Source organism: Zunongwangia mangrovi (assembly GCF_900112105.1).
Classification (GTDB): domain Bacteria; phylum Bacteroidota; class Bacteroidia; order Flavobacteriales; family Flavobacteriaceae; genus Zunongwangia; species Zunongwangia mangrovi.
The window spans coordinates 1-57,671 of record NZ_FOKV01000008.1 but is presented as its reverse complement, the minus strand read 5'-3'; the positions used below and the strand labels follow the sequence as shown (position 1 = coordinate 57,671).

Below are 57,671 nucleotides of genomic sequence, written 5' to 3'. Positions count from 1 at the left end.
ACAAGAATTTCGAATTCGAATTGATTCGTTATTTCTCTATGAGTTCGCCAATTTCTGAAGATGACTTCGGAAAAATGAATGCTCAAAAGATCGCTGGCGAAGTTTATAAAGCGGCTTACGCACATTATCAGGAAAAAACGAAGAATAGTGCAGCCAGAGCATATCCTGTGATCGAGCAGGTTTATGAAGATGAAACCAATAATTTCGAAAGAATTTCGGTTCCATTCTCAGATGGCCAAAAAACGCTTCAGGTAGTTACGAATCTTGAAAAAGCTTACGAAACCAAAGGTGAACAATTAATCAAAGATTTTGAGAAGAATATCACTTTAGCGATCATCGATGATGCCTGGAAAACGCATCTTCGTAAGATGGACGAATTAAAACAAAGCGTTCAGTTAGCGGTACATGAGCAAAAAGATCCTTTGTTAATTTATAAATTCGAAGCTTTCGAATTATTCAAAGCAATGTTAGAAGATGTAAATCGTGATGTAATTGGTTTCCTATTTAAAGGAGAAATTCCTGAAGGTAACATGACCAATATTCACGAGGCCAGAAAGCGTCGCCAGGAAAAAATAGAAGCTTCTAAAGAAGAAATTCAGAATCTTGATGAGCGTGCAGCACAAAGTCGTGCAGCAGGACAAGCTGCCAGCGGTGCTCAGCAACCTCAGCGCCCACAGGTAACCGAAACTATTAAACGCGAACAACCAAAAATTGGTCGTAACGATAAAGTAGTAATTAAACACGTTACCAAGGGTGAAAGCAAAACGGTAAAATTTAAGCAGGCCCTTCCGCTAATTCAAAGCGGCGAATGGGTTGTCGTTAAAAAGGCTTAGTAAACTACCTCGGGAGTGAGCCCACAAGGCATTCACTAGAAAAAATTTTTTAATTTCGAGGCAAGCCTCGCAGTATTATACCCTTTAGCGGTGCCAATAAATTATAGATCGAATCTAAGAAAAGCTGTCTTTATCAAAAGGCAGCTTTTTTATTTAAATGTATTTCGATTATCTCCCAAGCAAAGAGCATAACAAAGCCAAACAAACTAAACTACCAATCCTTCAATAGTCTAAAAATCTATCTGTAACTATCCAATCTTAGCAATGGCTTTCTTATTTTTGTTTCACTAAAATGGTTTACCTGTAATGAAAAAATTTAAGGTTGAAGTTAAATGGGGAGTCACTTTTGTGATCGCTCAACTTATCTGGATTACTTTTGAAAAATTCATGGGTTGGCATGACGAAGATATCGATGTACAGGGAGTTTATTCCTTATTTTTTGCGGTGATCGCTTTTTTAATTTACTACGCAGCTTTAAAAGAAAAACGTGATAAATATTTCCAAAATGAAAAATTTGGATGGCAGCAGGGTTTTATAAGCGGTGTGGTTTTAACGGGTGTGATAACCATTCTTACTCCGCTTATTCAATATTTTGCGGTGACGGTTATTAGTCCGGAATATCTTCAGAATATGATCGCTCTTTCTGAAAAACAAGGTATGACTCCAGAAAATGCCGAAATGATGCATAGCCTGAAAATGTACATTTTTATGCAGATTTTTAATGCGCTGGCTATGGGAATCGTAACCGCAGCAGTCATAGCCTTAATCACTAAAAAGAAAGAGAAGTAAATTTTCTAAAAAACTAGATAAACTATATCTTCAGCAACAAATTAGGATCGGGACAATTTCCAAGATAGAAATCAAGGTCTTTTTTAGAAGCTACACCGGGATAATCTCCTTTATTTTCCTGAAGATCTTTAATGATCTGAAAATGTAAATGTGGTGCATAATCACCATTTTCTTCCGCAGCGCCAAGTTCGGCTATTTTTTCCTGTGCTTTAAACTTCTGCCCTACTTGCAGATTTTTCAATGAATTTCTGCTTAAATGACCGTAAAGTGAATAGAACACCTCATCTTCAATCATATGCTTCAAAATAATTGTTGGGCCATAATCACCAAAATTAGCATTATCCTTAAAGCTGTGAATTTCGCCATCTAAAACCGCAAGCACATCGGTTCCTTCCGCAGTCCAAATATCCAAACCAATATGGATATTTCGGTTTAAAAATTCATCTACATTTTTATTAAAAAGCTGGCTACGCTGATAAAGTTTTCTTACTTCGTTATAACCACCATACGCTACCTTTTTACCAGCCACTTTAAGATTATGATCTATAAATACCGAAAAGGCTTCAGAAGAAAGTTGCTCTAATTTTAAAAGTTCCGGGTTATTTGCAGACAAGTCGATGGCAATAAAATCTTCCTGTTTTAGATCTCCTCCAACAACCGGAGTAAAATCTGCAGTTAACCCGGAAATATATTCAGCGAAATTAGCTTTCATAGATTGCATTTTCGCCAAAAGTAATCTTTGCGTTCTAATTTAGCAACACATCGCTAAATCTTGCTGAAATACTGATTTGCGCATCTGAATTTGAACTTTTATAATAACCTTTTAGAATCTCGTTATCGTAAGAAGAAGTCTTATCTACTTTTAAAGTTCCTGGATACTCTACATCACTCTGGTTCCCGTTATAATTAAACCTGAAAGCAGACTGTGGTAATTTCAATTTAAGATCACTATTCTCTAAGGTAATATCAAGATTCTTAAAACTCCCGCCTAAATTTTTGATCGCTAAATTCCCAAAGGTTCCAGATAGAATCCCAACTTCACTTAATCTATTGATGTTTACATCACTACTATTTGAAATCAATTTTATACTTCTGGCAGCATTAATATCACAGCTTGGTAAATAAGAAGCATTTAGTACTCCATAATCCCAATTTGAGATCTTAACGGGAGTATACGAAACCTTAATGTGGGTATTTTTCCCGGAGATTCTATTCGCTTTAAAATTAGCGTGAGATAATTCTGCCATAAGATTATCTGCATTATCCAATTCTACTTTACCATAGCGCACATTAAGACGAATTTGCGCATTTTTAGGGGCTTTTATTTTAATTGTCCTTTGAGCTTTAGTGCCTTCGTTATTACGATTTATTACAATCATATTAGGCATTTTTTGACCCGCTTCTTCTTTAGCGGCCATTTTTTCTTCAAAATTCTTTCCCCAGGCTTCCATTTTTTTCCCGAAAGATTCTCCCCATTTCTCCATGCTGGCTCCAAAAGAATTCCCCCATTCTTCCATACTTTTTTCGAATTCTTCGCTATCTCCTTCTACGCTCTTTTCAAAATTTGCAGCCCATTTTTCCATTTTCTTTTCAAAGTCTTTTCCAAACTTTTTATCCACCTGCTTCTCGTAGCGCTCTAAATATGCATCCCCTTCTTCCTGATAAGCTTCATAGTCAAAATTAATAGCTCCCATATTTTCGAAAAGATCTGGAGGCAAAGGATTTTCAGAAATATTCTGTAATATTGGATTTACCAAATTATTCATTATTGGCCCCATAATCTCTGGTAATTGCGCCAAGGCATCGTTAAGTTCATCTTCACTGATATCAACATCCCAATTAATATTCATATCAGATTTTGATCTAATCTGAATCTTATTTTTATTCCCATTGGTAGTTAATTTCCAGCTATCCATCATTTTAGTGGCCTCGTTCTGCGGAACACCATCATTTATAAAAGCCTCGATCGCTACGCTGTTCTTATCCCAGCTTTCGATGATAATATTGGTGTTCTTAGCATCTACATCTACAATAACATCACTATTCACATTGTAGTTTCGCTGCATCATATCCTGTGCTGAGACCGAAACATTAATAGCGCATCCCAAAAGGAATAATAAAATATAATTAAGCTTGTGCATTTTCATAACTGTTGTCTTTTGATTCTTTAATTTCTTTTAGCTTTTGTTTTAGTTTGAACAACAACTCTAATCTAAGCTGTAAGTTAGCGACCATAGCCTCGATGGTTTGTTCATTAGGCCCTAACTCATTTAATTCGTTATTTAATCTTTTGTATTCTTTATCCAGCTCTGCCAGTTGTTTCATAAAAGAATCGATAAGTTCCTTGTTCTCGTTATTCACATCTAGCTTTGCCAACTCCATATTAAGGCTCGCCATATAATAATCTTCGATCTTTTTATACTGAGGCGACACATCACTTAGCTGAAATTGTTTTGCTGAATTTTCTGTTTTCTTTTCTTTCTCTTCTAAAGGATTTTCTTCTGAAGTTTCTACAACCTGAGTTCCATAAGGATATACTGAAGTACCCGAATTAAAGTAGAAAAATCCTCCTGCTGCAAGCGCTACCACAAATATCGCGGCGATCTGTAAAAACCATTTACGCCCAGCTGACTTTTTCTTTTCTGGAAAGGCTTTATTCAATCGATCTTCAAATCTCGATTGATGTCCTTCTGGCATTTTAAACTTTCGGCTTTCTTTATCCTCCTGCAGCATTTTTCTAATATCCTGTCCCATATCTCAATTTTTTATGTGTGGTTTTCTGTTAGCTAAACAGCTTACCTACAATTTTGTTTGTCTGTTCATTCTTCCCGATTGTTCTTCAAGATTCCTGATTTTCTCTTGCAATTTTTTCTTTCCACGATGTACCAGCGTCCTGGAAGCCACCTGGCTAATATTCAGAATTTCTGAAATCTCTTCATGATCGTATCCTTCAACTAAAAATAGCATTAAAGGATAGCGATACTTTTCTGGAAGCTCGCTAATCGCTTGCTTAATGTCTTCAACAGTAATGCTGTCGTTAACATTCCAGCTCTCCTCTTCGTCGACGATTCCAAGAACCTGCTCGTTCATCGCCACCTGTTCCAGCTTTTTAGCTTTAAGCTTGTCCAGACATTTGTTTATAACGATTCTTTTAAGCCAGGCGCCAAAGGTGACCTCTCCGGTAAATTGATGCAGTTTTGCAAAAGCCTTAATAAAAGCTTCCTGCATCGCATCCTCAGCCTCCTGGGTATCGTTCATAAACCGTAATGCCACGTAATACATACCTTCACAGTATTTATTGTAAAGCTTAAGCTGCGCTTTGCGGCTGTTGTTCTTACAATCTTCTATTAACTGATGTTGTAACAAAATGGTTTTTTGATTGGTTGTTGTTCACTTTAAAGACGAATCAAAATTCGCTATGTTGCAAAAAGTATATTTTTTCTGAATAAAAATGTAGAACTCTAATTATATCCTTATTTTAATACTCTAAAATCTACGTGCTTTTTGCCGAATATAGGTCAAATATAATTTTATGAATAATAGCCTGAAGTTACTACTTAAAATTTTAGGAATCAGTCTTTTGGTGATCGCCGTAATATTTTTTGTTGTTCGCTATAATACTAAAGCATACAGTCCAGAGGATTCTGTATCCTACACTAAAAATGATCTTACTTTAGAAGTTTATTATAATAGACCTTATAAAAAGGGCAGAGAGATCTTTGGGAATCTGGTAGCTTACGATTCTGTTTGGCGTACCGGCGCTAACGAAGCTACTATTTTTAAAACAAACAAGGATATTATGGTAGATGGTAGTTTATTGGCTAAAGGAGAATACACGTTGTGGACGGTTCCTAAAAAAGAAAGCTGGGAAATTATCTTTAATAATAAAATGTATCCCTGGGGAATCGATCTTGACGGAAAAGTCTACCGCGACCCCGAATTTGATGCTCTAATCGTTGAAGTTCCTTCTAATAATCTACAGGAAACGGTAGAACAATTCACTATTTATTTTGAGCAAGCCAATGATTTTGTTTTTATGGCTTTAGCCTGGGATCGCACAAGCGTTTCTGTTCCTATAAAAATAAAAGAGACTCCTACGATAGAAGCCTCTTCAAATAATTAAGTCGATTTTTATCGAATATTAATCTTCGTCGATCAAAAGATTTAAAGTCACATCGATATTATCTCTTGTCGCTCTAGAATAAGGACAAACCTCGTGAGCTTCGTTAATAAGATCCTCACCCTTTTCGACCTCTATTTCTGGAATATAAACATCAATAACTGCTGAAAGATCCATCTCTTTATCATCATTTTGCTCAAGATCTATTTTCACCGTTACACTGTAATCTCCCAGGTCTACGTTCGCATTTTTAGCGATCATTTCTAAAGCACTACCAAAGCATGCAGAATATCCTGCTGCAAAAAGTTGTTCTGGATTTGTATGTTCTCCACCTTCACCGCCAAGACTTTTAGGCATTGAAAGTTGTAAATCTAATATCCCATCGTCACTGGTTGTTCTGCCTTTTCTTCCACCTTCTGTGGTTACCTTAGCTGAATACAAAGTTTTCATTTTTTCGAATGTTTTATATTATTCCTTATCAATATACCATTCCCAAAATTCGCATTCAAAAAATGTATTCATAAATTTGTCATAAATAAACTGCAACTTGAAACAGCCTTCCAAAAAATCTGCACTTTCCCAAAGCAATAGCATTCCTTCTCCAGTGAATGTTAGTAATAGCGCTGCAGAAAAAATTAAATTACTTCGGAAGAAAAAACAGGATCATAGCGAAATTTTAGATCGGCTGCTTCAGGGGAGTCAAACAGCCTTAGGACAAGCGATCACTTTGGTTGAAAGTAATAATCCAACTCACCAGGAACAGGCTTCAGCTATTATTGAAGGCGCCATTGCTTCCGCAGGAAAATCGATAAGAATCGGAATAACCGGAGTTCCGGGCGTGGGAAAAAGTACATTTATTGAAAGTTTTGGTAGTCATTTGCTCAAATTAGGCAAAAAAGTAGCAGTTCTTGCGGTAGATCCCAGTAGCAGCATTTCTAAAGGCAGTATTCTGGGCGATAAAACCCGAATGGAAAATCTGGTGAAAGAAGAAATGGCATTTATACGCCCTAGCCCATCTGGCTATTCTCTTGGCGGTGTTGCGCGTAAAACAAGAGAAAGTATTTTACTATGTGAAGCCGCAGGATTTGATGTGATTTTAATTGAAACTGTTGGTGTTGGGCAAAGTGAAACTACCGTGCACAGCATGTGCGATTTCTTTTTGTTACTGAAATTAGCCGGTGCAGGCGACGAATTGCAGGGCATAAAACGCGGAATTATGGAAATGGCAGATGCCATTGTGATCAACAAAGCAGATGGTGATAATATTAAGGCCGCAAATACTGCAAAATTAGATTTTAAACGTGCTTTGCATTTATACCCACCAAAAGAAAGCAGTTGGACGCCAGAAGTTTTGCTTAGCAGTGCTTTATATAATGAAGGTATCCCTGAAATTTGGAATCTCATACGATCTTTCGAAAAAAAGATCCGAGAAAATGGCTATTTTGAAGAAAATAGAAAGCAACAAAGTAAGTTTTGGCTGTTACAGAGTATAAACGAACAGCTAAAACAGTCTTTTTACCAGAATCCCGAGATAAAAACCGCTTTAAACGAGCAATTACAGGCAATATTCGATAAAAAAACCTCTCCTTTTATTGCTGCAAAGCAACTTTTAGAAAAGTATTCTAAATTATAGAAAATTGGCTTTATACCAGTTTATCTGTCGTTGTAAACCATCCTTTAAAGTAGTGGTTGGATGGTAGTCTAAAATTTTCTTAGCTTTATTAATATTGGCGCGCGTATGCCATTGGTCACCTTTTCGTCTAGGCTTAATCTCCAGTTCGATCTTTTTACCCAAAAGCTCCTCTACATAATCGATTCCCTCCTGCGTGGTATATTCGGCCTCTGTACCAAGATTGATAATTTCTCCGTTTAACTCGTGGTGCTTTTTCACTGCCGTAAGTATGCCTTCTAAAATATCACCAACATATGTAAAGCTCCTTAAATGCTTTTCGCTTCCACTAAACAATGGAAATTTTTCATTATTAAATGCACAGGCGATTAATTTGGTATATAATTTTTCAGGACGTTCTCTAGGCCCATAAACTGAATATAATCGAAGTGAACTACTGTTCAATCGCTTGGCTCTGGATTCGGCTAAAACCAATTGTTCTGCAGCTAGCTTGGTCACACCATAAAATGAAGCAGGTTGTGCCGCAGCTTCTTCAGGAAAGGTTGCTTCTAAACCGTAAACCGAAGAGGTTGAAATATTGAAGAAATGCTTTAGCTTTTTATTTTGGTGAGCAAATTCAATTAAATTTTGTGTAGCAATAAAATTGTTCTGCAGGTATTGATCGAAAGTGCTGGTTGCTGAGATTCCCGGTTGTGCCGCAAAATGAATTATAAAATCAAAATCGCTGGTTAGCTTCTGGAAATCTTTAGTATTGCGAAGATCTACTTTTATAACCTCGATGTTATTTTTACAAAGACTTTCAACATTTAATTCTTTCAGTTTAACATCGTAGTAGTCTGAAAAATTATCAACTCCAACGACTTCGTAACCTTCTTTATTTAATGCTTCAGCAGCATGAGAACCTATAAAACCGGCAGCACCGGTAACCAAAACTTTCATAATATAAAGTCTTAAATTATCAAAAATCTGAAAATTTGCGGCGGCAAAGTACAATGATTATCATTAAAAAACGATATTTCTTGTTATTACCTTCTTATTTTTTCTTTTAAAAGATACATTTGCAATCAATTTATAAACTATGGAATATCAGTTTACGATCGTTGTTCCCATCTACAACGAGGAAGAAAACCTGGAACGTTTAGAGCAACAATTTTCTACTTATCTTACTATTGCTGCCAAACCTACCTGTATTTTACTTGTTAACGATGGTTCTTCAGATAATAGTTTATCGATGATCGAAAAAATTTGCGAGGGCAATAAAGCTTTCTTTTTTATTTCTTTTGAAAAGAACTGCGGACTAAGTGCTGCGATCAAAGCTGGATTCGATTATGCTGATACTCCGCTTATAGGTTATATCGATTCAGATCTACAAACAGATCCTGAAGATTTTAATCTTTTAATGCAGGATATTGGCGAATACGATCTCGTGACGGGTTGGCGTGCAGATCGTAGAGATTCTTTTGTGAAAAATATGTCCTCGCTTATCGCCAACGGTATTCGTAAAAGTTTTACGCATGATGGAATGAACGATACCGGATGTCCTTTAAAGATCATTAAAGCAGATTATGCAAAACGAATCCCAATGTTTAAAGGCCTACATCGATTTTTGCCGGCCATGATTATGTTACAAAACGGAACAGTAAAACAAGTTCCCGTAAGACACTACCCAAGAATTGCCGGGAAAGCAAAATTTCATTTATGGAACAGACTTTTAGGTCCATTAGTCGATTGTTTTGCTTACCTGTGGATGAAGAAAAAATATATCAATTATAACGTTGCTAAAAAAGGATGAGCCCATGGTACGTCTATACCGTAGGTTTTATTGCCCAGATCCTTTTTTCTGGCAGGCTGCTTTTACAATGGATCCTTTCTGAAAAACATAAAAAGGTTTTAACGCCCAGCCTGTTTTGGAAGTTTAGCCTAATCGCCTCTTTTTTACTTTTTGTTTACGGGGATCTACAAGATGATTTTTCGATTATGTTTGGGCAGGCGATCACCTATTACATTTATATTCGGAATTTACAGTTACAGGGAGAATGGGATAAAATGAAGCGTATTTTTCAGCTTTTCATTTATATTTTCCCAGCATTCGTAGTGCTTTACAATTACAATAACGGCACCTTAGATTTGCAGCGTTTCTTTGGTAATGAAAACATTCCTATCTGGTTAGTTTTACTGGGTACAGTTGCTCAAATCATTTTTAATCTTCGGTTTTTATATCAATGGATTTATTCTGAAAGAAAAAAAGAAAGCATACTTCCACTAGGGTTTTGGATTTTAAGTCTGATTGGCGCCAGTCTTATTTTAATTTACGCCATTATAAGAAAAGATCCTGTTTTATTTACAGGACATATTTTTGGAAGTGTAGTTTACGTAAGAAATATTATCTTAAGCCAAAAGTCTAAACGACAACTAAATGAAACCTAAATTTCATAGATATCTGCTTGCCCTTGTTGGTATTTGTATTCTTATATTTTTTTTTAATCTGGATGCCATTTATGTAAATATTATGGAAGCCAGAAACTTTGGCTCGGCCAGAGAAATGCTGAATCTAAATCATTGGCTCTTAACCACGTTAAACGATATTCCGCGTTATGAAAAACCGCCATTGCCAACCTGGCTAACGGCAGTTTCAGCAAAAATATTTGGAATAGAGAATTTATGGGCTTTACGATTGCCTGCCGCCTGCGCAGCAACATTACTCGCCGTTTCGCTATATAAATTTTCAGCATTAATAAATATTACCCGAAAACAGGCATTTATGGCTTCACTTATTGCCGTAAGTTCTTTTTACATCATCTTTTCTGGTAGAAACGGTCAATGGGATATTTTTACGCATGCCTTTATGATGGTGACTATTTATTTCCTTTTTCAGTTTTTTAGAGACGAAAGAAAGTTATGGCGTAACGTTATTTTAGCCGGAATTTTCTTTGGGTTTTCGATACTTAGTAAAGGTCCTGTTTCGCTTTACGCATTGCTTTTACCTTTTGTAATCGCTTATGCTATTGTTTATAAATTTCAGGATTTTAGAAAAAAATGGGGCGCTTTAATCGTTTTTCTAGTTCTTGGTTTAGGAGTTGGGTTATGGTGGTTTGTTTACGTAAGATTAGCCGATCCTGTAGCCTTTTTAGAAATCACCAAAGACGAAGCAGCCAACTGGGGAAGTTATAACATTCGCCCGTTTTATTACTATTGGAGTTTTTTTACACAAAGTGGTATTTGGACGATTCCGTCTTTCGTGGCGCTACTTTACCCGTATTTAAAAAACAGGGCAAGTAACAAAAAAGCTTACAAATTTGCGATTCTTTGGACGATACTTTCAGTAATTCTGTTATCGATTATTCCTGAAAAAAAATCACGTTATCTTTTGCCGGTTCTTATCCCAATGGCGCTAAATACGTCGTTTTATATCGAATACCTGTTCAGTAATTTTTCAGGCTTAAAAATGAAGGAAAAATGGGTGGTTTATTTCAATTTTGGTCTTATTGCCATCATAGGAATTGCTTTTCCTTTTGCTGCATTTTTCATTTTAGATCTAGACGGAATTTATTATTTATGGTACGCCCTTACCTCTATTGCGCTTTTTAGTATTGGCGTAAGCATATTTTATTACTTCAGAAAAAACAGGTTTTCTAACATATTTTATCTCACGGTAGGTTTTATTTGTACAGTGATCGTTTTTGGATTTCCACTGATCGATACCTTGATCGACAACCCAAATTACAAGTCTTTTGCTGAATTAAAAAAGCAGGCTGTAAATAACCAAATTCAGGTGTATGAATATAATGGTTTTGGCCCCGAAATTATTTGGGACTTCGGAAAACCAATTCCGATATTGGTTAAAAACGACAGTCTTTTTTTACCGAAAGAAAAGGAGTTTGGATTGCTACTAAACGTAACAGATACGATCTCTACGGAAGAATTTTCAGGCTATTCTATTCAAAAAATAGATCAATACGATCTAAACCAGGTACATCCTGAAAAATCTGGTTATAAAAACCGATTGATGCGAGATTTTTATATGCTTAAAAAGAAAAAGTAAAGTATCTTGGGACAAGCCTCGGGGTGTTATTCCCTTTGGCAGTGCCAATAAATCTGAAATTCAATATTTTAAGCAATAAAAAAAAGGGAGGCTTTGGCCTCCCTTTTTCGATTTTCTATCATTATTTCATGAATACTTATTTAGTTCCAAAATTAAAATATAGTGTAGCTCCCCATAATCTTTGGTGATCATCACGGTGATGAAATTCGGTTTGCTGACTCTGTGGCCCTAGCTCGGCAGGCTTTTTAAATTTTGTTCCAATTGGGCTTATCGCATCCATAAAAGAGATATTTCCTTCAGGGAACGCAGGATTCGTATTTTCGTTATTCGAATCTTTTGGCGTAAACAATCGAAGAAAAACATCATCTGTGGCGGAAACTATGGTAATGGGTGATTCTTCAGTATCGATAACCGCCCAGTACATGCGATCGTGATAGCCTTTAAATTCTGGATACCCCCAATCAGATCCTGTTACGGTATTGTTATAATCTTTTTGGTACACGGCAAAATTCTGTCCTTTCATTCGGTTTTTCCAAACTCGGTATGGTCCTTTTCCTAACCATTTTACGCCTTTCACTTTTTCTTCAGGATAATCAAAATTGATTCCCATAAAATCTTTTCGACCTCTTAAGAAATACGAGTAATCTAATTTTAACCAGCCATTGGCCTGCATCGTATACACCATTTTTCGAATAGGGCCTTCGTATTCCATTTCTACTACCTGATCATCGCCTTTTTGGTAATGTTTCAGGGATTTGAATTTACTATCCTCATCGGTTAATTTTGGCCCATTATTGAATGATATCGGAGTCTTTTCATTTTTTACTGAAGTGATCAATCCGTTTTCAGTATTAAAATTAATTTCCACTTCATTTGCTGAAAGTGTAAGGACTCCATCTTTTTCTGAAGCGCTTGCCGCAGTTTCTGAAGTTCCCGAAACAATACTCTCTGCAGTTTTCTCCGGAGATTTAACCGGCCAGGACCAGGTCATAATTTTACGCCCATGAGGATCTGTTGCCGTTAAGTATAATGCATCGCTTTGCGCCCAATTTTCAGGAAGATCTAGCTGAAGATATCCTGAAAGATCTGGCGCAATATCTGGTGATTTTGCTTTTCCTGACTTTTGGATTTTATTTTCGGTTTTTGAAGCATTTGGTTTTGGAAAATTAATAAGTTGCCACTCAAATTCACATTCTGATAAATTGGTGAAATGGTAACGATTTTCCAATTTCAGCTTTCCATCAAATTGAGGCGTAATATCCATTTTATCGATATACACCGGAGACCAAATTTCTTTAATGGTATAAAAACTTCCTTCTTTTTCACGATAAGGTCCTACAATACCGTCTGGCGCCCAGGTTTCCTTATCTTTTACATCAATAAAGCCATCTTTGTCTGTTCGCACCACACCTTCATCTGCAAAAACCCAAAGGAATCCACCGGCAGATAACGGACTTTCTTGCATAATATTCCAAAAATCTTCTAAACCGGCACCGTGACCACCGTCATACAATCCGTGTAAAAATTCAGTTGGAAAATACACTTTATCGCCATTGGTAAGTGCATTGTACACATAATCGTAAGAAGGATAATGTAGCGTATTGGTTTCGCCTAAAGTATTCCACGGATGGATTACGGTTCTATCCTGAATATCATATTTTGGATATTCTTCCAGCAAGTTATAATTATTACCGCCTTCGTTTCCGTTAGCCCAAATCAAGATCGAAGGGTGATTTACATCACGAATAATTAATTCTTTTACAAGTTTTTTCCCAACCTGCGTATCGTATTCATTTTGCCAGCCGGTAAGTTCATCGATCACAAAGAGTCCAAGGGAATCTGTAACTTCTAAAAAATGCTGACTTGGCGGATAATGAGACATTCTAACCGCATTCATATTCATATCCTTCATCAACTCAACATCCATAATACTAAGCGCTCTACTTGCTGAGCGACCTGAAGAAGGCCAGAAACTATGGCGGTTTACACCTTTAAATTTCACTTTCTCACCATTTACATAAAAACCGTCTTTGGCTTTTAACTCTACCGTTCTAAATCCGAATTTCTGAGTGATTGTATGTAAAACCTCATCACCATCTTTAAGGCTTACTTCAACCTGGTAGCGATTAGGAAATTCTGGAGACCATAATTGTGGATTTTCAGCCTGATAGTTTAATGTAGCTTTATCTGATCTTCTATCGGCTTCAGTAGAAAAAACACTTCCTAAAGATTGTCCTTCTAAATCACTAATCTTAGCTTCAATAGCTCTTCCTCTTTTAATATTTTCAGTAAAAACATCCATTTTAAAAGAACCATCGGCTTTAGCATCGATTGCTACACGATCGATATATTCTTTTGGTTTTACTTCTAAGTAAACAGGTCTGTAAATTCCGGAGAATGCCCAAAAATCGGCATCTTTTTCAGCTCTATTTACAGTATCGTTATCTGAAGCATTTTTAACCTCGACTTCGAGCAAATTTTCTTCTCCAAACTTTAAAAAGCGGGTAATATCATATTTAAAGCAATAAAAACCGCCCTGGTGAACAGGCCCAACCAATTTACCGTTTACCATAACTTTGGTATCTGTCATCACACCTTCGAAAACAAGCTCTATCGTCTGTGATTTCCATTCTTTTGGTACAGAAAATTGATGCTTATATTGGCCAATAGCGGCAGATTCTGGTCGTAATCTTCGCCAATCGTGACCGTAAGTGTAAATTCCAAAACCTTCGAGCTCCCAGTTTGAAGGAACGGCAATCTTAGACCATTCACCACTTTTTCGGCCTTTATCAATCTTGAAATCCCAATCTACTCGATGATCTTTATCGGTACCCGAGAGGTATATCGTTTCTGTTTGCTGGGCGAATAGTTGAAAACAACTACAAATACTTAAGGCCAGAAAAACAGCAGTTTTATTTAAATTCATTGGTTAAATTTATAGGTTTATTAAACTTGGTTTTTGCAAAAAAAGAATAATTCCATTTAACTGAAATCAAGCGATTCAGAAAAAATGGAACTATTCTAGAAATTCACTTAAACTAACTTAAAACTAATATCCGGGGTTTTGGATTAAAAGATCATTTCTATTCATTTCATCTAATAAAATTGGTAATAAATAGGATTTATTTTGCCAGTTTCTATTTTGTACTTCCATTATTTGATATTCGACATCATCACTACCAAACTGGTGCTCTATTCTTATTCCCTCTACATCTTCGATAACCTGCGGTGCGATCATCCAACGTCTGATATCAAAATAACGATGTTGTTCGTAAGCTAGCTCTACTTTTCTTTCGTTGCGATAACGATCCATTAAATCTTCTCCAGATTCATCTGCAGGGACGTCTGGCATACCTGCACGATTACGAATCATGTTTAAATAAGTTTTTGCTTCAGCTTCCTGACCTAGTTCCAAACTTGCTTCAACATAGTTTAAAATTACTTCAGCATAACGAATCTGGCGCCACGGTAAACGCTGAGTTTCATATTGGTGATCTATCGAAGGATCGATAAACTTTCTTAAATAATAACCTGTATAAGTACCGTTCCAATCCTCAATAGAACTTTGTCTAGTATCTAAACCAGGGGTAAAAGTTCCATCAGCATTCTCAAAAAATCCGGTTTGAACAATACCTTCTGGATCTGCAGCGCTCACATCGTCTGGACGCTGTCTCCAATTTGCCCCGTCGTATAAAATACTAGCATAAAATCGAGGATCACGATTTTCGTAAGGATTTTCTGCTTCTGGACCACTCCAACTAAACTCGGTTCCGTCGATCATTTCGTAAGAATCCACAAGCTGTTGTGTTGGTGTATGATTACCCCAATTATGATATCCGTTAGGACCATAAAATCTACCAGGATTTGGTGCCTGCCAATCGCTATCATTAATATCGTCATAGAAACTAATAAGAATATCTTCTTCATTTCCATTATTTAAGAACAAGTTAGTATAATTTTCTCTTGCTTCCTGTGGCGAAGCAGGACTTGTACCACCATATAAATTATAAATGCCAAGATCGATAACTGCTTTAGCAGCATCCTGAGCTGCCTGCCAACGTTGTGTTTGAGAACCGCCGGTATATCCCACTAATTCTGGGTTAGCATATCCATCTGTCCAAGAAGCATTTGAGTTAAAAAGATCACTCGCTGCATAAAGAAGAACTCTTGATTTTAAAGCTAATGCTGCCCCTCTGGTTGCACGAGCCTTATCTCCTGAAAGTGGTAAAGCCGCAGCTGCAGCATCTAGATCTGCAACAATGAAATTTATGGTTTCTTCAAAGGTGCTTCTGGCAATGTTAAAATCGTCTTCTATTTGATAAGCCTGATCTACGATAGGCACACCTCCATAAAAGCTCATTAGCCAGTAGTAAAAATTAGCTCTTAGGTAATGAACTTCTCCTGTTAAACGCTCAATCTCTTCTCCTTGAAGACCCGATTCCTCAACCCTTTCAAAAAATACATTACAGGATCTAATATTTAAATAAAGGCTGTTCCAAGTAATATTTCTAAAACTGGTAAGCCAGTGATTGGGATCTAAAACGCTTACGTAACTAGCATTAATTTCACTATTTAAAATAGGATTTACCTCTGCTCTTTTAGTCATTGAAATATCACTAAGAGAAGCCAACATTTCTAATTGAAAACCATATTGCTGCCCTAAATAGATATCATTTACAAATGCATTTACTAAGGAAGCATCGGACCAAACTGCAGCATCTGAATATTGATCTAAGGGCTTAACTTCTAAAAAATCTTTATCGCAAGAGATCAATAATAAAAATGATGAGAGTATTAATAGTTTTATTCTTTTCATAATATTCTATTTAAAAATTTATGCTTGCACCTACATTCACTACTTTATTTAACGGATAGTTATAACCCGAACCACTGGTGCTCTCTGGATCGTAATCGTCGATATGCGGGCTATACGTTAATAAGTTAAAGGCACTTAAATAAACTCTAAAGTTTTTCACTAAGATCGAGCTAGTAACAGACTCTGGTAAGGTATATCCTAATTCGATGTTCTTAAGACGAACATAATCTGATTTTCTTAACCAGTAGGTATTTTGCTCACTTACCCAGTATTCTCCGTTTCTATTATAAGTTCTTGGATCTTCTGTACTTGGATTTTCAGCGGTCCAGCGATCTTCGTAAAAACTTTGTAAATAGTTACCAAAATCACCAGATTCTGTTGTTTCATAAAAATATCCTCCTGAAGCTCCCTGTAACAATACAGCCAGGTCAAAATTCTTATAATTCATAGAGATATTTAGACCTCCTGTAAATGTAGGAACTCGACTTGCATCATATCTAACCCTGTCGTTTCCATCGATAACTCCGTCATCATTATAATCTTCGAAAATGATATCTCCAGGTCTAGCCCCTTGCCATGATGGGTAATTATCGATCTCTTCCTGAGTTTGGAAAATTCCAATAGCATTATAATACAATCCAGCGCCAATTGGTCTTCCTGTAGATTGCTGATATTCCGGTCTACCCTGTGGTTCGTCCCAGAACAAGATCTCGTTCTTCGTATATACCCCATTCAATCCAATATTAATGCGTAGATCTGAAATATTTGTACGGTAATCTAAGTTGAAGTCGAATCCCTGGTTTTTAGACCTTCCTATATTTTCAGCTGGTAAAGTTAATCCTGCGGTGTTAGGCACAGATGCATTTCTTGGCCAAAGAATATCTTCTCTCAAATAATGGAAATAATCTACTGTTAAAGATAGATCTCCTCGTAGAAAGTCCAGGTCTAAGCCAATGTTCTTTTGAGTTGCAGTTTCCCAGGTTACATTACTATTTGGGATAACGCCCTCGAACAATGTTTGGGTCCTAGAATTACCATTATCACTAATGTAAGATAAATTATTAACGGAGTAATTAGCTAAATATTGATACGGATCTATAGCATCATTTCCTGTTTGACCCCATGAAGCTCTAATTTTAGCAAAACTGATAAAAGGAACGGTGTTTTCCCAAAATTTTTCTTTTGAAACCACATAACCCAAAGAAACACCAGGAAAAAAGCCAAATCTACCAGACTCTTCAAAAATGTACGATCCCTGATATCTCCAAACAAATTCAGCCAAATACTTTTCACTAAATGCATAATTGACTCTTCCAAAATAATTTAAACGGGCTTCTTCGAAACCAGATCCCGAATTATTCATGTCTTCACTTCCTCCAGCAAAAAGTTGATCAACGGCATCAGATAGAAAGTATCTACGATACGCCCAAAACGAATCTCCTTTATTAGTAATTCTTTCTACCCCGGCAAGCAAATTGATATCGTGATCTTCTCCAAAAGTTTTAGTATAATCAAAAATACCACGTAGTAAGATTCTTTGAGAATCGTCCATAGTCTCAGTTAATCGAGGATCTTCATAACCTTTTTTTCCTCTTACAAGAATAGGATCTCCATTTTCATCTACTCGTTGCTCAGGCCAGCTATATAAATACCAAGGAGTTACCCAGTCTTTATCAAATCTAAAGTTCTTATCGATCGAGGCATTTCCTCTAAAAGTTAAACCCTCTACACCAGGAATTTTGAGATTTACTCCGAAATCTGAATTAAACACATATCGCTTATCACGGCTATAACCTGTAGCATCTGTAGAGATCACCACCGGGTTATCCCCATATTCGATATCTGGACCTGGCATTCCATTTGGCCAGTATGCATGAGAATTAGGGCGTGAACGCATCAACATTCTAAAAATATTCTCAGCAGAACGAGTAGGGTAATTTCTATCTTCAAAACGTCCAGTAGTATTTATATAAACATCCAGATATTCATTAATATTAAAATCTAGATTGGTTCTTAGGTCGTACTGATTGTAATTGGTTGCACTGTTTTCGTAAAATCCGTCCTGATACCTGTGAGAAAGACTTACAAAATAGTTCATTTTTTCTGTACCTCCGTTAATAGATACATTTCCGTAAGTTTGAGCAGACCATGGTTTTAAAGTTTCCTCATACCAATCTGTATCTGGATATCTCCAAGGATCAGAACCATCGCGGTAAGCTTGAATATCATCTTCGGTAAATCGAAGAGGCGCATCGTTATAACCATCTACTTCATTTAATAAAGTAGCATATTCTGCAGCATTTGCCATTTCTGGAATTACTGTTGGTCTTGAAATTCCGTGGTTATAAGAAAATTTAATATTAGGCGCTCCTACTTTTCCTCTTTTGGTAGTTACAAGGATAACTCCGTTGGCTGCCTGGGCACCATAAATTGCTGCAGAGGCATCTTTTAATACCGATACATTTTTAATTGTACTAGGATCGATACGTTCTAAAGATCTACCTGGCACACCATCTACAACTACTAAAGGTGCTGCGTTACCAAAAGTACTTAGACCCCTAATACGCAAAGTTGCCCCATCATAACCTGGTTCTCCACCATTACTAATAGCAACAACACCTGGAATTCGTCCAGCCACACCCTGACTAATGTTGGTTACTGGTGCCTGGGCTAATTCTTCTCCTCCCACTCCAGCAACTGCTCCTGTAAGTGTTTCTTTCTTTTGAACACCATAACCAACAATTACAACTTCATCTAAGGCAGCGGTATCTTCATTTAGAACTATATCGATTTCGCTTTGACTGCCAACTAAAACTTCCTGGGTAGAATATCCCACAAAAGATACTACCAATGTTGCATCTTCTCCAGCTACATCGATTGAAAAATTACCATCAAAATCTGCCTGTGTACCGTTTGTAGTACCTTTTTCTACCACAGTAGCTCCAGACAATGGCAAGCCAGTTTCATCGGTAATAGTTCCTGTAACCGTAAACTGTAGAGCCTTTTTTACTCGATTTTCAATTGGTTTTTTATAAACCGTTACCTGGCGATCGTCTACCTTATATCCTATCGAGTAATCTTTTAAAAGGTCGTCTAGAAAAAGATTGAGTTCAATTCCTTTTTTGTTAATAGTAAATTTATCATTCTCTGGCAAAGTTCCATCTTTATAGAAGAAAATAAATTCGGTATTCTTTTCTATTTTTTGGAAAACCTGCTGTAAAGTTCCCTGATATATTTCAATATCTATCTTATTTTGAGAATAAGTGTTTTTAGCATTCAGTGTAGTTAGACCTACAAAAATTAGCGTAAAAATTAATTTCATAATAAACATGCTAATGCTTAGAATGGAAAGTTTAGATTTCTCTAACCTACCTCCAGTTAAAAATTTCATATTTTTGCATTTAGATTAATACTATTGCCGTAAGGCAGTTTTTTTGGCCATTTGGTGTTGGCGCACCGGTGGCCTCTTTTTTTGTTGGTAAAGTTTTACATCATAGATTTAGTTTTATCGATTAATCACTAGTGTGTCATTGTTTTTATATTCGTATTGAAATTCGCTGGTATTCCTGATGGTAAGTAAAACATCTTCTAAGGTTTCTTTTAAATCCAGTTTCCCAGAAAATGTTTCATTTTGTAAGTCTTCATTTTTAATGGCTATCTCGACATTGTAATATCTGGAAAGCTTTTTCACTATACTGCCTAAATCTGTTCTATTAAGCGTTAATTCGCCATCTCTCCAAGAAAAATATACATCTGGATCAACTTTTCTGGTGGCTATTTTTTTACTTGCCGTATTATATTCAAAAAAATCTCCCGGTGCCATTTTAAGTTGCTTCTTTTCTTCCTTATAAGTTACCAGCACACTACCTTCTTTAAGTACAGTTTGCTGAGCATCATCACCAGGATAAACCGAAACATTGAATACAGTTCCCAGAACCGATATTTCCTGATTATCTGAAAGTACTTTAAACGCTTTCTCTTTATTATGTGCAACGTCAAAAATCGCTTCCCCCTGCAGATAAACTTCTCTTTTATCTTTACTAAAAACTAAAGGATAGACAAGGCGTGACCCAGAGTTCAACCAAACTTTAGTTCCATCAGATAAGGTTAATTTTCCTCGTTTTCCATACGGAACGATGATGGTATTAAATACCGCCTTATTCTTAGAGTTTACTTTTTGCTGAATAGACTTTCCGTTTCCAAGCGTTAATTGATCTCCTTTTGAAGAGTAAGCAACCTCGGTAGAATCTTCACTTAAATTGATCTGATTTTCTTCTAAAAGTATAGTTACCTGGTCTGACTTAAAATTTATTTCCTCTTTAGATTGCTGTACAAATCTTTCTATATCAGAAGCATTTGCATCTGGAATTCTGGAATAAAAAACCGTAGCTATTATTCCTATAACACAAGCTACAGCAGCGTAACCCAAGAATCTTTTTATCCTGGTATTTCGCTCTTTAAATTTAACAGATTCGGCCGAATCTATTATATCTTGCTTTAAAGCTTGTTTTTCTTCTTCTGAAAAGAAAAAATTTGAATTCTTTTTCATTTAATTAATTTAGAATTGGAGGCACTATATTATATAGAGCACGACATATTAAAAGCATAGACAAAAAAAATTACTTTTTTTATCAAATTTTCATTTTAAGCATCTAATAAAAACAAAATCACAAAAAAGGAAGATTTAAAAAGCAGTCGAAATTAGAAGAAAATCAAGGGAATTTTTATGAAATATCGACTTCAGCAAAGATCCAAAATAAATTTAATGCGTGAGAATTGATAATTTCAGCAGTAACATACATCGGGTGATCATAGCCTTTGGCGGTGCCAATGAATTTTTGAAATATGATATAAAGAGAAGTTAGCCTAAAATAGAATTACAAGATAAATTCTAAGCAGGCAATTAAAACGATGGCTGTTTTTCTTAGTTTTTTAAGAATACGGTAAAGCTGCGTTCTAACCGATTCTACCGAGATGTTTAATTCTTCGGCAATTTCAGTGTAGCTTTTGTTTTCTTTAAATTTCATTTCCAGAACTCGTGTCTGGTAATCTGTTAACGCACTTAAAGCTGAATTAAAATGAGAGAATTGCTGAGATTCAGATTCCAAATGAATAATTTTATTCTCCACCGGCTGCTCGGCTTCTATTTGCGAATGAATAATATCTGGATTATTTTCTCCAATATGGATTATTCGCAAATGCTTTTTGTCTTTAAAAGCCTTTCGTCTAAAGCAGCTAATAAGGTAAGATTTGGTGTTGTTAACACCTGAAATCGATTCGCGATACTTAAAAACATCCAGAAATATATCGTGAATACAATCTTTGGTTTTTGCTTTATCTAAGTTTAAATAAAAACCATAAGCTATTAGACTGTCTACATACTTATCATAAAAATAGCCCAAAGCTTCAGTTTCACCAGCCTTAAGACACTCCCAAGCATGCTGGTCATCCTTAACCACAACCTTATTTGATTTTTTGAAAAACATCTGGAATATATTAAACTAGAAATAAATACTACTTAGGGTTAAATAAGTAAATATTAACAACTTACATTCAAATATATAGTTTTATTAATAATTTAACAAAATTTAACCTTTAAAATAGCGTATTAATAATTGTGTTTTTCACACTTTATTTCTTCGCAAATCGCGTAGTTGTTGGTCTGCCATAAATTTTATTTTTTTTCAATTTTAGCAAAATCGAATGTAACATAAGGCCAAAAATGTATCTAAAAGCTAAACTTTAAATACAATTCTAATGAAAAATTTTAAAATAATATGTTGCGTTTTTGCACTTTTAGCCGGCGTTCAACTTACAGCACAAAACAGTTTTAAAGTAGAAGTTTACGGTGAAGGCCAACCAATTTTATTATTTCCCGGCTTTAGTAATACAGCAAATGTTTATACTGAAGTTATCTCTACACTTTCTCAAGATTACCAGGTACATGCGTTCACATTTGCCGGTTTTGGAGATGTTGCCCCAATTGAAAAGCCCTGGCTTAAAACCATTAAATTAGACGTTGAAGACTATATCTCAAAAAATGAGCTTCAAAATTCTATAATATTAGGTCATAGTATGGGTGGCACTTTGGGTTTGTGGCTCGCTTCAGAAGATAAAAATATTAATAAACTAATCTTGATAGACGCCTTACCTGCTATGGGTGCTTTGATGTTTCCAGATTATGATAGCGATGCTATACAATATGATTCGCCTTACAACAAGCAATTATTAGAAATGGACGAGAAATCTTTTGAAGCGATGGCCAAACAAATGGCTACAAATATGAGTCTAGATCCTTTGGGCCAGAAAAAGATCGCTGCAGATATGCTAAAAGCCGATCGTAAAACTTATGTTTATGGCTATACCGATCTCTTGAAATTAGATTTGCGCCAAAAATTATCGAATATTGATATTCCGGTTTATATTCTTGCCGCTAATCTTCCCTACGGAAAAGAAACAGCTCAAAAAAATTATAAGGAACAGTACCAAAATCTTAGTGATTATACACTTAATTTTACTGAAAATTCGAAGCATTTTATAATATACGATCAGCCAGAATGGTTAAACGATCAAATTAAAATCGCCTTAGACACCAATGAGTAAGAAGCTGAAATTTCATAAAATTTATGATGAAAATTATCCAAAAGTGATTCGGCTATGCCTTGGATATCTTAGCGGAAATGAGGCTTTGGCTCAGGATATGGCGCAAGAGGTTTTTATTAAAGTTTGGCAGTATTTGGAAGATTTTAGGGGAGAATCCAATATTTCGACCTGGATCTATCGAATTACGGTAAATACCTGTTTACAGGAACTACGTAAGAAAAAGAACAAAAAGCTAAAGATCGAAATTGCGAGCGATGAAACTTCAGAAGATACGGAAATCGAAAATCAATTTGCCAGTATGTATCGTTGTATCGATAAACTTTCCGTAGAAAATAAATCGATCATCTTATTAGAACTGGAAGGTTTACCCCAAAAGGAAATTGCTGAAGTTATTGGAATCAATCATTCTGCAGTACGAACCAGGATTCATAGAATTAAAGACCAACTTTCAAAATGTGTAAAAAATGAATGATTTTCAGAATATAAAAAATCAATGGCAGCAGCATAAAACGCCTGCTGCGAATCACAATATCCATAAAATCATAGAAAAATCGCAGGGCTTAAAACGCAAACAAACTATTACAAAAGTAGTTTTAGGAATCACAGTGCTTATCTTAATTTCTTTTTTTGTCTATGTGTCAGCTTATAAAAATACTCGAGCTTTTTGGGGTTTAGGACTAATGATTGGTTGTTTATGTATTAGAATTATCATCGAGTATGCAAGCGGTTTAAAAAAGGAAAGCTTTAAGCTTCATCAAAGTATGCTGGCCTTAAACGAACAACTGGTACATTATTACAAGGCTAGGAAAATTATCCATTATTTATGGACACCCTTATTGTTCGCTACTTATATTTTTGGGTTTGTATTATTGCTTCCCATTTTTAAAGAGCAACTTTCTAGCGGATTTTACACCTATATTTTAATTAGCGCTATACTTACTTTTATCGCTCTGGCGACGCTTATTGGTTTTCAGGTAAGAAAGGAACTTAAGATCATTAAAAGTTTGCAGTAGATGATCTATAAAAAAGTTCGTAGAAACTTATAATCTTAGCAAAAGAAGTAAAGAAAAAAAGCCTCTCGAATCGAGAGGCTTTTGTTTTATTTTTTAGAAGCTGCGATAGATTCTTTACGGAATTCTTTCAAAAGCTTTTCTAAAGCTAGAGAAGATTTTCTTGCACGTGTTCCAGCTGCTTTGTTCCCAGATTCTAACTGCGCTTCAGCATCAGTTTTAAAAGCTTCAAATGTCTCATTGATATTTTCTACCAATTCTTTCATATTGTTTTTATTTAAAAGATTAATTAGACAGGCGAAAATAAAATAATATTCCACTTAAAAAGACATTTCTTAAAAAATTCCCGTCCAAAATGCCCAATTTTAGCATATTCAGAAGCTATTTTGGTAAATTTAAATCGAAATATCCCATTGAATTCTAAATCTAAACTCATCTTTTATTCCCATATCTTCGGTTTCAAGATCGAATTCAGAAACTTCCATCGTTAATTTGTTTCGATGCCCTTTAAAGAACCAGTTAAAAGCGAGCGTTAATTCATCTAAATTCGAATCAAGATTTGTATTAGGCGTATAATTGGCGTATCGGGCTGCAATTTCTAAAGGTTTTGGCCACCACGAGATAGATTGATGTGCCAAATATCCTGCCTGAAAGTAAAAACCGTTCAATGTAGTTTCCTGGGCATTTACACGATCATCGATGTTTTTTAAGTGTAGTTCAGATTGCCAACTAAAACCTTTGTAAACAAATGCAGTTTCTAAATTGGCCTGATTTATACGATACTGCCCTGGATTTAATTCTTCAAAAGTTTCTAAAAAACCTCCTCCAGAAGACGAAAATCGAGTATACGGACTCCGATTTGTTACTCCGGCTAACGCAATTATAGCTGCTGGTTTTTGATGGATACTAAGATCGCTACTTTTAAATCCTAAATTTTCGCCAAACATGTTCCATTGTAAACGCCCAAAATACATAAGATTACCGTCATCGTTTTCTCTAGATCCACGACCGTTCCCCGTAAATACGCCTACCCAATAATTAAAATCTAAGGCTCCTCTGGTTCTTAATCTCCCGTATAGTTCTATACCCTGTTGCCTGTCTACCGTAAAAGACCGATTTAAGATCGAGCGATCTACCGTTTGCTGCGCACCGCTACTAATTCTTCGTTCCCTGGAGAATTCTAACTTCCACTGCCCTACTTTTAAATTTAACCATTCCCAGCGCTCGATCATAATCCTAAAATCTAAAAGATTTGACTGCCCAAGATCGTATTCCCAATAATATTTTAACCAGGGTTTATATGCATGACCACCAACTTTTAAACGAGACCTGTTTACTTTAAAAACGTTTTTGCTATTGTCGTTAAAATCATTGAATGTGTAGGGATCGCGATCGCTTGGTGTGGCAAACCGAAACTGAAGTCTACTCTGGATTTGCAGTAGATAATTGTTATCCCCAGATCTAAATTCAAATCCATTGTTGCCGTATTTAAAACGCCAGTCCTGAAAAGCGGAATCACTACTTTCTTCAGTCGATTGAGAATAAACTGCGTTAAACGAAAGACAAAAACCAAAACTAAGTAGTAAAAGCCTTAATAAATAAGGTACACCACACTTCATAAGCAATTTTTAAAGTATGGGTTCAAAAATAAAGAATTCTAACTTCTTAACATTCAAATAGCATTAAAGAAACAATTTATTTACATTTCATCAATATTTTAATAAACTGATGTCATGTTTAAAGCATTAAACTTTTAACTTATTAAAGTATTTTCATGCTGAATAACATGGCGCTTAACGCTTTCCTGAAATTCCTGCGGCGTCATCCCAGAATGTTGCTTAAAAAATCTGCTGAAGTACGAACGATCTTTAAATTTTAAATTGAAAGAGATCTCTTTGATCGTATTTTCACTATGAATGATCTGGCGTTTTGCTTCAAGAATCAATCGATCATGAATTAATTGAAGTCCTGTTTTATCCAATTTCTCCTTTAGGATTTGGTTTAATCGTTTTGCGCTAATGCCCAATTGCTCTGCATAAAAACCAGTATCACGTTCTTCCAGATAATGACTTTCCAGCAAAAGCATAAATTCATAAATACGCTTTTCGTTAATATCATGCTGGGTAAAATGTTGTTCTTTTAACTGAATAAGCTGCAGTAGGAAAACCTTCAGCAGCGCTTTGATCATTAAAAGATTCATCTCCTCTTTTTGATATTCTTCTGAAAGTAAATTGTAGATCGAGTTTAGACCTTTAGAACTTTGCTCGGTTACCTGCAAGCAAGAAAATTCTCCCTGGATATTAAACATTCTGAAGACATCCAGTAAAAATTCTTTAAGATCGTCTTCTAACAATTCTCTTTTAAAAGAAAGTAAAACACCTTTCTTTCCGGCTTTATTTAATTGGTGCACTCGATACGGCGGAATAAGATAGATCCAGTCTCCCTGCAAGGTCTGGAAAGAATGCTGCGGCACGTGCAATGCCTTTTCATCTTTAAGCCATACAATTTCAAAAAACTCTCTCCTACCAGGATCGTCCAGATAAGAAGGAGGACAATCGATCAAATCACGAATATATAAAACCTTATTACTTAGCATGCTCTCTTTTTTTTGCTGAAAAAATGGGTCTTTCCAAAAAGTACCACAAAACTAGCTAATTTCACCTAACATTTTTCATCCTTAGGCAAATTGTACCACACATCTACCAAATCGTGTACAAATTTGCGCAGGAATGCCTGCTAATTTTGTCCCTCCTAGAAAACGGGAATAATTAAAAGACGATTAGCTATGGATAACGGAAGCGAAAACAATTCGAACATCAGCATTCAAACAGCATACGATATTATTATAAATGAGCATGTAAACCTATATCATTCTTTAGACTTCGAAAACATTAAAAATATCGAAGAACCTTTAAAGAATGCTAAACAGATCTTTTTGATCGGTGCAGGTAGAACCGGTTTTATGGTAAAAGCAGCAACTATGCGTTTAATGCATTTGGGATACCAGGTGCATGTGGTAGGAGAAACAACCACACCGGCAATTGGTAAAAATGACTTATTAATTGCAGTTTCTGGTTCTGGCACCACAAAATCGATCGTAAACGCTGCAGAAACAGCTCATAAAAATGAGGCGAAAATTGTGGGCTTTACAACAAACCCATCATCGCCACTAGCAGAGTTAGCTGATCATACAATTATAATTCCTGCTGCAGGAAAACAAGAACATGGAAATTCTATTTCCCAGCAATATGCCGGGAGTCTTTTCGAACAGGGATTCTTATTTCTATTCGATGCGCTTATCCAGTATCTATGGAAGCAATCTGATAATAGCTCCGAGCAATTATGGGAAATGCATGCTAACATGGAGTAAAAATTAATAAACAGAAGAATATAAATTAAACATAGAGGATTATGACTAAATTACAAGTAGCAATCGACCTACTAAACACAGAAGACGCAATAGCTCTAGCTACCAAAGTAGCTCCTTATATCGATATTATTGAGTTAGGAACTCCGCTTATTAAAAGTGAAGGACTTAGCGCGATCACTGCAATGAAAGAAGCTTTTCCTGATAAAAAAGTTTTTGCTGACTTTAAAACTGCAGATGCAGGTGGATTAGAGGCAGAAATGGCTTTTAAAGCAGGAGCAGATTACATTACAATCTTAGGATCTATCGACGATGCAACAATTATTGGTGCTGTAGAAGCTGCTAAAAAATATGACAGAGCGGTAGTTGTAGATACTATTGGTGTACAAGATCGTGTAAAGCGAGCTCAGGAAGTTTCTAAACTAGGTGTAGAATTTGTAGAATTACATGCAGGTTTAGATGAGCAGGCAAAACCAGGATACTCTATCGACGTATTGATCGAAGAAGCATCTAGAGCAGGTGTTCCTGTTTCTATCGCTGGTGGTGTAAACAAAAACAGCATCGCAAAAGTAAAAGAATCTGGAGCTGTTGTGGCTGTAGCTGGTGGAGCGATCTACGGAGCTGAAGATCCAGCAGCTGCTGCAAAAGAATTAAAAGAAGCTTTAAGCTAATCTTTTAATATAGATTATTCAAAATTTAGATTTGTTGTTAGGCTGGTTTTTTAACCAGCCTTTTTTTGTTTTATTCTGAAGTGATCTCTCTATCCTAACTATTGAAAAATCAATTTGTAACCTTCTTAGATCGCAACCGACTAAATTATTCACACAATAGAATTGAAAATGATGAAGGATAACAAAGAAATCTTATTAAAAGCAAATGAAGCCATTAGTAATGGCGATCATGAAGGTTTTTTAAACTATTGTACAGAAGATTCGAAATGGACATTTGTTGGTGATCAGGTACTTGAAGGAAAAGAAACAATTCGAAAATGGATGCAGGTAGAATATGCAGTACCACCAAAATTTGATGTGAAAAATCTTATTGCTGAAGCTGATTATGTTACCGCAATAGGAAAGATCACCCTAACTGATAAAGATGGCAAAGCATCACAATATTCTTATTGCGATATCTGGCGTTTCGAAAATAAGAAATTAGCCGAGTTACAGGCTTTTGTTATTCCAGATTAAATTTGAAATTCGGTAATTCAGCAGCGCTTTGCTATAGCACATATTCGTCGTTTACGCTTTTAACTTGTTCAGGGATATCTTTATCTCTAAGCATTTCTAGCAGGTTAATTTCAATAGTACGTGAAATTAGATTTAGAGGTACACCGGTTGGTAACATTTCAAAAGGATTCAGCAAAGAAACACCAATCTTGTGAATGGTTAAAAACACATAACCAATTAAAGTACCAAAAACTACAGACCAAATCCCTATGGTTTCAGCAGTAACCAGCGTAGCGCAAATAATAAAGATCCAAACGAAAATTCGAGTATAATAATTATATGTGGTTGGAAAAACGGTATTTGCGATACGTTCAGATTTTCCCATGTGATCACAAAAATTGATAAGCATTTGGTTTAATTGCATAAACTGAAAGCCGTCGATCTTACCATTCTTATACCAGATATTTAAATCCCTGGTTTGCAAATTTAAAACCGCATTGGCTTTGTTCGATTCCTGTCGCAAATATTCGTAATCGTCGTCGCTTAAAAAATTAAGATAATCGACATCTTTAGATTTTCGTAGTCCTCGATTTAAAGCATATACAAAACCAATATGCCTGCGTATTAACACTTCAATAAAGCTTCTATCTTCAGTATTAAATTCGGTTTTATCAATTTTCAGAAATAATAATTGTCGCGCCCAGGTTCTACTGTCATTTACTAATCCGCCCCAGATCTTTCTGGCTTCCCACCATCTATCGTAAGCCTGGTTATTATTAAAACCAATAAAAAATGCCAGCGCAGTACCCAAAATGGTAGGTAACAAAGCAGGAATAGGAATATTGATAATATTAAAATATTCAGACAGCGCAAAGGTAATACTACAGGTAAAAAAATCGATAAGAAAATAAGTCCAGGATCCCTCGATCACACTGGAAATACTGACTTTATTTGAAATTAGCATCTAAAAAATTTTATTCTAAAATAGCGAATATTAAATACTATTCTAATTAATATAGAAATACTTTTAAGAAGATGCGGATTATCTTCTACTTCTTAATTTTTGATCATAATTATTTAAGATTTGATCTTTTTAGGTATATTTAGTAAGTAATGTATTAATGATGAAATCCCAGAAACCAATTAGAATTTTAGCTGTAGATGATAATCTGGTCAATCTATTCTTAATACGTACCATTATCTCTAAATTATGCCCAAAAGCCGAGATTATTACTGCGGAAGATGGTGAAGAAAGCATCGAAATATTTCGAAAATCGGCTAAATTCGATCTTATTTTAATGGACATACAGCTTCCCGGAATAAATGGTTATGAAGCCAGCAAAAAGATCAAGAAAATTGCTCAAAATAAGCCTGTACCTATCGTTGCTTTAAGCGCAAACAGTATGGACGATATGCGAAGAATAGGGAAACTATCTGGAATCGATGATTTTTTAAGCAAACCTATCTTATTTGAGCCTACCGAGAAAATTCTGAAAAAATACATCTTTAACAAATAGCGATATTTTAAGATTTGAAGCTAAATTTTTATGAGCTCTAAAACAAAAAAACTGACTAAGCTTCAATAAAAAAGTTAGTCAGTTTTATATAATTTCAGGGTAAATTTATAACGTATTTTGCTTTTCTAGCGCTGTATTTTCCTTGTTGATTTCCTGCATAATTTCAGCAAAAGTAGCAACAGATCTTTGACGGTCTTCGGCATCATAAATGGCTGAAACCGCGATCAATTCATCTACATCAGTCTCTTCTAAAAACTCTTTGGCCTGGGCTTTCACACTTTCTTTACTTCCCACAAAAGAATATTTAAGCATTTGCTGCACTTGCGGATGATGTAAAACACCTTGCAATTCTGAAGTCATTGCCGTTGGTGGTTTTAAACCATCTCTTTCGCCGGTTAAAATCCCTAGGAACATACGAATTAAAGTGGTGAATAATTCATCTGCTTTTTCATCAGTTTCAGCAATAATTACGTTTACACCAGCAAGATTATAAGGTTTCTCTAAAACTTCTGAAGGTGTAAATTCTTCTCTATAAATTCGCAATGCGTTATGCAAATGATTGGTCGCAAAATGGCTGGCAAAAGCATAAGGCAAACCTTTTTTGGCGGCTAAATGCGCACTATCTGTACTAGAACCTAAAATATACAAAGGCACATCGGCGCCTTCTGCAATAGCAGCTCGAACATCTGAAGTTTTATTTTCATCAGAAAAATATCGCTCTATTTTTTCAATTTCAGAAGGAAAAGACTGCGCTGCCTGCATAAAATCAGATCTTATGGCTCTTGCAGTTTTAGGATCTGTTCCCGGTGCTCTTCCTAAGCCAAGATCGATACGCCCGGGATATAAATTGGCTAAAGTTCCAAACTGTTCGGCGATCACTAATGGCGAATGATTTGGAAGCATGATTCCGCCAGATCCTACTCTAATTTTCTCGGTATTATCTGCAATATAACCTATCAAAAGTGAGGTAGCGCTACTCCCAATATGTTCCATATTGTGATGTTCTGCGAACCAAAACCTGTGATACCCTTTATCTTCTGCCAACCTGGCTAGATCTAAAGAGTTATTAAGTGTTTCTTTATAAGAATTTCCCTTAGACACATGTGCCAACTCGAGAATCGAATATTGTACATTTTTCTTATTCATATATTTAAATACTTCAATATATAATTCATTAAAAATTAAAGCTCTTTTAGTGTAGTTACATAACGACTTAATAAATCTTCGTTTATAGAATAGGAATAAAAACGGCCTTCTTTATGCGGCAAAATAATATCGGCCTCTACCAGCTTTTTAATATGATGACTAATCGAAGGCTGCGCAAGTTCGATAGAATTTACAATAGCCGAGCAATCTAAGTTGCCTTTATTTGCTCGAATCGCTTTTAAAATAAGAAGCCTATTGTGGTCACTTAAAGCTTTTGCTATTTTTTCTACCTGTTTTAATTCCAAAATCTGAATCCTTATTAATCGACTACACTAATTTACTTTATGCTATATAGTGAGTAGCATTAAAAATAGAACCTTACAATTTGACACCTATTTTTAAATCACAGTTAGAAATCTACTATTAAAAAAGGGAGTAATTTTTAATTACTCCCTGGTTGGAAATTGAAGGTTTTAGAAAATATTTCTAATTCTGCTTATTCTTATTTAGCAAGCTTAAATAATATTTCTGTTGTTCTTCAGATAAAGATTTTGCCCAATTTACTCGGTCGTCTGAAGCTCCAGGCCCGGTAGAATTGTATTCAGCATAAAAAGTGGTTTCTTCGGCTTCCGGTTTTCCCCAGTTATGCCAGCCTTCTGTTTTAATATGATCTCCAAGATGGCAATTAACAAGTACGGTTTGCGCATAATTTCTCCACGGTCTTCCCAGGTAAACCGAATTTGCTTCAACTCCTTCCGCAGTAAAATCACATTCAATAAAAACAATACCGTATTTCGCACCTTCTTCGGTAGAAGCTGCCGTCACATAGCCATCTCGTTTACTTTTAATCTCACATTGATAAAAAAACGCCGAAGACCATCCAAAAATAAAATCTACCGTTCCCTCGATATAGCAGTTTTCATAAAATTGCTTACTGTTTTTACCATGCAAATAAAGCGTATCCTGATTGCCCAGGAAATTGCAATTCTTAAAATGAGCATTGTTTCCGTCTACCCTAACGGCTACGGCTTGACCCACGCGACCGGCACTATTTTCGAACGTAATATTTTCTGCATAAAAATCGTCTCCAAAAATAAAGAAAGACGTCGATCCTGTTGTTCCCAAACCTTCCCCAAAGCGATTGAGTTTGCTTGCGTAATCGTCGTAAGTTATGATCGTACTGTCCTTACTTTCACCTATAAACTGAATATTGGTTTTAGAAGCTGGCAAAACCAGTTTCTCTTTATAGATACCATTTTTTATAAAAACTCGCGTTTCATTTTTTCTAAAATCAGGCAAATGATTAATGAGTTTTGTTAGTGTCTTAAAATCGCCACTCCCATCACTTGCTACGATAAAATCATACTGAGCCGATTTTGTTAATTCCTGGATATAAATTTCGAGATTTGTATACTGCTCACTTAATTGATATTGCGTAGCGTCGTTTTTATTAGGATTTAGATTATTTGCTTTCTCCCATTCATCTGGCATGCCATCGCCATCGCTATCTTTTTTACTTTGTCCGTTTTTTAGATTAGGCCATCCGCCAACGTCTTCCTGAGAATCTATTATTCCGTTTTTAAAAGTCGTGTTACCAGATCTTACTTCTGTAATTATTCGTTCATCCACCTCATCTCTGTAAAGACTGGCGCCGGCTTTTTTAAGGACGTTATTGTAAGCAGTATAAGCTTCTTCAGTAGTGATATTATTCAAAATATCGAACATTTCTGAAGCTTTGGTTTTAGCAGGATCATCACATTGCACGCCACCTTTCCAGTTATCTCTACTTACCGTTTGCGAGCCCTCAACATAATTTCCTTCAACAAAAAATTGGCCATAAGGTTTACTAGGATTCAAAATTCGGTCTTTCACATCATCCTCTGTAGCAGGTCCCGGTTTAAAGTAATTATTTACCACATTGTACCGCCCTTTTTCGCCACCATAAATACTATTAAATCCCCAGTTAAAAATGACATTATTTCTGAAATCGACCAGTTCATCTTCTTTATTTGGAACCGAAGATGATCCTCCAAAACGCGGATTTCTACTACTATTGCTGGCAATTAAATTATGATGAAAACTGGCATTTTCGCCTCCCCAGATTCCGCCATAACCATGTGCACCCTTATGATGTACCGATCTATTTAATGCTTCTGAAATTATACACCACTGCATGGTGAAATTTTTGTTCCAGTAAAATGAAGAATTTTCGTCTGTTGCCCAACTTATCGAACAATGATCGATCATAATATCTGAATTACCACGACCTCCAAAAGCATCGTCTTCTACATCGTTAATATCACCCATCCTAAATCGTAAATACTGGATGATCACATTGTCGGCCTTAATCTTAACAGGATAACCTTTAAGCGTAATTCCGCCTTCTGGTGCAGTTTGTCCTGCAATGGTAAGATTTCCGCGGTTTATATCCAGAGAGGATTCTAAATTAATCGTTCCTGAAACCTCAAAAACGATAATTCTGGGGTCTCTTTTTTGAATTCCTTTTCTAAGACTTCCTTCCCCGCTATCATTAAGATTCGTTACTTTGTAAACGATGCCATCTCTTCCTCCTTTGGTGTATCTACCAAAACCCTCAGCGCCGGGAAAAGCCAGTTTTTGTGCTGAGGCAGAATCTACACTAAGAAGAAATAACAGAAGAAGATTCAGTATAAAAAATGGCTGGTACTTTATCGATTTTCGGTATTTCATGGTTGTTTTTTTCGGGTTATTTGTTTGGGGTAAGGCTATTTAAATATACTTCCAGATTATCGTAACCTGTACTAAGATCGTTATCGTTTGCATCAAACTTCTCAGGATCCAAATTATTTTCGATTTCCCAATCGTCTGGCATTCCGTCTAAATCTGAATCTTTTAAAGCGGTTCCCTTATCTAATTCTGGATAGCCACCAACATCACTTTGGGTATCTATAATTCCGTTTGTACTTCCACGAGATCCAGAATAGGTAAAACTTTTATTTTTCACATCTGCAATTACATGTTCGTCTACTTTATCCCTAAACATGGTATTGCCGGCCTTAGCCAATACAGCTTCATAAGCCTGCTGAGCACTCTGAGTTTCTACATTATCATCGATAGGATGCTGAGATTCAATCTTCATGGCATTCTTATCTTCTTGGTTTAAACTACCGTATTTGCTATGAATTTGATTGTATACTCCAAATTCCCAATTATTCTCACTTGCCCGTGTACTTCCTTCAACAAAATTTCCGTCTATAAAAAACTTGCCCCAAATATTATAAACTTCAGTATCCTCATTAAGGTTTTTATCGATAGCTACGATTCGTTCTTTTTTTGAGGTTGCAGGTCCCGGTTTGTAATAATTATTTACAATATTAACATTCATGGCTTCTCCGCCATAGATACTATTACCCTGCCAATTATAAATTACGTTGTTTCTAACGTCTACCAAATCTGTTAATGCAAAGGCAGATCCTGCATATTCTCCTAATCGCGGATTTCGGCTATCATGATGGGCTAATAAATTGTGGTGAAAACTTGCATTTTTACCTCCCCAAATTCCGCCATAGCCGTGCGCTCCTTTTGCGTGAGCCGAATTCCTTAAACTTTCAGCAATAAGACACCATTGTAATGTAGTATTCTCGTTGTTATAAATTGAAACACATTCGTCTGTAGACCAGCTCATAGAACAATGATCGATTATGATATTTTTATTAAATCGGGATCCAAGCGCATCACCTTCTACATCATTTAGATCTCCCATTCGAAATCTTAAAAACCTAATAATAATATTATCGGCTGCAATACTCACAGGATACCCGGCTATACTAATCCCTTCACCCGGGGCAGATTGCCCGGCAATGGTAAGATTGGGATTTTCTATTTTTAATTCTGAATTTAGAAAAATTGTCCCGCCGGTACTAAATACAATATAACGTGCTCCAGGCTGATTAATGGCATATCGCAATGTTCCTTTAGATCCATCATCTGATAATTTGGAAACATAAATAACTTTCCCCCCACGACCACCAGTCGCATGCTTGCCAAAACCTTCAGCAGTAGGAAATGCGAAAGCTTCTTCCTGAACAGGTTCGTGGCCAACAGGCGATTCTTCTTCACTTTGATCATGATCGCCAGAGCAGGAAAAAATAAATGCGGTAAAAAAATATAGAATAATTTTCACAATATTGATTTAAAAAAATCAAAGCTGGAAAATTCCAGCTTTGATCGTTATTTAGTCTATAATTCTATTCTCCATCGTGGATCACCAGTATCAAATCTTCCTGAGAATCCTCTATCCTGAAAATTAAAATTATTCTCAGTAGCTACATTCATCCAAAGATCATCCTGGGTACCATTATAATTCGCAATTGGGAAACCTGGAATTTCTCCCCCACTAAAGAAGAAATTCGCCGTAGAATAGTTATTTACAATATTGAAATTGGTATTTCCTAATCCCTGGCCAATTCCCTGGATTCCGTAGTTATCGCTATCACTAGCGTCCCAACTATGTCCAAAGATCGAATTACTGATTGTAATCCCGTTAGTTACATTATCATTACCATCACCTCCTCTATATCTAAAGAATCGGCCACCGGTTACAATAAAGTTCGCAAAAGAACATCCATCTATGGTAATAGACTGTGAATTGTTTCTAGACTGAATTCCGGTATCGATATAATTAAATGAACTGTTCAATAAGTTGATCTCCTGTACTGAAGCAGTAGGTGCATCTGAAGAAGGATTAGTATCTGTTGTGAAAATCCCGTAACCTCCAATAGTGTCTACGATAGAATTACTAATGGTAAATTCTTCTACCTGCACTGTTGTTCTTATTCTCATTATTCCTCTAAAATTAGAAATATGACATTTTTCGAATAATACTTCACCTACATTTACATTGCTTCGGTTTGGATTAAATACGTAATCACCTGTATAATCCTCTCCTCGAAGTTCAAGATCTATAAATCGAACATGATCGATATTAGAATTATCATCTATATCCCAGTTGCCTGTAGTGTATAGCATGGCTTGTTTTTCACCAAAACCATAAGTTGCACGAATGGTAATAGATTTATTTAAGTTTTGCTCTGGAAATTTATAAACGCTTCCTCTTGAAATTAAAACCACTGCACCATCTGGAGCAGATGCAACCGCATTAGAAACCGCCAGTGAATCTGTAGCGCCTCTTATATCTATCACATTAGCATCATTAGGATCGATATCCATTGGTAAAGTAGTATAATTTACCCAACCTCTTAATTGATCTTCACTATACAGCGCAATCTGATATTCGGTATCTGGATCTAAACCTGTAACGATAGCTTCAGTTGAGTCCCTTTCTTCCTGATTCACCGATCGTTCTTCGAAAAGTGGTGTATTTAGAGAAAGATCTTCCGCGGCATATACCTGAATTCCGGTTACCGGAGCTCCTGCCGCTGTCCAGGTTACCCTGGCAGCCGTATCGATCACATCAAAGCGACTTGGAACATTAAGTATTGATGGAAATCTTTGGGTTCTTACATTTCCCAGATCTGAAATTCTACTGTCAAACTCTGGATCATCAGCGTGTGCTGTGGCTCTAATTTGATATAAAGTATTCCAGTAAAGTTCTTCTCCAATTAGATCTTCATTGATCTCTACGTAATTGGTATCTGTTTCTATCGTATAATCGATGGTAGCGAAAGTGTCGCGACTAACTTCTACCGTATAGTATTCGGCACTTCGCATATTACCAAGATTAACGATAATCACGTTTCCTTCAGAATATAAATCTTCGTTTAAAACGGGTCTAAAAAGACGAGTTCTATCAAAAACCTCTTCATCTTTTTCACAAGCACTAAACATGATCACTCCAACTAGAATAACAAAAATGTTTAGGGCATATTTATTTTTAAGTCCTCTTAATATATTAAAAACCATAACCATCATTTTTTAAAGTTCCCTGACTGTTCTCGATAGCAATTGTTGGTATTGGGAATATATATCTTGCCACACCTGGATTTGGCCCATTGTAGTAGTTTTCCCAATCGTAAAGAATCCATTCCTGATATTGAGTTTCGTCACTATGCAGACTTAGTAAAAACGGAACCTGATTCCAGGTATCATCTGGCGGAGCAACTACTTTTCGGTTAGGATTTAAGATCTCAAAATCACCACTTTCATCTGTTCTCCAGTACATATAAATTGGTAGGTTTGTAGTACCTGCAAATGCAGCATCAGCCAGATCTTTTAACTCATTTACTGTTTCCTGAGTTTTTTCAGCATAAATGCCCCATCGAATTAATTCGTACTTTCTAATCATTTCACCACCAAACTCCCAGGCTCTCTCATCTACAATAGCTTCAAAAAAGCTTTCTTTAGACCCAGAAATAGAACTAATGTATTGATCTACCTTTTCTGGCCAGAAAGTATCTTCAAAAGCACGTTGTCTTACTCTTGCTAATGCTTCCTGTGCTGAAGCTGTTGGGCCATTTAATTCATTTTCGGCTTCGGCATACATCAATAAAACATCGGAATATCTAAGCATTGGCCAGTTTATCCCTGTACCTTTTGCTGAAGAGGCTCCTGGTGGATTATCCAAAAAGTGTCGGCTCCATTTACCCTGAGAGATATTGGATGGCGAGTTCACAAATTCTTTCTCAAATTGTTGATTTATCTGATATAAACCGCAGGTTACATCCCTTCTAATATCTAACGTATCGAAAGAAAAATAATAGGTTGGAGGAATTGCCATATAGTTATTCCCGGATCCATAATCGTGAGCTGCTGTTGGGCCTCCCATAACCGTCATCCCAATATTCCAGGCTACATCACCACTATTTAAAGAAAATGGAACTTCAAATAATATATCACTATTTACAGGTGAGATAAACTTTGCCTGATTCATAAAAACCTGTCTAAAATCTGTTGGTAAAGGTCTATCCTTAAGCTCTATCAACTTTTGAGTATAATCTTTTGCGATTTGATAGTAATCCAGGTAATCTCCTTCTCTATCCATGCTTAGATCTGGTGTTAAGAAATAACCACCTCTTTGCAAAGATAATCTTGCGATCATTCCTAAGGTATATTCGCGGTTTACCTGCTCGATTCCGTAAGGCAGCTCGTCTGCCCATTTCATATAAGGCTCGATATCAATTAGATCCTGAATCACTCCTGAAAGGATTTCATTTCTATCTGTTTTAGGTAAGTTAAAATCATCTCCAGCAACAGGCGCAGATGTTACATACGGTACATCTCCAAAATAAAAGATAAGCATGCTGTACCAATACGCCCTTAAAGTATAAGCTTCACCTAATAATTGATAAAAATCGGCCTGCTCGTTTGGATCTTGTGATTCTAAAGAACCACTAGCCTGAATACTTTCTATAGAAATATTAGCATCTCTAATTGCTCTATACGCATAGGTCCATACGATATCCAGATCCCTGTTACTTGGTAAAGCATCTAGATCCCAAATTTGATATCGATCACCTTCACTCGTCCAACCAGAGGCATGTTCTATATCTGTGTTTCCCGTCATATTATTCGATAATCGAGATCTAAAAGCATCCTGATTAAAATAAGAGTAAACAGCATTTACACCATTTCTGGCATCATCTACATTCGAATAAATATATTGGTTATCAAAGGTAGATCTTGACACCGGCTCCATAAAATCATCTGAACAGGAAGTCGCCAGGATCCCTAAAAATATGATATATAAAATTCTATTTTTCATAGTTAAGTTTTTAGAAAGTTAAATTAAGTCCTAGTGTGTATGACCTGCTTCTTGGAAAAGAAGAGTAATCTACCCCAGGAGTTAAATTGTTTCCAGATGTACTAACTTCAGGATCGTAACCTGAGTAATTGGTCCAAATATGCAGGTTTCTTCCACTCGCATATATTCTAAACTGATCCATCCCTACTTTAGAGATCAAATCCTTTGGAAGGCTGTAACCAAAAGTTAAGTTGTTTAATCTTACAAAAGATCCATCTTCTATCGCCCAGGAGTGCACTACTGCACCTGCAATACCATGACTTGCATGAGACCAGATATTTTTATCTTCGTTCATCGCTGCCAATTGATCTAAATCTGTAACGATTTCACCCGGTGTACCGGTTATATCTCCACTTGCATCTATATAGGTGTAACGATTATCTGTACTCATAGTTTGCAATAAGTTACCATAAGTTACACGACGAAACTGGTTAAATTGAATTTTCCCTGTGTTGTAAACATCGTTTCCATACTGAAAGTTAAAGAAGATCGAAGCATCAAAGCCTTTCCAACTCGCGTTGAATCCTAAACCTCCCTGAAACTTGGGTAATGTGTTTCCTATCACTTGACGATCATCTGCATTGATTACTCCATCACCATTTATATCTTTCAGTTTAAGGAAACCAGGGCGGATATCTGAATTTCCTACCACAGCACCAGAAGCCGGCACTCCCTCTCTTAAGATGTATTCCTCGGCAACCTCGTCGTAGCTTTCAAAATCATCTACAGTATAATAACCGTCAGTAACATAACCGTAGATATCTCCAATAGTTCCACCCAATTTTAGATAATAATCGTTAATATTATTTAGATCTGTACTTGCCCAATTCGATCTAAAAAAGCGTTCATCTGTACCATCTAACTCTTCAATCTTAGCTCTGTTTAACCCAAAGTTGAATGTTGTTGAAAAGTTGAAGTTTTCATTCTCCACGATATAGGCATTAAAGCCTAATTCTACCCCGCGATTAGATGTGCTACCTATATTATTCCATTGCTCTGAGAATCCTGTATTGTTAGGGATTGCAGATCTAAGTAACAGATCTTTAGTAGTATTATAATACACATCTAAACTACCATTTACCCTGTTTCCAAAAAGTCCGAAATCTAAACCTAAGTTTCTATTTATAGTAGTTTCCCAAACCAGATCTGGATTATATAATACATCGCTACTTGGAGTGTAATATACATTATCCATATTTCCAAAACCAGGACCTCGATTGGTTGTCGCACTAAATAAAAACTGAGTAGCTGTATTATCAATTCTGTCATTACCGGTTTGCCCGTAACTAAGTCTCAATTTTAATGAATTAATCGCTTCAGAATCCTGTAACCATTCTTCTTTATCGATCTTCCAGGCCAACGCTACTGCAGGAAATACTCCTACGCGATTTTCTTTTGAAAATTTACTGGATTCATCTGCTCTTACCGTAACAGTCGCTAAATATTTACCCATAAACTGATAATCTAACCTACCAAAGAAAGAAAGCCTGTTACTCTCTGTAAACTCTCTTGTATATTGATTATCTACTCTACCAAAGGCCATATTAGCAAAAAGTTCTTCTGGAGTGATGGAAAGTCTAAAATCTTCAGCTCTAATGAATGACTGGTCTCCTCCACTAGAATAAACCTCGTGACCTAAAAGTAAATCGAAACTATGGTTTTCTAATTCATTGTATTTAAAATTCAATGTATTTAACCATCTGTATGAATAACTTTCTCGATTATCTTTATATCCCAAAGGCAAGCTACCTCCGTTATTAAAAGACTCTCCAGTTAAAGGACCGTAGAAGCGTAATTCTTCTCTGTAATCCTTAGATCTTGTATAAGTAGTTTTAAAGCTAAGATTATCAAGAATATTCCAATTTAACGCAGCGTTTAAAACATAATCGTTTTCTGTTCTTTTTCTCCAATCCTGTTCTGATAATTCAACCGGACTTATAAGACTTAGTAAAAACTGTTGAAAATCATTATCAGATCCTAGCTGATTAAGATCGATATCCAACTCGTCTGCTAATCCATTTACAGGACGTGTTTGTACCGCTTCTTTAATTCCTATTTGTGCATTTCTAGAGGTTCCGGCACCATCAGTTTCGGTATCAGTGATACGTGCTGATACATCCAGGTCTAATTTATCTTCAACTAATTGCTGATTTAATTTAAAGTTAATCGCAGTCCTTTCGTATCCTGATCCTAAAAGTAATCCTTCATCATTATTATTACTAACGCTTAGACGTACTTTTGTCTCCTGAGTACCTCCACTTACTGTTAAATTATGAAATTGGGAAACCTTCGCATCACCAAATAATTCGTCCTGCCAGTCGGTCCCATTCATCGAGCGATAAAGATCTATATCATCGTAAACACCAAAATATCTTTCGTAATTTCTCACATCTGCTTCAGACCTTAATTTGGCATATTCGTAATTAGCGAAAACGTATTCGTAAGGAGATAAAACTTCATACTTTCTATCTTTAGGCAGATAATTAAATTGAAAGAAGTTATTATAATCTATAGAAACCCTTCCCACTACAGGACTTTTTGTAGTAACCACAACTACTCCATTGGCAGCCTGTGCCCCATAAATAGCAGTTGCTGCGGCATCCTTTAATACGTTTATCGTTTCGATATCGTTAGGTGGTATATCGTTTATTCCACCAACGATAAATCCATCTACCACGTATAATGGAGAGTTATCCTGGGTAATAGATCCACCACCACGAACTCTAATATTAATTGCAGCGCCGGGCTCACCATCTGCAGTTTGCACGTTTACCCCGGGAAGTCTACCTGCCAACGCCTCTGCGGCGCTAGAAACGGGAATTTTAGCAAACTCCTCGCTAGACATTGTTGCTACAGAACCCGTCATATCTTCTTTCTTTACGTTTCCATAACCGTAATCTACAATAACCACTTCCCCGAGTTGGTTTAAATCTTCTTCCATAGAAACATCTAAAGTAGTTGCTCCATCTAAAGAGCGCTCTAGTGTTTTAAAACCTATATAAGAAAATACCAATATCGCATCTGTACTGGAAACAGTAATACTATAGTTACCATCAAAATCTGTTACCGCACCATTTTGAGTGCCCTTTTCTAAAACACTAACACCCATTAAAGGCTCGCCGGTCTTAACATCTTTTACTGTTCCCGTAATTTCCTGAGAATAGCCAGTAAAAGCAAATAAAATAAAAATTACAAAACTTAAAACACCCTTTTTTTCAGGTCTCAATTTTGCAAATTTCAGATAGGAATTTTTCATCTTATGGTAGTTGTATTTCATAAGTAAATTCTTTTTGCAATCGATTACACATTAGTTTAAAATTTTTTCTGATTCCTTTTATAGTTCAAACTATATCGTTTTCGCTTAAATTGTTATAGGATAGTTAATTCGACTACAAGTTTACACAATAGATAGTTAATTATCAAATAATAAGCTTAAATTTTATCAAATTAATTTAAATGTAGATTACACACTAATAATTTAATAAATATAGATATACGTTTTAGCTACAAATTAAGGTCTGGATATCAACCTTGTTCCTAATTATTTAAAATTTAGAGTATTCTCACCTTATGGGGTAAATTTCATCTTCCTCTGTATCCCATTTAATAACTATGTTCAAGAAAAATCAAGATGAATTATTGATCAATAATCAAAGTTAACCTCCTTTCCTTTAATCCTAAATCGATCCTTTAAAAATTCATCTAAATTTTTTCCAATTTCGGGTAATTTTCCTCCAACGTAGATACTAAACCAGCCTGGTTCTATTACCAATTCATCGTTAGCATTGATCATCGCCAATTGTCTTGGGTTCACACTTAGATTCACCTCTTTACTTTCTCCTTTTTTAAGATGAATACGTTTAAAAGCTGCCAACTGAACTATTGGTCTTGGCGTACTTGCTTTTTCATCTTTAAAATATAACTGAAGCACCTCGTCACCATTATAATCTCCCGTGTTCGTAACCTTTACTGAAAAAGTTAGTTCCTTCTGTATATCAATATTGGTTATTTTAAGATCTGAATATTTAAAGCGAGTATAGCTTAAACCATGTCCGAAATTGTATAAAGGTTCATCTTCAAAATATCTGTAAGTTCTGCCCTCCATATCATAATCTTCAAAATCTGGTAATTGATCGGTAGATTTATAATAGGTTACTGGTAATCTGCCAGCCGGATTATAATCACCAAATAAAACATCGGCAACAGCGTTACCTCCTTGCTCCCCGGGATATCCTGCAGTTAGGATTCCGCCTATATTTTCTTTAGCATAATTAATAGATAAAGCACTACCGTTAATTAACACCAGAACTACGGGTTTACCTGTTGCCACAATAGCTTTCATTAAATCCACCTGATTTTTTGGCAAATCTAAGCTTGTACGATCTCCGCGGGAAAAACCTTCAACCTCAACGCTCATTTCTTCACCTTCAAGACGTTCATTTAAACCTAAAGCTAATACTACAATATCAGATTGCTCAGCTATTTTAATGGCATTGGCTTTAGAACTGCTGTTTGGTCTGCTCCATTTCATACTTGCTTCAGCATTTCCATATAAATTGCTATATCTTACTGTGATAGGATACTTTTTTCCAGCTTGAAGTTTTATTTCTTTTGGGTTCAAGGATGGATGATGTTTATGTTTTCCGCCTCCAATCGTGTCGCCTATTTTAAAATCTAAATAAGGTTTTCCCCAATCGCTAAAGTAATAAGTTCCGCTGTCAGGAACTTTTATAAAACCTTCCCATTTCACGCTATAATTTTGCAATGCTAAACGAGGATCGGGCGGATTGATATCCCAAATAAAATCGATATTATCATCGATTCTTGAAAACAATGCTTCTCCTTCCCAATCTTTATTATCGTAATAAAAGGCATCTAAACCCTGCTTCCCTTCACTATTTTCAAAGTAAATGGAAGGGATCGTAGACATACTGGGGATTTCACTGGCAATTGGTGTGCCTTCTTCGTAAAGAATCTCAACTTCAGGAGATAATTTATTTTTGATCCCTTGTAAAATGGTCACCGCATTTTTAGGCGTTCCGTTATAATTTCCCCACAGCGACTGAACATTATCGGCGTTTGGTCCAATAACAGCCACCCTATTAATATCTTTTGAAATTGGTAATATTTGATTCTCATTTTTTAATAAAACCACACTTTCTCTTGCCGCTTTTCTGGCGAGTGCCTGGTGAGTTGAATTATTTACCTGAGCATAAGGAATCTGTGCGTAAGGCACTTCGGTATTATTATCAAACATTCCTAATTTGAAACGTGCAGTGAATAACCTTCTTAATGCGATATCGATTTTTTCTTCGGAAATTTCCTCTTCTTTTACGGCCTGCTTTAAAGCTTTATAGGTATCGCCACAATTTAGATCGGTTCCTTTTTCTAATGCTAATGCTGAAGCTGTAGTTGCATTTTTACTGGCTTTATGATCTTCCCAAATATCATTTATTGCCCCACAATCTGAAACTACGTAACCATCAAACCCCCAATAATCCCGTAAAACTTTAAATAGATAGGTATTAGAACTGGCCGGTTCTCCCCAAATTCGGTTATAGGCTGTCATTACCGATTGAACATTGCCTTCTTTCACCAAAGTTCTAAATGCCGGCAAATAGGTTTCCCATAAATCTCGCTGACTAGGATTTGCATCAAACACATGCCTGGAAACTTCAGGACCGCTATGCACGGCATAATGTTTTGCTGTGGCCACTACTTTGAAATATTTGTCATTATCTCCTTGTAGACCTTTTACATAATTCATCCCCAACTGGCCAGTAAGAAAAGGATCTTCGCCATAAGTTTCGTGACCTCTTCCCCATCTTGGATCTCTAAAAATATTAATGTTTGGAGACCACATGGTTAATCCCTGATAAATATCATGCTGATCTCTTCGCTGATATTCGTGGTATTTTGCCCTTGCTTCATCAGAGATAGCAGTGGCTACATCATAAACCAAATCTCTATTCCAGGAGGCAGCAATACTTATCGATTGCGGGAAAACCGTGGCGTATCCAGCGCGTGCCACTCCGTGTAAACTTTCATTCCACCAGTTGTACTTAGGGATTCCCAATCGTTCTATTGCAGGAGCATCGTTCATTAATTGATCGATCTTTTCGTCTGTACTTAATCGTCCTATTAAATCTTCCACTCTATCTTCAGTAGATAAATTTGAATCCTGAAAAGGGTACTGTGCAAAAATCAGCGATGGTACAAACAGCAAAATGTAGGTTACTTTTTTAAGCATCTTAATTTATTTTTATGATCTGAGATTCCTGAAGGCCTTCCTGTAAGTCGAAGCTTTTGCCAGCTTCATTAAAATTGAGCTCAATTTTAGCTGTTTTTGATCCTGAAATTTGAATAGGTTTTTCAAAATCAGATTCAAAAAACAACTCGCTAAAATCAACATTTTTAACATTATGTATTTTAATTGGAATTTCTTCAGTAATCAGTTTAGCCGAGTTAAAAGTTATCCCGTCTGCATTAATAATTCGCATTCCTTTTTTAGCCTGAATTTTAGAATTTTCAAGCTTTATATTTTCCAGGTTCATTTCAGGAAGTCCCATAAAATATCCGGCAGATTCAGCTTCGATAACCTGAATATTATCCATATAAATATTCTTAAAAGCTGGTGTTTCTATAGAAACTTCAGGATAATCATCCTCGTCCTCCTTAATATTGGTAAGATCTGAGAGATCTGGAGCCTTTCCGCCATAATATAAATTAAAACGTATGGCATCTGTGGCAATTCCCGTCATATTGATATTAGAAATATAAATATCCTCGACCACGCCACCACGGCCACGAGTACTTTTAAAACGCAAACCGGTATCGGTTCCTATAAAATTACAATCTGAAATATGTACATTTTTAACACCACCAGACATTTCACTACCAATCACAAATCCGCCATGCCCATGATAAACCGTATTATTTTTTATAATCACATTTTGTGTAGGGATACCGCGATCACGACCATCTTTATCTTTCCCAGATTTTACACAAATCGCATCGTCACCAACATCAAAGGTATTATTATAAACCAGCACATTTTTACAGGATTCGATATCTAGACCATCGCCATTTTGCGCATACCATGGATTCCTAATATTAAGGTTTCTAATAATAATATTTTCGCTCATTAAAGGATGAATATTCCATGCCGGTGAATTTTGAAATGTAGGGCCGTCCAGCAAAATATTCTTACAGTTTACAAGACTTACCATTACGGGGCGTAAAAAGGCTTTTACTTCTTTAAGTTCCTCTAAAGAAAAGCTGCTTAAATCTGACTCGCTTCCTTTTAAAGCTGATTTTGAAGGATACCAAACCGATTTATTTTCAGATAAAACTCCGCCTGATTTTATCAAATCTCGCCATTGATGATCGGTCATTTTAGATTTTTTAACCGGTCGCCAGGCCTGGCCATTTCCGTCGATCACACCACTACCGGTAATGGCTATATTTTCAGCATTATTAGCAAATATTGGCGATGTAGATCGTGCTGAATTTAAACCTTCGTAACTGGTTTCGATTAAAGGATAATCGTCAAAATCTCTACTGAATAACAAAACGGCTCCAGCTTCAAGATGAAGATTTATTCCGCTTTTTAACTCAATTGGGCCTGTTAACCAAATTCCTCTTGGCACAATGATTTTACCACCTCCAACTTCTGTAGCTTGGGAAATGGCTTGTTTAAATGCTACAGTGTTTTTAAAAATTCCGTCTCCTAAACCTCCAAAATCGGTTATTAGAAAATCCTGATTTTTAATGTTAGGAGTGTCCCAATGCTTCATGGGAAAATTAACTCCTTCATAAATTTCTTCTTCAACCTGGTTATCGATCTGGGCGAATGCAAAAGATAAATTCAGTAAAAAAATAGAAATAATACCTAAGACTTTATTTCTCATATTATTCTTTATAAAGTTTTTTAAGCTGTTTTCCCATCAATGGAATCCAACCTCTAAAAATGTTTTTATACGTATACTTTTCAACCTGCCTTTTAGCTAATTGATGCGACCAATCCACGCGAGTTTCCTTCGAAGCTCCTGGGCCGCTACTATTAAATTCAGCATAAAAAGTGGTTTTTTCTTTATGCGGAAACATATCATCTCCCGGCCAGGCATGCCATCCTTCTTCAGTAATATGATCTTGCATTTGGGTATCTATAAAAACTGTTTTCGCGTAAGAACGCCAGGGACGTCCCAGAAAAACTTTCTTTACATCATCACTGGCAGTTAGTTTGCAATCGTAAAAAACATATCCAAAATCCTGGTTTCTGGGTGTAGCAGCTGCCGTGATGTACGAATCTGCCAGGCTTTTAATCTCACATGAATTGAAAACTACCGTGGCCTGTCCAAAAATAAAGTCGGTCGTACCTTCGATATAACAATCCTGAAAATATTCTCTCGCTCCCTCTGTTGCTGTATACAAAGTATCCTGGCAACCCAAAATATTACAATTTTGAGCTACAAAACGATCACCTTCAACATGCAAAGCAACCGCCTGCCCCTGGTTACAGGAAGAGTTTTTAATACTTAGATTTTTAAAATGAACATCGGCTCCTCTCACCAATACGGTATACGATGAAAATGTTCCGAATTCTTCGCCTGTTTTGGGATTCATTTTACTGGCATAATCATCATTAAGTATCATCGTTTTTTCCCTGCTTTCTCCTTCAAAAGTGAGTTTAGATATATGCGCCGGAATCACCAATTTCTCCTTATAAACTCCGTTGCTTATTTTGATAAGTACTTCGCCTGGACCAAAAACTCGAACTGAATTTACCGCTTCCTGAATGCTTTTAAAATCACCAGTTCCATCCTGAGCGACTGTTATTTTTCGGTAAGGTTCTGCATACTTATCTTTCAGATTTTTATCTAAAAAATCTAAGGTGTACTTAAGAGTTTCTTCAAACCAGGGATGCAACAACCAAAATGAATGGGGAGAATTTGGGATTGTATGAATCTCATTATAAATTCCATATGTATCCAAAAGTGCTACAAAACTATCTCGCCCGGCATGAAATCTTGGTTGCGCACTATTAATAAAAATAGTTGGCGGACTTGTAGTATCTACATATTCCAAGGGTGAAGCTTCTCTCCAAAGTGCGGGATCATCCTTAAAAGTTTCTCCCAACCAGGCATCTAATAAAGCTCCTTTTTCAGCTTCGGGATGTGCTAAAGAGGCAACTCCGTCTATATTTACGATCGCCTGAACTTTAGTTGAAAAATCTTCATTTTCTTCATTATAAACTTCTGAATCTGGTGTTACTCCTAACTGCATTGCCAAATGAGCTCCGGCAGATGCACCCAAAGTCGCTAGTCTTTCAGTATCCAGGTTAAATTCGGCTGCGTGTTCTCTCATCCATCGAATGGCATCTTTTAAATCTAGAATTGCTGCGGGATATTTAGCCTCCTCTCCCAATCGATAAGATGCCGCAACCGCAACATATCCCGCTTCTGCCAGATGTTGTGCCATTACAGCCTGATTTTCTTTTATTCCTGAAAACCATCCTCCACCATGAATAAGCAAAACTCCCGGGTATTTTTCACCGGTAGAGTTTTTTGGATAAAAAACGTCTAATTTTAATGCTGAAGTTGAAGTCTCTTTGTAAACAACTTCCCTTTTAGACTCAATATCTTCTGAAGACAACTCCTGAATAGGCGTTACAAACGGATGATATTTTTTTAAATGATCGTAGGTAGTTTCAATCGAATAAGGCTTTAAATTCAGCTTTTCCTTTTGGGCTTTTACTGAAGTAAACCCTATTAAAAAGAAAATAAAAGTCAGTACATAATTTTTCATTGAAGCTATTTTTCTGAAGTTGACCTATCGGATAAATCTTTTAAACCCTTAAAAACCAATTGTGCGACAGCTTTAGCTCCTTCCGGCTGAAAGTGTGTATTATCATTTTGCCCCTCGGGATAGGCTTCATATTTACCAGCCGGTAAATTCATAAAGTAATTTTCAGAAACATATTCTTCTCCTTTTTCTGAAAAAAAGTCCATAGACATTTTATTCAGATCTATTAATGGAACGTCCATTTCCTGGGCTATATCTTTTGGAGCCTGGTCATATTCTCCATGAACATTTTCCAGATGACCATCTTTCCAGGGATAATTTCTCGCAACCGGAGTTAAAATGATTGGCTGCGCATTTTTTTGAAACGTTTGGCTAACAAACAATCTTAAAAATTCTTTGTAACCTTCTATATTCACATAACGATCTGGATGACTTTCAGAACCATCATTATGCCCAAATTGCATAATAACGATATCATTTTCTTTTAGATCTTTATAAACTGCTCGCCATCTTCCTTCCTGAAAAAAGGTTCGGGTAGAACGACCTCCTCTGGCGCGATCATCTACGATTACAGAATTTGTTTTAATAATTCCGCTTAGCTTAGGTAAACTATCCTTAATAAAGAATTGCTGAAAAACCTGTCCCCAGCCCATAACAGGATATCTTGTTTTCATATAATCTTTATCATCGTAATCTCCACTATAATCGGCCATTGTAGAATCTCCTATCAAATAAATCGTTATGGGTGATTCAGGTTCAGATTGTTCCTGCTTATTAGTTTTTTCTTCTTTTGAACCACAGGATACAAGACAAAGACTCCATAAAAAAACAAGTATGATTTTATCGAATTTCATCATTGCAATCTATTTTGTGATCCTGAAATATTCGACATCTGCATAACCTCCTCGTTTCGCATCGGCCGGACTAACACTAAATAAGCCAAGCTTTGCTCCAATCCATTTTCCTACCCTTGCTTTAAAAGGCTCGCCTATCTCTTTAAAACGCCTTCCGTTTTCACTAAAACTAAATTGGCACATCGCATCCGGAGCCGAAACTTCTACTTTTACATACACCGTATTCGATTTCAGTTTTACTTCCTCTATAACTTTTTCCTCTTTTCCCTGGTCGGCATTAATAGCTTCAGTTCGTTGCAGATAAAATTCTCCATCTTTTTCAACGATTGTAAGCGTAGCATAATCTCTTCCCATTACGATAAACCCGGCTTTTCTTGGTTTATCGGCATCTTCAGGAATTAAAGTGATTTTTGAACTTGCTGTAAAAGAAGGCGCCGGAAATTTCTGCAATAATAAATTAGGCACATCCCAAAGATTTTTAGCTTCTTCAGGTTGTGATATACTAAACAACCTTAGGTAATCATTACCCGGTAATTTAGCATGCCATAGCACATTTGGATTGGCATTCCACTGCCATTGGATTCCCAGGCTATCACTGGTAAACTCATCTGTTTCTTTTGGTGTTACCACGGGATAACTTTGGCCTACATCTGGTTTTTTATGAGTCAGTACCGGTTCTCCTATGCCGTTACCATCATGATCTTCTCCCATTACCGGCCAGTCGTTTTTCCAATCCATTGGCTGTAAATGAACAATTCTTCCATACGCATCGACATCCTGAAAATGATAAAACCAATCCTGACCTTTTGGAGTTTCTACCCAAGCGCCCTGATGAGGACCATTTACTGAAGTGCTTCCCTGTTCTAAAACAATCTTTTCTTCATAAGGCCCATAAACATTTTTAGAACGTAGAATAAGCTGCCATCCTGTTGAAACACCACCGGCAGGAGCAAAAATGTAATAATAGCCGTTTCTTTTATAGAATTTGGATCCTTCTACTGTTGGATGATCGTCGTGTCCATCAAAAACATGTCTTCCGTCGTCCAAAACTTTTGTCCCATCTGGACTCATTTTGTGTACGGTAAGAAGACTTTTTACACCAGCACGGCTTCCTGCCCAGGCGTGGACTAGATAAGCTTTCCCATCTTCGTCCCATAACGGACAAGGATCTATAGCGCCTTTTGCTTCCATTACTAAAACAGGATCTGACCATTCTCCGGCAGGATCGTCTGTTTTCACCATATAAATTCCAAAATCTGGATCACCCCAATAGATGTAGAATTCGTTATTGTGATAGCGAAAAGCCGGTGCCCATACGCCATTTCCGTGCTGTGGAGTATTAAAATGTTCTACTGGAACCTGCTTTGGGAGTGCATAATTGATAAGCTCCCAGTTCACCATATCTTTTGAATTTAAAATTGGCAAACCTGGTGCGGCATTAAAGCTAGAGGAAGTCATATAATAATCATCACCAGCCCTGGTAACATCTGGATCTGAATAATCTGAATGTATTATTGGATTTTTATAGGTTCCGTCTCCCTGATCTGCTACCCAAACTTCAGATTTATAATTTTCTGAATCCTGTGCTTTTGCAAAACCAGTTAATAGTAGTAAAGCTATAAATGTAATTTTTCGCATTGCTTTATTTATTTAATTCTAAACTTGCCATTATAAATGGACCTGTTCCTTTAGGATCGTTGGCCCTAACTTCTTCGTTAATATAATATTCAAAAGAACCATCACGATCACCTCCCAAACCGGCAACAGCACAGCATTTTTTAAGATTTACCATTCCGTTTGGTTCAACTTCAACTAGATGATCTAAAAGTCCCTGAAAACCTTTTTCAGCAATTGTTCTATACTCTTTAGGTAGATAACCCTGATTTACACCTTTGGCCATCACATAAACAAACATAGCTGAGCCAGTTGCTTCAAGGTAATTTCCTTCTAAATCTCCTTTATCCAAAACCTGATACCACAAACCTGTATCTTTATCCTGAACTTTAGCTACAGCTTTTACAAATTGATTTAAGTAAGTAATCATGTCCTTTCTGCCGGGATGGTCTTCAGGTAAATAATCAAGCACATCTACCAATGCCATCCCGTACCATCCCATCGCTCTAGACCAGAAATTGGCAGAAGTCCCGGTATTGGTATCTGCCCAATCCTGTTGCTTTTTCTCGTCCCAACCATGATAAAGCAAACCTGTCTTTTCATCTAATGTGTGCTTTTGAATAAGCGCGAATTGTTTTACAATCTCGTTATAAGCTTCAGTCTCTTCTCCTTCACCAAACATTTTTGTATAATGAGCATAGAAAGGCTGTGCCATATAAAGACCGTCTAACCACATTTGATGTTCATAAACTTTTTTATGCCAAAAGCCACCATCTGAAGTTCTGGGTTGGTCGGTAATCTGAGTTCTTAAAGTTTGTAACGCTTTTAAAAATCGTTTCTCTTTAGTTTTTGAATAGAGATAAAGTAAAGCATCGCCTGGTTTAAGAACATCTAATTTATAATCTTGCTGCGTGTAGGTTTTTATTTCTCCATTTTCATTTACCATTTTATCTCCAAACTCGTAGATATAATTGAAATACGCCTGCTTATTTATCTCTTCATGAACTCGCTGTGTAGCGGTAAGAATCAAACCATTGGTATAATTCCATTTTGGTTTTTCCCTAAAGTCTAAAAGTGTAGGATCTGGAAAACGTGCTATTTCTGAAAGTAACATACGTTCAGACCATTTCAGGGAATCTGAAATTTTCATTTCAGACTCCGTTGAAACAGTAACTGTTTCCTTTTCTTCCTTGTTTTTACAACCAACTGAAACAACAGCCAGGATAATAATGAACAGGAAGCTTCTGTATTTTTGAAATTCGATAGTATTCATTTTTAAATCTTACTTACTTTTTAAATAATGCAATCGATTACATTTTTAGATAAATACATAAGTTCAATCCCTTTCAAAATATTATATCTTTTGAAATTTTGATTAAAACCCAGAACGATAACGATTTCGTAAATATTCATTTTAGTGATGAAAATTTAAATATCACATATACTCTAATAGTTTCTTAGACTACAAGTATAATTTATTAATATCGTATTATCAAATAAAAGAACAATTAATTGTCAAATCATTTAATTTAATATGAAATTTTAACAGATTAACATTAATTTGATTTTCACAGCAAAGTACCATAAAAGCTAACAATTAAGCCTAAAATGTACTTATACGCCACATTTAATTTAAACAGAAAAAATTGCAGAAATCAATAAAATCATAAATTATAATTGAATGAAATTCGTTAAAAATTGAGTAAATTAAGGTTTGAATTTATCCCACCACTCGAGATGAATTCAACATAACAGAAGTTTACTCTAAATAAGCCTGAAAATGGAAAAAAGAGTGGCAATTTTATATTCTACAGTAGATGGACAGACGCTTAAGATCTGCAAAAGGATTGCACGCCATATTGAAAATGCAGGTTTTAGTGCCGAGATATTTAGCATTACCGATTTCGAAAATCCGATTTCTAAATATTCGAATTTTATAATTGGTGCCAGCATTCGATACGGGAAGCATAATAAAAAAGTAACCGAATTTATCGAAAAGCATCAAAGGGAACTGGAATCGACAAACTCGGCATTTTTTTCAGTAAACCTGGTCGCACGTAAAGCAGAAAAAAATAGCTTTAATACCAATCCATACGTGATTAAATTCTTTAAAAATATCGATTGGCAGCCCAAAATGATCGAAGTCTTCGCCGGGCGTTTAGATTATGCATCTTATTCATTTATTGATCGGCTTCTAATTAAAATGATCATGAAAATGACGCATGGCCCTACAAAAACAGAAAAACCTATAGAATATACCGATTGGAGACAGGTAGAAGCTTTTTCAGAAAAAATTATTCAGACTTAGAACTCTGCAGTAAACTACCTCAGAACATGCTCTTGAGACATTTGATTTAAAATCACCATTATTTCGGAAAAACCTCGGAGTACCTAACAACAATTATTGAGTAAAATATCGAATATTGATATTTTACTCGATAATTTTCGGTAATCTTTTTTGTAAAGATAGGAGTCTACTAAAACTGATCATGCTTCCCTCTAGCTACCAAATAGTTTAAAACAAGCTCTGGCTTATCGGTTTGAATTACGTTTATCCCTTTAGTAATAAAGTAATTTAGCGTATCTGGATTTTTTTCTACTTCCAGATCTAAGGCACCTAAAGCATTGGCAAAAACGGGTTTTTTGTAGTAATTCTGAAGATATTTTATAAAAACAGGATCGCGATCTCTTTCAGAATTTCCTAGATGCACAATTTCAGGATTTGCTTTTAGCATCGCCCTCTTAACGGCTCGGCGGTTTAAACTTATTTTCGTCATGCGCAAAGCTCCTGGCAATTGTCGTTGTATTTTTTTGATCACGGCATGCCGACTTTCATAAAAGAATACCGAATTTTCGGCCTTCAACTCTTCAATGAGTCGGGTTACTTTTCTTAAGTGTCTTTTTTTTAATTTTAGATCTAGATCAAGTATAATTTTGTCTTTACTCAATTCTAAAACTTCAGCAAGACTGGGCACGGTAAAAGCAGTTTCTTTCCCTGCTTTATCTTTTAGCTTAAATTCACAAATTTCAGCATAGGTAAGCTTGTGTACTTCTCCTTTTCCTGTGGTGGTGCGATCTACTTCATCATCGTGCATTAAAATGGGAATGCCGTCTTTGGTAATTTGCACATCAATTTCTACAATATCAAGGTGATGATCGATCGCCTCCTGAATTGCCGGAATAGAATTTTCTGGATAATCCTGATGCATTCCGCGATGCGCAGCTACCAGAATTACTGCAGGTGAAGGATCTAATAGATTTGCTCTCGAGTATTGGAAAGAACTAATTGATTGCGCCTTACAGCACTCCAGAACCAGGAAGAGGACTATTAAAATCTTGTGTTTCATAATTCAATAAAGTCACCACTTTAGTTGTCTTTTTTAGCAATTCCTATCAATTACTAAAGACAGGTTTTGCAATGAAAATTTAATATTTAAGGTTGAACCGGATTATGATATTGGTCATTTCTTCAACGGTATTTTTTTCCTTTCTTCATTTTTTAAGAAAGCGGGAAGAAATAAATTCTTCCCACTTTTCTAAATGCACTAAACTGTTAAATATGAAGAAAAAAGTCTTTCGTCAAAGCAAAAATAGACCAGAGGAATACTTTAAAAGTTATAAGAAAGTTACTAAGTGTTAATTTTATATTAGGAATAACTGAAGCTGGGAAAGCCAAAAAAAACCTGAGCTCTAATCGCTTAGAATTTCATCTAAAAACATTAGCAGATCGGGTTTAAAATAGCTTTCTAAGAATTTTTAAAAATTTAATGTTCCTTTTACAATAAAGTGTCTAAACCTGCATTAAGCTTAAAGTTTTACACTTAAAAAAGTTGAAAAATGAATAATAAGATCTTTAATATTGAAATCCTTGAGCCTATAGACTTCGAAAATCCATTTGTAATCGAAAGTCTTATCAAAGAACGTATGCTAAGTCATTTAGACGGCAAATATCATATTCAATCTGTAGACCTTTCACTAAATAGACGCGATAATTATGTGCTTATCGTAGTGGTTGATCTTTTAGATTAGTTTACGACAAAAAAAGGCCTGTTTTTTTTTAAAACAGGCCTTAAAATTCAACAATTTAAGCAACTAACCATCTGCTTAATTTTTAGTAGCTTTTTGTAAATCTTCGAAGTTTACTTCTTGCTGCGGGGTAAATTGATCTGAATTCATATACTGTATTAAACTATTATGCAATTGTTGCGCAGCCGGTCTGTTTTGCAAATTGCTTAGAATATCTATCGAAGAAAACAGTAGTTTCCCCTCTCCTACTTTTACTTCAAATAAATTCCCCATGCTGTGATTGGTCACAAAATTATCGATCACTCGCACAATTGGTTTCACTGAAATATCATCTAGAATTATCGATTTAGACTGTTTACATAAATCCCACCATTGCCATTGGGTATATTCTTGGGTTGGAAAATTTTCTAGTGCTTTATGTTCAGTATCAATTAAAAGTCCCATGGTACCAGGCTGATCTGGAAAATGAACCGGACTCCAAAATACCGGCACAAACCTACCTTCTACTCCGTTTAAATCGTCTAAAGCAGGATTTAGCAATACTTTCTTTCCTTGCTTTAGAAGTTGATCTGCTTCAGTAAAAGAAGCTGTTACATAAACATCGCTTTCTGGTTTTACAATCTCTTCAGGATAAACCCAAACCGGCCAGCTATTTTCAAATTCGGTTCCTTCAAGGCTTATTTTAAGTTGCCATTCTTCAGCATTTTCTACCTCTACAGGAAATTCCAGCGTACCTAAAGCTGTATTGTTACCAATACTTAAATCAAGGTTTTCAATTACCTCTTCAGTAATAACCTCTCCTTTATTATTGGTAAGGCTAGCTACAAGTTTTTGATCCTTCAGCTCCTTATAAAAATTAGCTACTTCCAGTTCAGCCTTAAATTGTTCTCCACTTTTATAGATGGCTTTTTCAAATCGAGCCAGGGGAACCAAAGGGCTATTAAATTTGCTGAATTCTTCTGCACTAATAGCTCCTTTGGATTCCCAAAATGCATTTAAAAGTCCAACCAATGCTGTCCCCTGACCCGGAAAATCCTGCAATTGCAACAATTGAAATCCGTCAAACGAAGGTGTTTTAAGGGCTCTTTCTATCTCTTCTTTGTACAACATCGCTGCAAGTTTACCAGAAGCTTTTGTGAAGTCTGGAGCAAGCGATAATAAATTTTTCTTTTCCAGATCTTCCTTTACGGCTATAAAGTTTGATGGCTTTAGTACACCGGTATAATCTTCGATCTCGTTAATATCTGGATATACTGAATATTGTCCAATTTCGTGAGAAATTAATGGCACTTCTATATTACGACTATTTGCGGTATAATCAGTTTCAAAATTTGGGCTGTATTCATTAAAAACACCTTGCCCGCGAATCCATCCTTTATCTGTCCACTGCGTTACAAAAAATTCATCTTCTGGTTCTGGACGAGTTCCTACCGGTTGCTGAAAAGAAAAACTTGTAGTCGCATATAAATGTCTTGTGTCTTTCTCTTTTAATTCTGAAACCAGATTATTTAATAAATCGAAGTTTCCTTCTAACTCGTTCCCCATAGACATAAATAGAAACGAAGGATGATGCCCATAATCTGCAATGATCTTATCGGCTTCACTTTCTAAAAACTGCCATGTTTTTTCGTCTTCCCCAACTTTTAAACTCCAATGCGGCAATTCTACCTGAAGGTACATTCCAATCTCATCGGCTGCAGCAAAAGCAGCTTCAGGAGGACACCAGGAATGAAATCTAAAATGGTTTAAGCCATAGGCCTTAGCTTTTTGATAAAGATCTAACCATTCCTCTTTTTGCATTGGCGGACGGCCGGTTAATGGAAAGATCACGCATTCTAAATTCCCACGTAAAAAGATTCGGTGATCATTTAGCGTAAGTTCTCCGCCATCATGGCTCAAGCTACGATATCCAAAAGTCTTGGTGATCTTTTTTTCTTCAGTACCTACCTGAACCGTATAAAGCTGCGGATTAAATTCGTCCCACTCTTCTAAAGCTCCTTCTACGGAAAACTGAAATTGAATTTTATTTTCTTCTTCGGAATATTCTGAAATAGATTCTGAAAAAACTGAAGCTCCCTCGCTATCTAAAACTTCTACTGAAATTGGCTTAGACGTACTACTATCTGTAGCAACTTCAATATTCAAAATACCAGTTTTAGTATCAGGATAAACCTCAACACTTTTAAAGATCTTTTGGCTAACAGGTCTAATCGAAATATCTCCTAAAATACCGTTCCATTTAATCTGCGTATGATTGGTATAGGCATGCGCCATTTCCTGATTAACTTTTACCGGGTAACGATCGCCAATCACATTAATATCTGGATAGAAATCTGAATTATCAATTAAAATACTAATCGTATTCTCGCCAGCTTTTAAATTTGAAAGCTCATATTGGTGATTCCCGATCAAACTTTCTCTAGAGCCTACTTCTTCTCCGTTCACAAAAACGGTAGATTTCCATAAAACTCTTTCCAGATTAAGCATCAAGGATTTCCCTTCCCATTTCTTAGGAATTTCAATTTGCTTTTGATACCAGGCTTTCCCAATATACTGTCGTTTACGTGTTAGACTGGAAAGCACATAATTATTAAGC

46 protein-coding genes (1 of these 46 running past the window's edge) are annotated in these 57,671 nt (G+C 36.1%); 16 read left to right on the top strand and 30 right to left on the bottom strand.

Translation table 11 applies throughout. The features are described from left to right. Both secA and BM201_RS14910 read left to right on the top strand, forming a co-directional pair. A protein-coding gene (gene secA, locus BM201_RS14915; protein WP_092544042.1) for a preprotein translocase subunit SecA crosses the window boundary here: on the top strand, nt 1–833 show its 3' portion. Its footprint begins 2,542 nt before the window's first position; only the last 833 of its 3,375 coding nucleotides appear in the window; its start codon lies beyond the left edge, outside the window; it ends in the stop codon at nt 831–833. A 306-nt stretch (nt 834–1,139) separates the two neighbouring features. Continuing rightward, on the top strand, nt 1,140–1,622 hold the full coding sequence (locus BM201_RS14910) for a DUF4199 domain-containing protein (protein ID WP_092544040.1): 483 nt from the start codon (nt 1,140–1,142) through the stop codon (nt 1,620–1,622). A gap of 22 nt (nt 1,623–1,644) precedes the next feature. On the opposite strand, the gene BM201_RS14905 is transcribed toward BM201_RS14910, so the two are convergent. Genes BM201_RS14905 through BM201_RS14890 form a run of 4 tightly spaced genes read right to left on the bottom strand, consistent with a single transcriptional unit; the run spans nt 1,645 to nt 4,988 of the window. Then, nucleotides 1,645–2,343 (bottom strand): peptidoglycan DD-metalloendopeptidase family protein, encoded by a 699-nt coding sequence (locus BM201_RS14905; protein WP_092544038.1) that lies wholly within the window; start codon nt 2,341–2,343, stop codon nt 1,645–1,647. 25 nt (nt 2,344–2,368) lie between these two features. Beyond that, a complete protein-coding gene (locus tag BM201_RS14900; protein WP_092544036.1) occupies nt 2,369–3,769 on the bottom strand; it encodes a DUF4097 family beta strand repeat-containing protein in 1,401 nt (466 codons plus the stop codon). Continuing rightward, nucleotides 3,750–4,376: a hypothetical protein gene (locus tag BM201_RS14895; protein ID WP_092544034.1), complete on the bottom strand. Its 627-nt coding sequence runs from the start codon at nt 4,374–4,376 to the stop codon at nt 3,750–3,752. Before BM201_RS14895 ends, BM201_RS14900 begins: the two co-directional genes overlap by 20 nt. A 45-nt stretch (nt 4,377–4,421) precedes the next feature. Next, nucleotides 4,422–4,988, bottom strand: a complete 567-nt coding sequence (locus BM201_RS14890; RefSeq protein WP_092544032.1) for an RNA polymerase sigma factor — start codon at nt 4,986–4,988, stop codon at nt 4,422–4,424. Nucleotides 4,989–5,154: 166 nt separating this feature from the next. Here BM201_RS14890 and BM201_RS14885 point away from each other — a divergent pair, with 166 nt between their 5' ends. Continuing rightward, on the top strand, nt 5,155–5,745 hold the full coding sequence (locus BM201_RS14885) for a DUF2911 domain-containing protein (protein ID WP_092544030.1): 591 nt from the start codon (nt 5,155–5,157) through the stop codon (nt 5,743–5,745). A gap of 18 nt (nt 5,746–5,763) precedes the next feature. Here BM201_RS14885 and BM201_RS14880 read toward each other — a convergent pair whose 3' ends face one another. After that, a complete protein-coding gene (locus BM201_RS14880) occupies nt 5,764–6,192 on the bottom strand; it encodes an organic hydroperoxide resistance protein (RefSeq protein ID WP_092544028.1) in 429 nt (142 codons plus the stop codon). 97 nt (nt 6,193–6,289) lie between these two features. Here BM201_RS14880 and meaB point away from each other — a divergent pair, with 97 nt between their 5' ends. Beyond that, on the top strand, nt 6,290–7,375 hold the full coding sequence (gene meaB, locus BM201_RS14875) for a methylmalonyl Co-A mutase-associated GTPase MeaB (RefSeq protein ID WP_092544026.1): 1,086 nt from the start codon (nt 6,290–6,292) through the stop codon (nt 7,373–7,375). On the opposite strand, the gene BM201_RS14870 is transcribed toward meaB, so the two are convergent. Beyond that, nucleotides 7,370–8,311 carry an NAD-dependent epimerase/dehydratase family protein gene (locus tag BM201_RS14870; protein ID WP_092544257.1) on the bottom strand — a complete coding sequence of 314 codons (942 nt, stop codon included), beginning with the start codon at nt 8,309–8,311 and terminating at the stop codon, nt 7,370–7,372. The two genes, meaB and BM201_RS14870, sit on opposite strands and share 6 nt — an antisense overlap. Before the next feature lie 139 nt (nt 8,312–8,450). Here BM201_RS14870 and BM201_RS14865 point away from each other — a divergent pair, with 139 nt between their 5' ends. From BM201_RS14865 to BM201_RS14855, 3 genes are read left to right on the top strand one after another with little or no spacing between them, the layout of a single operon-like run. Continuing rightward, the gene (locus BM201_RS14865; protein WP_092544024.1) at nt 8,451–9,164 is read left to right on the top strand and encodes a glycosyltransferase; all 714 of its coding nucleotides are present in this window, start codon (nt 8,451–8,453) and stop codon (nt 9,162–9,164) included. Beyond that, nucleotides 9,161–9,799, top strand: coding sequence for a lipid-A-disaccharide synthase N-terminal domain-containing protein (locus BM201_RS14860; protein WP_092544022.1), 639 nt, complete (start codon nt 9,161–9,163; stop codon nt 9,797–9,799). The genes BM201_RS14865 and BM201_RS14860 overlap by 4 nt, the downstream gene beginning before the upstream one ends. After that, the gene (locus BM201_RS14855; protein WP_245758663.1) at nt 9,789–11,414 is read left to right on the top strand and encodes an ArnT family glycosyltransferase; all 1,626 of its coding nucleotides are present in this window, start codon (nt 9,789–9,791) and stop codon (nt 11,412–11,414) included. The genes BM201_RS14860 and BM201_RS14855 overlap by 11 nt, the downstream gene beginning before the upstream one ends. A gap of 136 nt (nt 11,415–11,550) precedes the next feature. Here the strand turns inward: BM201_RS14855 and BM201_RS14850 are convergent, their stop codons facing one another. From BM201_RS14850 to BM201_RS14830, 5 genes are all read right to left on the bottom strand, one after another. Beyond that, nucleotides 11,551–14,340, bottom strand: a complete 2,790-nt coding sequence (locus BM201_RS14850; protein ID WP_092544020.1) for a glycoside hydrolase family 2 TIM barrel-domain containing protein — start codon at nt 14,338–14,340, stop codon at nt 11,551–11,553. A 123-nt stretch (nt 14,341–14,463) separates the two neighbouring features. After that, a complete protein-coding gene (locus tag BM201_RS14845; RefSeq protein ID WP_092544018.1) occupies nt 14,464–16,230 on the bottom strand; it encodes a RagB/SusD family nutrient uptake outer membrane protein in 1,767 nt (588 codons plus the stop codon). A 10-nt stretch (nt 16,231–16,240) separates the two neighbouring features. Then, entirely contained in the window at nt 16,241–19,621 is a 3,381-nt protein-coding gene (locus tag BM201_RS14840; RefSeq protein ID WP_245758662.1) for a SusC/RagA family TonB-linked outer membrane protein, read from the bottom strand. A 114-nt stretch (nt 19,622–19,735) separates the two neighbouring features. After that, complete coding sequence (locus tag BM201_RS14835) at nt 19,736–20,779, bottom strand: FecR family protein (protein ID WP_092544016.1); 1,044 nt, start codon at nt 20,777–20,779, stop codon at nt 19,736–19,738. A 328-nt stretch (nt 20,780–21,107) separates the two neighbouring features. Further along, nucleotides 21,108–21,716, bottom strand: coding sequence for an RNA polymerase sigma factor (locus BM201_RS14830; protein ID WP_092544014.1), 609 nt, complete (start codon nt 21,714–21,716; stop codon nt 21,108–21,110). A gap of 271 nt (nt 21,717–21,987) precedes the next feature. Here BM201_RS14830 and BM201_RS14825 point away from each other — a divergent pair, with 271 nt between their 5' ends. The 3 genes from BM201_RS14825 to BM201_RS14815 are packed head-to-tail and all read left to right on the top strand — an operon-like array spanning nt 21,988 to nt 23,846. Beyond that, nucleotides 21,988–22,833 (top strand): alpha/beta fold hydrolase, encoded by an 846-nt coding sequence (locus BM201_RS14825; protein WP_092544012.1) that lies wholly within the window; start codon nt 21,988–21,990, stop codon nt 22,831–22,833. Continuing rightward, on the top strand, nt 22,826–23,305 hold the full coding sequence (locus tag BM201_RS14820; protein ID WP_092544010.1) for an RNA polymerase sigma factor: 480 nt from the start codon (nt 22,826–22,828) through the stop codon (nt 23,303–23,305). Before BM201_RS14825 ends, BM201_RS14820 begins: the two co-directional genes overlap by 8 nt. Then, complete coding sequence (locus tag BM201_RS14815) at nt 23,298–23,846, top strand: hypothetical protein (protein ID WP_092544008.1); 549 nt, start codon at nt 23,298–23,300, stop codon at nt 23,844–23,846. Before BM201_RS14820 ends, BM201_RS14815 begins: the two co-directional genes overlap by 8 nt. A gap of 86 nt (nt 23,847–23,932) precedes the next feature. Here BM201_RS14815 and BM201_RS14810 read toward each other — a convergent pair whose 3' ends face one another. From BM201_RS14810 to BM201_RS14800, 3 genes are all read right to left on the bottom strand, one after another. After that, the gene (locus BM201_RS14810; RefSeq protein WP_092544006.1) at nt 23,933–24,109 is read right to left on the bottom strand and encodes a histone H1; all 177 of its coding nucleotides are present in this window, start codon (nt 24,107–24,109) and stop codon (nt 23,933–23,935) included. 129 nt (nt 24,110–24,238) lie between these two features. After that, complete coding sequence (locus tag BM201_RS14805; protein ID WP_092544004.1) at nt 24,239–25,462, bottom strand: OprO/OprP family phosphate-selective porin; 1,224 nt, start codon at nt 25,460–25,462, stop codon at nt 24,239–24,241. 134 nt (nt 25,463–25,596) lie between these two features. Further along, a complete protein-coding gene (locus BM201_RS14800; protein ID WP_092544002.1) occupies nt 25,597–26,439 on the bottom strand; it encodes a helix-turn-helix domain-containing protein in 843 nt (280 codons plus the stop codon). Between the two features lie 189 nt (nt 26,440–26,628). Between BM201_RS14800 and hxlB the strand changes: the two genes are divergently transcribed. The 3 genes from hxlB to BM201_RS14785 all read left to right on the top strand — a co-directional run bounded on the left by hxlB (nt 26,629) and on the right by BM201_RS14785 (nt 28,397). Then, complete coding sequence (gene hxlB, locus BM201_RS14795; protein ID WP_092544000.1) at nt 26,629–27,213, top strand: 6-phospho-3-hexuloisomerase; 585 nt, start codon at nt 26,629–26,631, stop codon at nt 27,211–27,213. A gap of 41 nt (nt 27,214–27,254) precedes the next feature. Then, on the top strand, nt 27,255–27,881 hold the full coding sequence (gene hxlA / locus BM201_RS14790) for a 3-hexulose-6-phosphate synthase (protein WP_092543998.1): 627 nt from the start codon (nt 27,255–27,257) through the stop codon (nt 27,879–27,881). Nucleotides 27,882–28,049: 168 nt separating this feature from the next. Continuing rightward, complete coding sequence (locus tag BM201_RS14785) at nt 28,050–28,397, top strand: nuclear transport factor 2 family protein (RefSeq protein ID WP_092543996.1); 348 nt, start codon at nt 28,050–28,052, stop codon at nt 28,395–28,397. Between the two features lie 31 nt (nt 28,398–28,428). Here the strand turns inward: BM201_RS14785 and BM201_RS14780 are convergent, their stop codons facing one another. Continuing rightward, the gene (locus BM201_RS14780; protein WP_092543994.1) at nt 28,429–29,340 is read right to left on the bottom strand and encodes a bestrophin family protein; all 912 of its coding nucleotides are present in this window, start codon (nt 29,338–29,340) and stop codon (nt 28,429–28,431) included. Nucleotides 29,341–29,497: 157 nt separating this feature from the next. On the opposite strand from BM201_RS14780, the gene BM201_RS14775 reads away from it, so the two are divergent. Next, nucleotides 29,498–29,893, top strand: a complete 396-nt coding sequence (locus BM201_RS14775; protein ID WP_092543992.1) for a response regulator — start codon at nt 29,498–29,500, stop codon at nt 29,891–29,893. 105 nt (nt 29,894–29,998) lie between these two features. On the opposite strand, the gene BM201_RS14770 is transcribed toward BM201_RS14775, so the two are convergent. The 13 genes from BM201_RS14770 to BM201_RS14710 form a co-directional block, all read right to left on the bottom strand. Then, entirely contained in the window at nt 29,999–31,039 is a 1,041-nt protein-coding gene (locus BM201_RS14770; protein WP_092543990.1) for an LLM class flavin-dependent oxidoreductase, read from the bottom strand. 35 nt (nt 31,040–31,074) lie between these two features. After that, nucleotides 31,075–31,344, bottom strand: a complete 270-nt coding sequence (locus BM201_RS14765; protein ID WP_092543988.1) for an ArsR/SmtB family transcription factor — start codon at nt 31,342–31,344, stop codon at nt 31,075–31,077. Between the two features lie 181 nt (nt 31,345–31,525). After that, on the bottom strand, nt 31,526–33,748 hold the full coding sequence (locus BM201_RS14760) for a pectinesterase family protein (protein ID WP_092543986.1): 2,223 nt from the start codon (nt 33,746–33,748) through the stop codon (nt 31,526–31,528). Between the two features lie 16 nt (nt 33,749–33,764). Continuing rightward, nucleotides 33,765–35,201, bottom strand: coding sequence for a pectate lyase family protein (locus BM201_RS14755; protein WP_217643072.1), 1,437 nt, complete (start codon nt 35,199–35,201; stop codon nt 33,765–33,767). A 56-nt stretch (nt 35,202–35,257) separates the two neighbouring features. Further along, entirely contained in the window at nt 35,258–36,940 is a 1,683-nt protein-coding gene (locus tag BM201_RS14750) for a DUF4957 domain-containing protein (protein WP_092544251.1), read from the bottom strand. Further along, nucleotides 36,930–38,738 carry a RagB/SusD family nutrient uptake outer membrane protein gene (locus BM201_RS14745; protein WP_092543982.1) on the bottom strand — a complete coding sequence of 603 codons (1,809 nt, stop codon included), beginning with the start codon at nt 38,736–38,738 and terminating at the stop codon, nt 36,930–36,932. The genes BM201_RS14750 and BM201_RS14745 overlap by 11 nt, the downstream gene beginning before the upstream one ends. Nucleotides 38,739–38,748: 10 nt before the next feature. After that, nucleotides 38,749–42,054, bottom strand: coding sequence for a SusC/RagA family TonB-linked outer membrane protein (locus BM201_RS14740; protein ID WP_245758661.1), 3,306 nt, complete (start codon nt 42,052–42,054; stop codon nt 38,749–38,751). Nucleotides 42,055–42,420: 366 nt separating this feature from the next. Next, the gene (locus BM201_RS14735) at nt 42,421–45,027 is read right to left on the bottom strand and encodes a glycoside hydrolase family 3 C-terminal domain-containing protein (protein ID WP_092543978.1); all 2,607 of its coding nucleotides are present in this window, start codon (nt 45,025–45,027) and stop codon (nt 42,421–42,423) included. Nucleotide 45,028: 1 nt separating this feature from the next. After that, nucleotides 45,029–46,687, bottom strand: a complete 1,659-nt coding sequence (locus BM201_RS14730) for a glycoside hydrolase family 28 protein (RefSeq protein ID WP_092543976.1) — start codon at nt 46,685–46,687, stop codon at nt 45,029–45,031. Nucleotide 46,688: 1 nt separating this feature from the next. Next, nucleotides 46,689–48,584 carry a pectinesterase family protein gene (locus tag BM201_RS14725; protein ID WP_092543974.1) on the bottom strand — a complete coding sequence of 632 codons (1,896 nt, stop codon included), beginning with the start codon at nt 48,582–48,584 and terminating at the stop codon, nt 46,689–46,691. Nucleotides 48,585–48,589: 5 nt separating this feature from the next. Continuing rightward, nucleotides 48,590–49,438, bottom strand: a complete 849-nt coding sequence (locus BM201_RS14720) for a rhamnogalacturonan acetylesterase (RefSeq protein ID WP_217643071.1) — start codon at nt 49,436–49,438, stop codon at nt 48,590–48,592. Between the two features lie 6 nt (nt 49,439–49,444). Then, nucleotides 49,445–51,073, bottom strand: a complete 1,629-nt coding sequence (locus tag BM201_RS14715; protein WP_092543970.1) for a glycoside hydrolase family 43 protein — start codon at nt 51,071–51,073, stop codon at nt 49,445–49,447. A gap of 4 nt (nt 51,074–51,077) precedes the next feature. Then, complete coding sequence (locus BM201_RS14710; RefSeq protein ID WP_092543968.1) at nt 51,078–52,322, bottom strand: glycoside hydrolase family 88/105 protein; 1,245 nt, start codon at nt 52,320–52,322, stop codon at nt 51,078–51,080. Nucleotides 52,323–52,829: 507 nt separating this feature from the next. Between BM201_RS14710 and hemG the strand changes: the two genes are divergently transcribed. Next, a complete protein-coding gene (gene hemG, locus BM201_RS14705) occupies nt 52,830–53,357 on the top strand; it encodes a menaquinone-dependent protoporphyrinogen IX dehydrogenase (protein WP_092543966.1) in 528 nt (175 codons plus the stop codon). 169 nt (nt 53,358–53,526) lie between these two features. Here the strand turns inward: hemG and BM201_RS14700 are convergent, their stop codons facing one another. Further along, nucleotides 53,527–54,396, bottom strand: coding sequence for a glycerophosphodiester phosphodiesterase family protein (locus BM201_RS14700; protein ID WP_092543964.1), 870 nt, complete (start codon nt 54,394–54,396; stop codon nt 53,527–53,529). A gap of 490 nt (nt 54,397–54,886) precedes the next feature. On the opposite strand from BM201_RS14700, the gene BM201_RS14695 reads away from it, so the two are divergent. Further along, nucleotides 54,887–55,078 (top strand): hypothetical protein, encoded by a 192-nt coding sequence (locus tag BM201_RS14695; RefSeq protein WP_092543962.1) that lies wholly within the window; start codon nt 54,887–54,889, stop codon nt 55,076–55,078. Between the two features lie 75 nt (nt 55,079–55,153). On the opposite strand, the gene BM201_RS14690 is transcribed toward BM201_RS14695, so the two are convergent. Then, the coding region (locus tag BM201_RS14690; RefSeq protein WP_092543960.1) for a glycoside hydrolase family 2 protein at nt 55,154–57,671 on the bottom strand (2,518 nt) is incomplete at its 5' end.

Coding starts and splice junctions, on each gene's coding strand:
- BM201_RS14910 (WP_092544040.1), top strand. CDS start 1,140: ATGAAAAAATTTAAGGTTGAAGTTAAATGGGGAGTCACTTTTGTGATC.
- BM201_RS14905 (WP_092544038.1), bottom strand. CDS start 2,343: ATGCAATCTATGAAAGCTAATTTCGCTGAATATATTTCCGGGTTAACT.
- BM201_RS14900 (WP_092544036.1), bottom strand. CDS start 3,769: ATGAAAATGCACAAGCTTAATTATATTTTATTATTCCTTTTGGGATGC.
- BM201_RS14895 (WP_092544034.1), bottom strand. CDS start 4,376: ATGGGACAGGATATTAGAAAAATGCTGCAGGAGGATAAAGAAAGCCGA.
- BM201_RS14885 (WP_092544030.1), top strand. CDS start 5,155: ATGAATAATAGCCTGAAGTTACTACTTAAAATTTTAGGAATCAGTCTT.
- BM201_RS14880 (WP_092544028.1), bottom strand. CDS start 6,192: ATGAAAACTTTGTATTCAGCTAAGGTAACCACAGAAGGTGGAAGAAAA.
- BM201_RS14870 (WP_092544257.1), bottom strand. CDS start 8,311: ATGAAAGTTTTGGTTACCGGTGCTGCCGGTTTTATAGGTTCTCATGCT.
- BM201_RS14865 (WP_092544024.1), top strand. CDS start 8,451: ATGGAATATCAGTTTACGATCGTTGTTCCCATCTACAACGAGGAAGAA.
- BM201_RS14860 (WP_092544022.1), top strand. CDS start 9,161: ATGAGCCCATGGTACGTCTATACCGTAGGTTTTATTGCCCAGATCCTT.
- BM201_RS14855 (WP_245758663.1), top strand. CDS start 9,789: ATGAAACCTAAATTTCATAGATATCTGCTTGCCCTTGTTGGTATTTGT.
- BM201_RS14850 (WP_092544020.1), bottom strand. CDS start 14,340: ATGAATTTAAATAAAACTGCTGTTTTTCTGGCCTTAAGTATTTGTAGT.
- BM201_RS14845 (WP_092544018.1), bottom strand. CDS start 16,230: ATGAAAAGAATAAAACTATTAATACTCTCATCATTTTTATTATTGATC.
- BM201_RS14840 (WP_245758662.1), bottom strand. CDS start 19,621: ATGAAATTTTTAACTGGAGGTAGGTTAGAGAAATCTAAACTTTCCATT.
- BM201_RS14835 (WP_092544016.1), bottom strand. CDS start 20,779: ATGAAAAAGAATTCAAATTTTTTCTTTTCAGAAGAAGAAAAACAAGCT.
- BM201_RS14830 (WP_092544014.1), bottom strand. CDS start 21,716: ATGTTTTTCAAAAAATCAAATAAGGTTGTGGTTAAGGATGACCAGCAT.
- BM201_RS14825 (WP_092544012.1), top strand. CDS start 21,988: ATGAAAAATTTTAAAATAATATGTTGCGTTTTTGCACTTTTAGCCGGC.
- BM201_RS14820 (WP_092544010.1), top strand. CDS start 22,826: ATGAGTAAGAAGCTGAAATTTCATAAAATTTATGATGAAAATTATCCA.
- BM201_RS14815 (WP_092544008.1), top strand. CDS start 23,298: ATGAATGATTTTCAGAATATAAAAAATCAATGGCAGCAGCATAAAACG.
- BM201_RS14810 (WP_092544006.1), bottom strand. CDS start 24,109: ATGAAAGAATTGGTAGAAAATATCAATGAGACATTTGAAGCTTTTAAA.
- BM201_RS14805 (WP_092544004.1), bottom strand. CDS start 25,462: ATGAAGTGTGGTGTACCTTATTTATTAAGGCTTTTACTACTTAGTTTT.
- BM201_RS14800 (WP_092544002.1), bottom strand. CDS start 26,439: ATGCTAAGTAATAAGGTTTTATATATTCGTGATTTGATCGATTGTCCT.
- hxlB (WP_092544000.1), top strand. CDS start 26,629: ATGGATAACGGAAGCGAAAACAATTCGAACATCAGCATTCAAACAGCA.
- hxlA (WP_092543998.1), top strand. CDS start 27,255: ATGACTAAATTACAAGTAGCAATCGACCTACTAAACACAGAAGACGCA.
- BM201_RS14785 (WP_092543996.1), top strand. CDS start 28,050: ATGATGAAGGATAACAAAGAAATCTTATTAAAAGCAAATGAAGCCATT.
- BM201_RS14780 (WP_092543994.1), bottom strand. CDS start 29,340: ATGCTAATTTCAAATAAAGTCAGTATTTCCAGTGTGATCGAGGGATCC.
- BM201_RS14775 (WP_092543992.1), top strand. CDS start 29,498: ATGATGAAATCCCAGAAACCAATTAGAATTTTAGCTGTAGATGATAAT.
- BM201_RS14770 (WP_092543990.1), bottom strand. CDS start 31,039: ATGAATAAGAAAAATGTACAATATTCGATTCTCGAGTTGGCACATGTG.
- BM201_RS14760 (WP_092543986.1), bottom strand. CDS start 33,748: ATGAAATACCGAAAATCGATAAAGTACCAGCCATTTTTTATACTGAAT.
- BM201_RS14750 (WP_092544251.1), bottom strand. CDS start 36,940: ATGGTTTTTAATATATTAAGAGGACTTAAAAATAAATATGCCCTAAAC.
- BM201_RS14745 (WP_092543982.1), bottom strand. CDS start 38,738: ATGAAAAATAGAATTTTATATATCATATTTTTAGGGATCCTGGCGACT.
- BM201_RS14740 (WP_245758661.1), bottom strand. CDS start 42,054: ATGAAATACAACTACCATAAGATGAAAAATTCCTATCTGAAATTTGCA.
- BM201_RS14735 (WP_092543978.1), bottom strand. CDS start 45,027: ATGCTTAAAAAAGTAACCTACATTTTGCTGTTTGTACCATCGCTGATT.
- BM201_RS14730 (WP_092543976.1), bottom strand. CDS start 46,687: ATGAGAAATAAAGTCTTAGGTATTATTTCTATTTTTTTACTGAATTTA.
- BM201_RS14725 (WP_092543974.1), bottom strand. CDS start 48,584: ATGAAAAATTATGTACTGACTTTTATTTTCTTTTTAATAGGGTTTACT.
- BM201_RS14720 (WP_217643071.1), bottom strand. CDS start 49,438: ATGATGAAATTCGATAAAATCATACTTGTTTTTTTATGGAGTCTTTGT.
- BM201_RS14715 (WP_092543970.1), bottom strand. CDS start 51,073: ATGCGAAAAATTACATTTATAGCTTTACTACTATTAACTGGTTTTGCA.
- BM201_RS14710 (WP_092543968.1), bottom strand. CDS start 52,322: ATGAATACTATCGAATTTCAAAAATACAGAAGCTTCCTGTTCATTATT.
- hemG (WP_092543966.1), top strand. CDS start 52,830: ATGGAAAAAAGAGTGGCAATTTTATATTCTACAGTAGATGGACAGACG.
- BM201_RS14700 (WP_092543964.1), bottom strand. CDS start 54,396: ATGAAACACAAGATTTTAATAGTCCTCTTCCTGGTTCTGGAGTGCTGT.
- BM201_RS14695 (WP_092543962.1), top strand. CDS start 54,887: ATGAATAATAAGATCTTTAATATTGAAATCCTTGAGCCTATAGACTTC.